48 protein-coding genes, 1 tRNA gene, 2 rRNA genes and 1 pseudogene (1 of these 52 only partly in view) are annotated in these 57,516 nt (G+C 64.6%); 33 read left to right on the forward strand and 19 right to left on the reverse strand.

All coding sequences use genetic code 11. The features are described 5' to 3' along the window. Both DMX06_RS00005 and rrf read left to right on the forward strand, forming a co-directional pair. Positions 1-105: ribosomal RNA gene (locus tag DMX06_RS00005) — 23S ribosomal RNA — on the forward strand; the annotation flags it as partial. Between the two features lie 133 nt (positions 106-238). Further along, positions 239-354: ribosomal RNA gene (rrf, locus tag DMX06_RS00010) — 5S ribosomal RNA — on the forward strand. 197 nt (positions 355-551) lie between these two features. On the opposite strand, the gene DMX06_RS00015 is transcribed toward rrf, so the two are convergent. Next, a complete protein-coding gene (locus tag DMX06_RS00015; protein ID WP_110733309.1) occupies positions 552-1,859 on the reverse strand; it encodes a leucine-rich repeat-containing protein kinase family protein in 1,308 nt (435 codons plus the stop codon). Positions 1,860-2,011: 152 nt separating this feature from the next. Between DMX06_RS00015 and DMX06_RS00020 the strand changes: the two genes are divergently transcribed. Further along, positions 2,012-3,901 (forward strand): propionyl-CoA synthetase, encoded by a 1,890-nt coding sequence (locus tag DMX06_RS00020; RefSeq protein WP_110733312.1) that lies wholly within the window; start codon positions 2,012-2,014, stop codon positions 3,899-3,901. Positions 3,902-3,982: 81 nt separating this feature from the next. On the opposite strand, the gene zapE (DMX06_RS00025) is transcribed toward DMX06_RS00020, so the two are convergent. Both zapE (DMX06_RS00025) and DMX06_RS00030 read right to left on the reverse strand, forming a co-directional pair. After that, positions 3,983-5,056, reverse strand: coding sequence for a cell division protein ZapE (gene zapE / locus DMX06_RS00025; RefSeq protein WP_110733313.1), 1,074 nt, complete (start codon positions 5,054-5,056; stop codon positions 3,983-3,985). A 100-nt stretch (positions 5,057-5,156) separates the two neighbouring features. Next, a complete protein-coding gene (locus DMX06_RS00030) occupies positions 5,157-5,399 on the reverse strand; it encodes a hypothetical protein (protein WP_028692214.1) in 243 nt (80 codons plus the stop codon). Between the two features lie 296 nt (positions 5,400-5,695). On the opposite strand from DMX06_RS00030, the gene DMX06_RS00035 reads away from it, so the two are divergent. Next, positions 5,696-5,770, forward strand: a tRNA-Gln gene (locus DMX06_RS00035). 55 nt (positions 5,771-5,825) lie between these two features. On the opposite strand, the gene DMX06_RS00040 is transcribed toward DMX06_RS00035, so the two are convergent. From DMX06_RS00040 to DMX06_RS00050, 3 genes are read right to left on the reverse strand one after another with little or no spacing between them, the layout of a single operon-like run. Beyond that, on the reverse strand, positions 5,826-8,210 hold the full coding sequence (locus DMX06_RS00040; protein ID WP_110733315.1) for a hybrid sensor histidine kinase/response regulator: 2,385 nt from the start codon (positions 8,208-8,210) through the stop codon (positions 5,826-5,828). Positions 8,211-8,221: 11 nt separating this feature from the next. After that, positions 8,222-8,683, reverse strand: coding sequence for a response regulator (locus tag DMX06_RS00045; RefSeq protein WP_110733317.1), 462 nt, complete (start codon positions 8,681-8,683; stop codon positions 8,222-8,224). A gap of 16 nt (positions 8,684-8,699) precedes the next feature. Beyond that, positions 8,700-10,949, reverse strand: coding sequence for an ATP-binding protein (locus tag DMX06_RS00050; protein WP_110733319.1), 2,250 nt, complete (start codon positions 10,947-10,949; stop codon positions 8,700-8,702). 59 nt (positions 10,950-11,008) lie between these two features. Between DMX06_RS00050 and DMX06_RS26040 the strand changes: the two genes are divergently transcribed. The 8 genes and pseudogenes from DMX06_RS26040 (at position 11,009) to DMX06_RS00085 (ending at position 17,521) form a co-directional block, all read left to right on the forward strand. Beyond that, a complete protein-coding gene (locus DMX06_RS26040) occupies positions 11,009-11,203 on the forward strand; it encodes a hypothetical protein (protein ID WP_146232172.1) in 195 nt (64 codons plus the stop codon). Between the two features lie 69 nt (positions 11,204-11,272). After that, entirely contained in the window at positions 11,273-11,800 is a 528-nt protein-coding gene (locus DMX06_RS00055; RefSeq protein WP_110733321.1) for a Csu type fimbrial protein, read from the forward strand. 24 nt (positions 11,801-11,824) lie between these two features. Further along, the gene (locus DMX06_RS00060; protein WP_110734027.1) at positions 11,825-12,358 is read left to right on the forward strand and encodes a Csu type fimbrial protein; all 534 of its coding nucleotides are present in this window, start codon (positions 11,825-11,827) and stop codon (positions 12,356-12,358) included. A gap of 17 nt (positions 12,359-12,375) precedes the next feature. After that, positions 12,376-12,909: a Csu type fimbrial protein gene (locus DMX06_RS00065; protein ID WP_050705094.1), complete on the forward strand. Its 534-nt coding sequence runs from the start codon at positions 12,376-12,378 to the stop codon at positions 12,907-12,909. 3 nt (positions 12,910-12,912) lie between these two features. Then, positions 12,913-13,416: a Csu type fimbrial protein gene (locus DMX06_RS00070; protein WP_110733323.1), complete on the forward strand. Its 504-nt coding sequence runs from the start codon at positions 12,913-12,915 to the stop codon at positions 13,414-13,416. 34 nt (positions 13,417-13,450) lie between these two features. Next, positions 13,451-14,230, forward strand: a complete 780-nt coding sequence (locus tag DMX06_RS00075) for a fimbrial biogenesis chaperone (protein ID WP_110733325.1) — start codon at positions 13,451-13,453, stop codon at positions 14,228-14,230. 68 nt (positions 14,231-14,298) lie between these two features. Then, positions 14,299-16,556 (forward strand): annotated as a pseudogene (locus DMX06_RS00080) (fimbria/pilus outer membrane usher protein). Then, a complete protein-coding gene (locus tag DMX06_RS00085; RefSeq protein WP_110733327.1) occupies positions 16,553-17,521 on the forward strand; it encodes a Csu type fimbrial protein in 969 nt (322 codons plus the stop codon). Before DMX06_RS00080 ends, DMX06_RS00085 begins: the two are co-directional and overlap by 4 nt. A 147-nt stretch (positions 17,522-17,668) precedes the next feature. Here DMX06_RS00085 and DMX06_RS00090 read toward each other — a convergent pair whose 3' ends face one another. The 3 genes from DMX06_RS00090 to DMX06_RS00100 form a co-directional block, all read right to left on the reverse strand. After that, positions 17,669-18,817, reverse strand: a complete 1,149-nt coding sequence (locus DMX06_RS00090) for a M14 family metallopeptidase (protein WP_110733329.1) — start codon at positions 18,815-18,817, stop codon at positions 17,669-17,671. 223 nt (positions 18,818-19,040) lie between these two features. Next, positions 19,041-19,556, reverse strand: coding sequence for a DUF4880 domain-containing protein (locus DMX06_RS00095; RefSeq protein WP_110733331.1), 516 nt, complete (start codon positions 19,554-19,556; stop codon positions 19,041-19,043). A 432-nt stretch (positions 19,557-19,988) separates the two neighbouring features. Next, on the reverse strand, positions 19,989-20,303 hold the full coding sequence (locus tag DMX06_RS00100; protein WP_110733333.1) for a DUF6124 family protein: 315 nt from the start codon (positions 20,301-20,303) through the stop codon (positions 19,989-19,991). A 129-nt stretch (positions 20,304-20,432) separates the two neighbouring features. On the opposite strand from DMX06_RS00100, the gene DMX06_RS00105 reads away from it, so the two are divergent. After that, on the forward strand, positions 20,433-21,089 hold the full coding sequence (locus DMX06_RS00105) for a LexA family protein (protein WP_110734029.1): 657 nt from the start codon (positions 20,433-20,435) through the stop codon (positions 21,087-21,089). Between the two features lie 354 nt (positions 21,090-21,443). On the opposite strand, the gene DMX06_RS00110 is transcribed toward DMX06_RS00105, so the two are convergent. Genes DMX06_RS00110 through DMX06_RS00125 form a run of 4 tightly spaced genes read right to left on the reverse strand, consistent with a single transcriptional unit; the run spans position 21,444 to position 26,999 of the window. After that, on the reverse strand, positions 21,444-23,399 hold the full coding sequence (locus DMX06_RS00110; RefSeq protein ID WP_110733336.1) for an acetyl/propionyl/methylcrotonyl-CoA carboxylase subunit alpha: 1,956 nt from the start codon (positions 23,397-23,399) through the stop codon (positions 21,444-21,446). After that, positions 23,396-24,205 carry a gamma-carboxygeranoyl-CoA hydratase gene (locus DMX06_RS00115; protein ID WP_110733338.1) on the reverse strand — a complete coding sequence of 270 codons (810 nt, stop codon included), beginning with the start codon at positions 24,203-24,205 and terminating at the stop codon, positions 23,396-23,398. The genes DMX06_RS00110 and DMX06_RS00115 overlap by 4 nt, the downstream gene beginning before the upstream one ends. A 3-nt stretch (positions 24,206-24,208) precedes the next feature. After that, a complete protein-coding gene (locus DMX06_RS00120) occupies positions 24,209-25,816 on the reverse strand; it encodes a carboxyl transferase domain-containing protein (RefSeq protein ID WP_110733340.1) in 1,608 nt (535 codons plus the stop codon). A gap of 19 nt (positions 25,817-25,835) precedes the next feature. Continuing rightward, positions 25,836-26,999, reverse strand: coding sequence for an isovaleryl-CoA dehydrogenase (locus DMX06_RS00125; protein ID WP_110733342.1), 1,164 nt, complete (start codon positions 26,997-26,999; stop codon positions 25,836-25,838). A 312-nt stretch (positions 27,000-27,311) separates the two neighbouring features. Between DMX06_RS00125 and DMX06_RS00130 the strand changes: the two genes are divergently transcribed. After that, complete coding sequence (locus tag DMX06_RS00130) at positions 27,312-28,985, forward strand: AMP-binding protein (protein ID WP_110733344.1); 1,674 nt, start codon at positions 27,312-27,314, stop codon at positions 28,983-28,985. Between the two features lie 84 nt (positions 28,986-29,069). Here the strand turns inward: DMX06_RS00130 and DMX06_RS00135 are convergent, their stop codons facing one another. The 4 genes from DMX06_RS00135 to DMX06_RS26230 all read right to left on the reverse strand — a co-directional run bounded on the left by DMX06_RS00135 (position 29,070) and on the right by DMX06_RS26230 (position 38,261). Further along, on the reverse strand, positions 29,070-29,276 hold the full coding sequence (locus tag DMX06_RS00135) for a cold-shock protein (RefSeq protein WP_181427749.1): 207 nt from the start codon (positions 29,274-29,276) through the stop codon (positions 29,070-29,072). Positions 29,277-29,370: 94 nt separating this feature from the next. Then, on the reverse strand, positions 29,371-37,563 hold the full coding sequence (locus DMX06_RS00140; protein ID WP_110733349.1) for an RHS repeat-associated core domain-containing protein: 8,193 nt from the start codon (positions 37,561-37,563) through the stop codon (positions 29,371-29,373). A gap of 120 nt (positions 37,564-37,683) precedes the next feature. Beyond that, on the reverse strand, positions 37,684-37,929 hold the full coding sequence (locus DMX06_RS00145) for an acyl carrier protein (RefSeq protein WP_110733351.1): 246 nt from the start codon (positions 37,927-37,929) through the stop codon (positions 37,684-37,686). Positions 37,930-38,093: 164 nt separating this feature from the next. After that, positions 38,094-38,261: a hypothetical protein gene (locus DMX06_RS26230; protein WP_181427750.1), complete on the reverse strand. Its 168-nt coding sequence runs from the start codon at positions 38,259-38,261 to the stop codon at positions 38,094-38,096. A 137-nt stretch (positions 38,262-38,398) separates the two neighbouring features. On the opposite strand from DMX06_RS26230, the gene DMX06_RS00150 reads away from it, so the two are divergent. The 7 genes from DMX06_RS00150 (at position 38,399) to DMX06_RS00185 (ending at position 49,556) form a co-directional block, all read left to right on the forward strand. Next, positions 38,399-40,417 (forward strand): alpha-1,4-glucan--maltose-1-phosphate maltosyltransferase, encoded by a 2,019-nt coding sequence (locus DMX06_RS00150; RefSeq protein WP_110733353.1) that lies wholly within the window; start codon positions 38,399-38,401, stop codon positions 40,415-40,417. A 152-nt stretch (positions 40,418-40,569) separates the two neighbouring features. Then, positions 40,570-43,887, forward strand: coding sequence for a maltose alpha-D-glucosyltransferase (gene treS / locus DMX06_RS00160; protein WP_110733355.1), 3,318 nt, complete (start codon positions 40,570-40,572; stop codon positions 43,885-43,887). 69 nt (positions 43,888-43,956) lie between these two features. Beyond that, complete coding sequence (gene glgB / locus DMX06_RS00165) at positions 43,957-46,167, forward strand: 1,4-alpha-glucan branching protein GlgB (RefSeq protein ID WP_110733358.1); 2,211 nt, start codon at positions 43,957-43,959, stop codon at positions 46,165-46,167. A 130-nt stretch (positions 46,168-46,297) separates the two neighbouring features. Further along, positions 46,298-46,618, forward strand: a complete 321-nt coding sequence (locus DMX06_RS00170) for a hypothetical protein (RefSeq protein WP_084941344.1) — start codon at positions 46,298-46,300, stop codon at positions 46,616-46,618. A gap of 21 nt (positions 46,619-46,639) precedes the next feature. Beyond that, entirely contained in the window at positions 46,640-47,788 is a 1,149-nt protein-coding gene (locus DMX06_RS00175) for a PQQ-dependent sugar dehydrogenase (RefSeq protein WP_110733361.1), read from the forward strand. A 71-nt stretch (positions 47,789-47,859) separates the two neighbouring features. Next, complete coding sequence (gene zapE, locus DMX06_RS00180; RefSeq protein ID WP_110734031.1) at positions 47,860-48,960, forward strand: cell division protein ZapE; 1,101 nt, start codon at positions 47,860-47,862, stop codon at positions 48,958-48,960. 11 nt (positions 48,961-48,971) lie between these two features. Then, the gene (locus DMX06_RS00185; RefSeq protein WP_110733364.1) at positions 48,972-49,556 is read left to right on the forward strand and encodes a DinB family protein; all 585 of its coding nucleotides are present in this window, start codon (positions 48,972-48,974) and stop codon (positions 49,554-49,556) included. A gap of 7 nt (positions 49,557-49,563) precedes the next feature. On the opposite strand, the gene DMX06_RS00190 is transcribed toward DMX06_RS00185, so the two are convergent. Continuing rightward, a complete protein-coding gene (locus DMX06_RS00190; RefSeq protein WP_110733367.1) occupies positions 49,564-49,932 on the reverse strand; it encodes a CesT family type III secretion system chaperone in 369 nt (122 codons plus the stop codon). 310 nt (positions 49,933-50,242) lie between these two features. Here DMX06_RS00190 and DMX06_RS00195 point away from each other — a divergent pair, with 310 nt between their 5' ends. From DMX06_RS00195 to DMX06_RS00250, 12 genes are read left to right on the forward strand one after another with little or no spacing between them, the layout of a single operon-like run. Next, positions 50,243-51,001 carry a helix-turn-helix transcriptional regulator gene (locus DMX06_RS00195; RefSeq protein ID WP_110733369.1) on the forward strand — a complete coding sequence of 253 codons (759 nt, stop codon included), beginning with the start codon at positions 50,243-50,245 and terminating at the stop codon, positions 50,999-51,001. A 34-nt stretch (positions 51,002-51,035) separates the two neighbouring features. Further along, on the forward strand, positions 51,036-51,458 hold the full coding sequence (locus DMX06_RS00200) for a CesT family type III secretion system chaperone (protein ID WP_181427751.1): 423 nt from the start codon (positions 51,036-51,038) through the stop codon (positions 51,456-51,458). Next, positions 51,455-52,972: a type III secretion system outer membrane ring subunit SctC gene (sctC, locus tag DMX06_RS00205; protein WP_309147754.1), complete on the forward strand. Its 1,518-nt coding sequence runs from the start codon at positions 51,455-51,457 to the stop codon at positions 52,970-52,972. The genes DMX06_RS00200 and sctC overlap by 4 nt, the downstream gene beginning before the upstream one ends. 1 nt (position 52,973) lies before the next feature. After that, entirely contained in the window at positions 52,974-53,876 is a 903-nt protein-coding gene (gene sctD, locus DMX06_RS26665; RefSeq protein ID WP_110733377.1) for a type III secretion system inner membrane ring subunit SctD, read from the forward strand. Then, a complete protein-coding gene (locus DMX06_RS00215) occupies positions 53,866-54,063 on the forward strand; it encodes an EscE/YscE/SsaE family type III secretion system needle protein co-chaperone (protein ID WP_110733379.1) in 198 nt (65 codons plus the stop codon). The genes sctD and DMX06_RS00215 overlap by 11 nt, the downstream gene beginning before the upstream one ends. A 1-nt stretch (position 54,064) precedes the next feature. Then, the gene (locus tag DMX06_RS00220) at positions 54,065-54,325 is read left to right on the forward strand and encodes an EscF/YscF/HrpA family type III secretion system needle major subunit (protein ID WP_110733382.1); all 261 of its coding nucleotides are present in this window, start codon (positions 54,065-54,067) and stop codon (positions 54,323-54,325) included. Positions 54,326-54,327: 2 nt separating this feature from the next. Beyond that, positions 54,328-54,678, forward strand: coding sequence for a YscG family type III secretion system chaperone (locus DMX06_RS00225; RefSeq protein WP_110733384.1), 351 nt, complete (start codon positions 54,328-54,330; stop codon positions 54,676-54,678). Then, positions 54,675-54,896, forward strand: a complete 222-nt coding sequence (locus DMX06_RS00230) for a hypothetical protein (RefSeq protein WP_110733386.1) — start codon at positions 54,675-54,677, stop codon at positions 54,894-54,896. The genes DMX06_RS00225 and DMX06_RS00230 overlap by 4 nt, the downstream gene beginning before the upstream one ends. Then, a complete protein-coding gene (gene sctI, locus DMX06_RS00235; RefSeq protein WP_110733388.1) occupies positions 54,893-55,231 on the forward strand; it encodes a type III secretion system inner rod subunit SctI in 339 nt (112 codons plus the stop codon). Before DMX06_RS00230 ends, sctI begins: the two co-directional genes overlap by 4 nt. Before the next feature lie 28 nt (positions 55,232-55,259). Continuing rightward, positions 55,260-55,973 carry a type III secretion system inner membrane ring lipoprotein SctJ gene (gene sctJ / locus DMX06_RS00240; RefSeq protein ID WP_110733391.1) on the forward strand — a complete coding sequence of 238 codons (714 nt, stop codon included), beginning with the start codon at positions 55,260-55,262 and terminating at the stop codon, positions 55,971-55,973. Beyond that, positions 55,970-56,584, forward strand: a complete 615-nt coding sequence (locus tag DMX06_RS00245) for a SctK family type III secretion system sorting platform protein (protein WP_110734034.1) — start codon at positions 55,970-55,972, stop codon at positions 56,582-56,584. The genes sctJ and DMX06_RS00245 overlap by 4 nt, the downstream gene beginning before the upstream one ends. Further along, positions 56,563-57,198 (forward strand): HrpE/YscL family type III secretion apparatus protein, encoded by a 636-nt coding sequence (locus DMX06_RS00250; protein WP_110733393.1) that lies wholly within the window; start codon positions 56,563-56,565, stop codon positions 57,196-57,198. Before DMX06_RS00245 ends, DMX06_RS00250 begins: the two co-directional genes overlap by 22 nt. A gap of 286 nt (positions 57,199-57,484) precedes the next feature. Here the strand turns inward: DMX06_RS00250 and sctU are convergent, their stop codons facing one another. After that, positions 57,485-57,516, reverse strand: partial view of a type III secretion system export apparatus subunit SctU gene (gene sctU / locus DMX06_RS00255; RefSeq protein WP_110733395.1) — the final stretch only. The gene runs 1,015 nt beyond the window's last position; 32 of the gene's 1,047 nt are visible here — the last part of the coding sequence; its start codon lies off the right edge, out of view — the gene reads right to left on this strand; it ends in the stop codon at positions 57,485-57,487.

Genomic DNA, 57,516 nt, shown 5'->3' on the forward strand with positions numbered 1-57,516 from the left:
AGCTCCCTGAAGGGCCGTCGAAGACTACGACGTTGATAGGTTGGGTGTGTAAGCGCTGTGAGGCGTTGAGCTAACCAATACTAATTGCCCGTGAGGCTTGACCATATAACACCCAAGCAATTTGCGCTGAGGCCAAATTGTGGTGGTGAAGACGCAAGAACCGAAAGTTCGCAGCTTCACAAAATCACATATCCGAATTGGCTGGAGTATCCATCTGGATGTTCTGGCAACAGAATTTCTTGACGACCATAGAGCATTGGAACCACCTGATCCCATCCCGAACTCAGCAGTGAAACGATGCATCGCCGATGGTAGTGTGGGGTTTCCCCATGTGAGAGTAGGTCATCGTCAAGATTCATTTCGCAAAACCCCTATCTGCGCGAGCAGGTAGGGGTTTTGTCTTTTCCGCGTTTCAAAACCAACGCCACACCGCCACCCCTGTGGGAGCGGCCTTGTGCCGCGAAAGGGCCGCAACGCGGCCCCGGCAATCTATGCATCAACACTGAAATCCCGGGTCTGCTACGCAGCCCTTTCGCGGCACAAGGCCGCTCCTACAAGGACCGCACAGGGCTTTGCGCGAGTTGTGTCGCCAGTTCGTTGAATGAGGGACGGGCCAGTACATCGGGTTGCTGGCAGCGTTCGGCCAGCTCCCCTAGCACGGTATCCGGCTTGTCGCAGCGCGCCAGCAGTTCCTCGACGAGGATGCCGAAAGCCCTTGTTTCCAGGCGTTCGAGGGCTCGTGCCGGGAGACTGTCATCCTGTGGATGGAACGAGGCGGCGCCGAAGTCGCCCAGCAGGCACTGGCCATTGGCATCGAACAGGATGTTGTGGGCGTACAGGTCGCCGTGGTTCAAGCCGCGACTGTGCAGGTGGGCGCAGACCGAGGCAATACCGGCAACGAGGTGTCGCAATGCCGGCAAGGTCAGTTCTCGTGTGTCGGGGTAACGGTCACGGGTGCAGCTATCGAGGCTGGGTGGGCCGGCCAGGTTCAACCAGTGCGCATCGATCAATTGCATCACCAGCGCCGGAAGCTGCTGCGGGTGGTCGTCGATGCGCCCGGCCAGGCGTACCAACTGGGGGTGATCACCAGCGGCGATGCAGGCGCTCATTTCTGCCAGCGGCGAACCATCGCTGGTGATCGCGCCCTTGTACAGCTTCACCGCCACCGGTGCCTCCTGGCCGTTCCAGTGCGCACGGTGGATCACTCCGGAGGCACCACGGCCGAGCTCGTCCTCCAGGCGGATATCCTTCCAGTGAAGGGAGGGGCAATGCTCCTCCGTTAAAGGGGCGACAAAACCTGGCTGCAGGGGATTGTCGGCATAGGCCAGCCAAGCCAGGCGCGGCATGCGCAGCAGCCAGTCGGGCAGGGTATCCAGGCGATTGCTGGCCACGCGCAGCAACTCCAGCCGCACGCAATTGGCCAGGCCTTCAGGCAGGGAGGTGAGCCGGTTGCCTGCGAGCATCAGCTTCTGTAGCTGCTGGCAATCGCCCAGGGCCTCGGGCAATTGCTCCAGTGCGTTATCTGTCAGCACCAGCGAGCGCAACGAGCCCGGCAGCGCCTGTGCGTCGACCCGGGCGATGCGGTTGTTCCTGAAACCCACTGTCTCGAGGGCCTGGCAACGGCCAATGGCGTGAGGCAAGTGGGTGAATAGGTTGTTGGAGCAGAACAGCACCTTGAGGCGAGTCAGGCGGTGCAGGTCTTCGGGTAGTTCGCTCAGCCTGTTGCCGGAGAGGTCCAGCACCTCGAGGCTGTCGGCCAGGTCGAAGATCTCCCGAGGAAAATCGCTCAGGTCCTGGCAGAGGTTGAGGCGGGTGATGCCGCGCAGGCGGCCGGCGCGTAGGTCGTCGAGGGTGTGCATAGGCTGTTCTGTCTTGATGAGCGGCCATTGTAAGCGGACAGTTGCGGCAAATCTGCATATGGGTTGCGACTTAAGTCCGATGGCGGGCGGACCGCGCCGGTCCATACTCAAGGTTCGCCCTTCAATAACAACAAGTACCGGGTTGCGAACCAATGACTTATCAGCACAGCTACGCCCATTCCATCACCGACCCCGCCACCTTCTGGCAAGCCCAGGCCGAACAGCTGGCCTGGCAGCGCAAGCCTACCCTGACCCTGCAGCAGAACGCCGACGGCACCCACCGCTGGTTCGCTGATGGGCGCCTCAACAGCTGTCACCTGGCCCTCGACCACCAGATCGAGCAGGGACGCGGCGAACAGCTGGCGTTGATCTACGATTCACCCGTGACCGGCGTGCAGCAGACCTTCACCTACCACCAGCTGCGTGACGAGGTGGCGCGCCTGGCCGGGCTGCTGCGCTCTCTGGGCGTGGGCAAGGGCGACGGGGTGATCATCTATATGCCAATGGTGCCCCAGGCGGCCATGGCCATGCTCGCCTGCGCCCGCATTGGCGCGGTGCACTCGGTGGTGTTCGGCGGTTTTGCCGCCAACGAGCTCGCCCTGCGCATCGACGATGCCCGGCCGACACTGCTGCTGACGGCATCCTGCGGCCTGGAATTCGACCGGGTGATTGAATACAAGCCCCTGGTCGATCGCGCCCTGCAGTCGGCCCGCCATCAGCCGCGGCATGTACTGGTGCTGCAGCGTCCGCAGGCGCGCGCCGAACTGCAGGACGGGCGCGACCTGGACTGGCAGCAGGCGCTGGTCGGCGCCGAGCCGGTGCCGCCGGTGGAGCTGGACGCGGGGGACCCGCTGTACATCATGTACACCTCCGGCACCACCGGCAAACCCAAGGGCATCGTGCGCGAGAACGGCGGCAACGCGGTCGCCCTGTGCTACGCCATGCGCCATGTCTACGGCATGCGGGCGGGCGATGTGTGGTGGGGAATTTCCGACGTGGGCTGGGTGGTCGGTCATTCGCTGATCGTCTACGGGCCGCTGATGAGTGGCTGCACCACGGTGTTCTACGAGGGCAAGCCGATCCGTACCCCGGATGCCTCGGCCTATTGGCGGGTGGTGGAGCAGTACCAGGTCAACGGTTTGTTCTGCGCGCCCACCGCCATGCGCGCGATCCGCAAGGAAGACCCCGAAGGCGAGCTGATCCGCCGCCATGACCTGGGCTCGCTGCGCCAGTTGTTCCTGGCCGGGGAGAAGCTCGATTCGAGCACCCATGAATGGCTGGAACGGGTCAGCGGCAAGCCGGTGCACGACCACTGGTGGCAGACGGAGACCGGCTGGCCGGTGACCGCGCCCTGCGTCGGCCTCGATGGCAGCGCGGCACGGCCGGGCTCGAGCAACCGCGCGGTGCCCGGTTACCACGTGCAGGTGCTGGACGACGACGGCAAGCCGCTGGGCCCCAACCAGCAGGGTGCGATCGTCATCGCCCTGCCGCTGCCGCCGGGGTGCAGCCAGACGCTGTGGGGTGACCACGAGCGCTACCTGCAGGCCTACCTGCACAGCTACCCGGGCTATTACCACACCGGTGACGGCGGCTACCTGGACGAGGACGGCTTCGTCTACATCATGGGGCGCACCGATGACGTGATCAACGTCTCCGGGCATCGGCTGTCGACTGGTGAGATGGAAGACCTGGTGGCGCGCCATCCGGCAGTGGCCGAGTGCGCGGTGATCGGCGTGCACGACGAGATCAAGGGCCAGGTGCCGTTGGCGCTGGTGGTGCTCAAGGACGGCCAGGGCATTGGCGAGGCGCAGTTGCAGGGCGAGCTGGTGGCCAGCGTGCGCGAGCAGATCGGTGCGCTGGCCTGCTTCAACCGGGTGCGCCTGGTGAAGCGTTTGCCCAAGACCCGCTCGGGCAAGATCCTGCGGGCGGTGCTGCGCAAGATCGCCGATGGCCAGGACTACGTGCCGCCCTCGACCTTGGACGATCCGGCGGTGCTGGCGGAGGTCGAGGGAGTACTGTCGGACCTGCCCAGGGCGAGTTGAAGTCATCGCGGGGCAAGCCCGCTCCCACGTAATCCGCAGGGACAGTACTTTGTATGGGAGTGGGTTTGTCGCAACGCCGTGTCAGGTCGGACCTACCTGGCGCAACTGCCCCAGCCGGCTGCGCGTACGCATCAGGTCGGCCAGCGACCCACCCAGGCTCTGCTCCAGTGGCCGCTTGGCGATCACCGTCACCTGGCGATCCTGGTCGTACAGCACGTCCACCAGGTTGACGAAACGCTGCTGCGCCGCCAGTGAGCACTCGGCCAGGTCGTCCAGGCCCTCGATGATCCAGTGGTCGTAGCGCTCGGCCAGGGCCAGGTAGTCGATCACCGCGGTAGGCTGCTCGCACAGATCGTGGAAACTGAACACGACCTGGCGTCCTTCGCTGGCCAGTGCGCGCAACGGGCGCTGGTTGACCTCCAGTTTCAGTGGCTGCAGCGCGGGTGCCCGCAAGCGCTCGCGCTGCAGCGCATCGCCCGGCCAGACATAATGCCCCTGGGTAAACCTCTGATGCTCACGGTTTGCCGGCAGGCTGCGAAAGTCCCTGTCCCCGTCCACTTCCAGCACCTGCATGCGGCTGTTGATCAGGCGGATCACCGGCAGAAAGCGCTGGTGGTACAGCGGGTTGGGCAGCAACCCCTCGGGGGCGTAGTTGGAGGTGACCAGCAGGAACACGCCACGGGCGAACAGGGCATCGAACAGCCGGGTGAGCAGCATGGCGTCGCCGATGTCATGGACATGGAACTCGTCGAAGCACAACACCTGGCAGTCCCCCAGCAGTGTGTCGAGCGTCGCGCCCAGGGCATCGTCCAGCGCCCGATGGCGATGCATGCCTTGGTGCAGGCGGGCAAAGAAGTCATGGAAGTGCAGGCGACACTTGGCCGCGTTCGGCACGGCCTGGAAGAAGCCATCGAGCAGCCAGCTCTTGCCGCGCCCGACCGCACCGTGCAGGTACAGGCTGCGTGCCTGGCCCGCCGCAAGCGCGGCCAGTTGCGTGGCCATCGCTGCGATCACCCGGCGTTGTCCATCACTCAGGGTGTAGCCGCGTTCTGCTGCTCGGTCCCGGAAGTAGACCGGCAGGGCGTTGTCTGCGGGTGGTTCGTGGCGCAGGCGCCGGCCGAGATGGCGCAACGGTGCGGGAATCCAGGTGGGCAAGTGGCAGGTTCCTCGGGATGGGGCAGGGCGCAGCTTGCGCGACGCCGGGCATTTTGACCAATCGAGAATCTGCCGGGCAAGGATCGTGAAATGCGATAGGTCAGGCCTTGTGCTCCAGCTGGCGCTCGATCATGTACTTGATCGCCAGGCGGCGTTCCTTGAGGTGGCGCAGGTCGTCATCCTGGAAATTGCCTGCCGAGATCGACTCGGCGGCCAGCACCTGGTTGTCGATGTCCATGTACTCGTCGAGCAGGCGGTCGAGCTGCGGGTCACGCTGGCGTCGCTGCTGGACGATCTCGCGGGGGTAGTGCAGGTCCTGGTAGAGGTCGTGGGAAACGGGCATGGTGTCCTCCTTGTGATGCGCCGACGGGGTCTATCTGATTGGAAGGGAGGAACGCGATTGTGTTGAAGCGAGGCGGGGGAATTGCGACGAATGGTTATCTTGGCCTCTAACGGGCAGAAACCCCACAAAATCGGGTCGGTACAACTAACCTGCTGTTTTTCTGCGATTTTTTTAAAAAAAAGCTTTCCACCTCGAAAAAAGATTGTTAAAGTGCCGGCCATTCCCGAGCAGCAACATACGGAGCTGCCAGGGGTTGTCAGTGAGGCGGTGAATCAGTCACTTGCCAGATCCGATACAGGGGCGTCGCCAAGCGGTAAGGCAGCAGGTTTTGATCCTGCCATGCGTTGGTTCGAATCCAGCCGCCCCTGCCATTTTCAAGCTTTAACCATCTCCCTAATCGCCTTTCGGCGATTTTTTCGTTTCTGCCTATCTATTTTCCAGAAGCTCGGCCAGTGCCTGGGCAAGAGCATGCTCGCTTACCGGTTTCTGAATCACCAGGCTGCCGGGCAGTTCCAGCCCCTGCAACTCGGCATACCCCGTCAGGAAGACCACGGGCAGGTCAGGGAAGCGCTGACGCGCTGCCAGCGCCAGTTGCGCACCATTGAATTCCGGCATGGCAAAATCGGTGAGCAGCACCTCTACCTCATCGTTCAGCAGTGCCAGTGCCTGCTCGCTGCTGTGCGCCTGACGCACCTGATAGCCATGGCGCAGCAGAACGTCGCTCATCATCTCGCGTACCAGATGGTCGTCATCGACCAGCAGCACACTGCGCCTGCCGGCAGACCGCGCCGGCAGAGCCTGCGTACTTTGTTCCTGGGTTGCCGGCGCCTCCGGTTGATGCACCGCGGGCAGGTAGACACTGACCTGTGTGCCGCGCCCCGGCGCGGTATCGATGCGCACGCCGCCGCCTGACTGCTTGGCGAAGCCGAACACCTGGGCCAGTCCCAGGCCTGAGCCCTTGCCGATGTCCTTGGTGGTGAAGAAGGGCTCGAAGACCTTGGCCAGCACTTCTTCACTCATGCCGCAGCCGGTATCGCGAATCGACAGCACCACGTATTCGCCCGGATCCGGGTCTTCCGGGCGGCGAGGGCGGGCACTGATCCGGCCGTTGCGGGTGGCCAGCGTCAGTTGACCGCCGTCGGGCATCGCGTCACGGGCATTGATCGCAAGGTTGAGGATGATCATTTCGGTCTGGGTAAGATCGGTCAACGCCTGCCAAAGGCGGGTGTCCAGGTCCAGCCGCACCGAAATGTTGCCGCCCAGTGTGCGTCGCAACAGTTCCTCCAACCCGGACAGGGTGCGGTTGAGGTTCACCGGCACCGGTTCGAGTCGCTGCTTGCGGGAGAATGCCAGCAATTGCGCAGTCAGCTTGGCTCCGCGCTCACCGGCTTCGCGGATGTGTTGAAGGCGGGTGAGGGCCTTGTCCAGTGAGCCTTTGTCCAGGTCGCGCTGGAGAAAGCTGGCGCCGGTGAGAATGACCGTCAGCAGATTGTTGAAGTCGTGCGCCACGCCTGCGGTGAGCTGGCCGACAGCTTCCAGGCGCTGCATCTGTTGCAGCGTTGCCTCTATGCGCTCGCGTTCGGCAATCTGTTCGCGCAGGCTCTCGTTGGCCTTGGCCAGTTCCAGCGTAGCTTCGCGTTCGCAGGTTATGTCCCGGGCGACCACATACAGCAGGTTGTCATCAGGCACCACCACCCAGGACAGCCAGCGTGGTTGGCCATTGGCATGCAGGATACGCCCGACGAAGCGGGCGCTGGTGTTACCCGAGGACAACGCGGCCAGTTCTGCGAGCAGTGCCTGCTGGTCGCTTTCGAGCACCAGATGCAGCAGCGAAGTCTGGCCCAGGCGTTCGCGGGTGAAGCCCAGGCTGGCTTCCCAGGCCGGGTTCAGGGTGACCGGCGTCAGATCCTTGTTCAGTACTGCCAGCAGGTCCTGGGACAACTCCCATGCACGGTCGCGTTCCCGGGTACGGCGCTCGACCCGCTCGCCCAGCATTTCGTTGAGCTGTTCCAGGGCGCGCGTGGCCTGGCGTTGCTGGTGAATATCCTGCAATACCCCGGAGAAGCGAACGCATCGGTTGTCGACGAACTGGGTCTGGCCGCTGGAAAGCAGCCAGCGAGGTTCCAGGCCGTTGGGCTGGGCGATACGGAACTCTGCGCGGTACAGACCGTCACTGTCCGGGCGCATGGCCTGCTCGACGGCTTCGCGGACCCTTGCCAGGTCTTCGTGGAAGATACCGGCGTAAAACACCTCGAGGGTCATTTGCGTCTCGGTGGGAAGGCCGAACAGCGTCTTGCAACGGTCATCCCACAGGAGCAGGTCCTCCTGCGGGCGGAAATCCCAGGTACCCATGCCTGCCGCGTCGATGGCGATGCGCGCCCGGGCCTCGACGTCGGCCAGTGCTTCTTCGGCGCGACGCCGACGCTGGCGCTCGTGTACCTCGGTCAAGGCCCGGTGCACTGCCTTGGGCAGCAGAGGCAGGTTCTTCTTCAGCACGTAGTCGGTGGCGCCCAGGCGGATCATCTCGACCGCATGCTCTTCGCCATAGATGCCGGAGAGGAAGATGAACGGTATGTCCGGTGCCAGGCGCTGGGCAATGGCCAGCACATCGGTGCCCGATGAGCCGGGTAGCACACAGTCGCACAGGATCAAGTCGTAGTTGTCTTCGCGCAGGGCATGCTCGACGCCGACATGGTCGAACACCAGCCGTGACTGGACCTGCAGCCCGCTGCGTTCCAGGCACAAGAGCGTAAGCTCCGCGTCCATCGAGCTGTCTTCGACCAGCAGCAGGCTGAGCGGTGCGCCTTGCATTGCCAGCTGACTCAATTGTTGCCGCGCCTGTTCAGGCGCAGCGAGCCGGGCGGCGGTTCGTTGAGTACCGCCCAGAACACGCCCAGATCGGAGATGGCTGCCACGAACTCCTTGAACTCCACGGGCTTGACCACGTAGGCATTGACGCCCAGTTCATAGGCGCGCAAAAGGTCGGGTTCTTCTCGCGAGGAGGTCAGCATGACCGTCGGGATGCTGCGCAACTCGGCGGTATCGCGCACTTGCTTGAGTACTTCCAGGCCATCCACCTTGGGCAGCTTCAGATCAAGCAGCAGCACCGCCGGGTTGCCATCGTCACGCTCGGCGTAGGTGTTGCGTCGCAACAGGTAGTCCAGGGCTTCGGCGCCATCGCGCAGCACGATGACCTCATTGGCCAGTTGGCTGCGCTCCAGTGCCAGGAGGGTCAACTCCAGGTCCCTGGGGTTATCTTCGACCAGCAGGATGGGTTTGAGCATGATAGGTGCAGACGCCTCAGGAATGCGGTTGGTGGCGAGGAAGGGTGAAATGGAAGCTGGCGCCCTGGCCGACCTGGCCTTCAGCCCAGACCCGGCCGTCGTGGCGCTCGATGATGCGACGCACGCTGGCCAGGCCGATGCCGGTCCCTTCGAACTCTTCCATGCGATGCAGGCGCTGGAACACACCGAACAGCTTGTTGGCATAGGCCATGTCGAAGCCCACGCCGTTGTCGCGCACGTACACCTCGGTCTCCTGTTCGTGCTGCACGGCGCCGACTTCGATTCGCGCGGGGCGGCGCCCACGGCTGTACTTGATGGCATTGGCGATGAGATTGTGCAGGGCCATGTTGATGAACGCCGGATCCGCGATGACTTTGGGCAGGGGGGCGACTATCCAGATGATTTCGCGCTCCTGGTAATCGGGCTCGAACTCCTGGCGGATGGTATCGACCAGGGTGTTGAGGTCGACGTCCGCCAGGCGCAGCGCCGAGCGTCCCATTTGTGAGAAGTTTAGAAGGTTGTCCACCAGTGAGCCGGCAAAATGTGCGGCCTCATCGATGTGGGACAGAAAGCGTCGACCGCGTTCGCTCAGGTGTTCGCCCTCGATCTCGCCCAGCAGCTCGGTATAGCCGGCGATGTGCCGCAACGGTGCGCGCAGGTCGTGGGAGACGCTATAGGAGAAGGCTTCGAGTTCCTTGTTGGAGCGCTTGAGCTCTCCGGCCAGTTGCGCGAGCTCCTCGGCCTTGCGCAGGACGATGCCCAGCACGGCCATGCGCAGTTCGAGCACGCCATCGACGACGAGGGCACTCCAGGGGGCGCTGAAACCACGCACTTCCTCCTGCCAGCGTTCGAAGCTGTGGCGTGGATTGAGGTGTCCCTGGGGGCTGATCGCCTTGTCCGGCCGTCCAGCCCAGTTGACCAGGCGGGCTTGCTCGGGGCGAAACCACACCAGGTAATGCGAGTGCAGCTGCGAGATGGCAACGGCCAGTACTCCGCCGACACAGCTGGCGAGCTCCGGCAGTGCTTCGATGTCACGACTCACGTTGTCGGTATGGAACACCACCTCTTCGCCGCGTTGGCCCAGCCAGTGCACCAGGGCGTTGACCTGCGCCGCCGACGGCGTGTCTGCGACCAGGTCGCAGCGCTCGGCGCTGATGATGGCCGCGCCACTGGCCCCGGCGAAGGCCAGCAGCACCTCGGGCTGGTCGAGCAGGCCCTCGCTCACGCTGTCACGATCGGCCATCGCCGCCAGCATGCGTACGATGCGCTCACGCAGCTCGAGCAGGGTGCGGGTGCGGTCGTGGGATTCGCGCGACTCGATCTGCAGCGACAGGACACTGGCAAGCAATTCGCATGCGGTGCGCGTCTGGAAGTCCACCGGCCGGGGGCGCTCGTGGTGGCAGGACACCAGCCCCCATAGCTGACCGTCGACCACGATGGACAGCGACATGGAGGCCAGGGTGCCCATGTTACGCATGTATTGCAGATGCACGGGCGACACGCTGCGCAGGGCCGCGAAGCTCATGTCCAGCGGCTTGCCGGTCATCGGGTTCAACGGCGGCAGCAAGGGAGAGGGCTGATAGTCGGCATCCTCGATCAGGCGGATGCGATTGACCCGGTACAACTCCCGGGCCTGGCGAGGGATGTCGGACGCAGGGAAACTCAACCCCAGATAGCTTGGATAGCCAGGGTCGGCCTCTTCGGCCAATACCGTGCCGTTGCCCTCGGAATCGAAACTGTAGGCCTTGACCCGTCCGAAGCCGGTGATGCGCTTGATCTGCCGCACCGAATGCTGCAGCAGTTCCTCGACGCTGGTGGCTTTATGCAAGGTGCTGACGAAAGCGCGCACCAGCGGATAGTAGTCTCCCTGATAAACGCCTTCGGACTTATGGCTCGATTCGAATTCGAGAATCAGCACCTGATCATGCCGATGGGCGAGCACGCGCAGCAACGACTGGTTGGGTGCGTCCTGGCGCAAGCGCACATCGCCGATATGAAAAGGGAAGACGTCTCCTTGCGGCAGGTAGCCCAGCTGGTCGCACAGGTCGAAGTCAGCGCTGACCAGGTCCGGGAAGGCCTGGCCGAGCAGTTCGCCTGCGGGTATGCCGAACCATCGCTCGGCGTTCTCGCTGGCCTGCAGCACGCGTAACGTGCTTTCGTCGACAGTCAGCAGGAAACCCTGGGGCTGAATGCTGCCCGGAACCTGGATCGGCTCCTGGGCGCAGCGCTCGATCGCCTGGTCGAGCGGGGTCTGGTCGGTCGTCACGGGACTCTCCTGTAGGTTCCGTCCACGCATGAGTCATGCGTTAGCACAGGATATTGCGGATGAACGGTACCAGAATGGTGGCCGCCATGTCGGAATCTGAACTTTGGAAAGTTGGCGGGCGCCGAGGTTTCGTTCCAGGCCGGAAAATTTCATTCTGGAGCCTGCCGGCGATGGGCTGCTTGGCAGCCCCGGTCACGCAAACCGGCAAGCACAACCCCAGCCCTGCCATTTTCATTAATGCCAAAGAGGGGTAGGCCTTATCCGGCCCGGATCCAATCGCGCTGCTACGCTCAAGCTCAACCCATACGCACAAGGATCGACCGGTGACGGAGCGCTTGGTGGCCCTGCTGTTGGGCCTGTGGTTGAGTGGCAACGCCATGGCAGCGGATTTTCTCGTCGAAGTGCAGGTGCGCGTGCAGCGCGGTTGCATGCTGGTCAACCAGCAGCGCGACGCCGGCCCGCAGGCGCTGGGGCGTATCGACCTGGGCAGCGTGGCGCGCCTGGACGGCCCGGGCGCGCCGGCCAGTGGCGTGCTGATCGCCCAACGCCCGCCGCGCCTGGAGTGCAACCCGGACACCCCGTACCAGGTGCGTGTCGATGGCGGCCAGCACGGCGGTGTCGGCGAAGTGCGCTACCTCGCAAGTCCCGATGCCCAGGCCCGACCGATTCCCTACCGCCTGTACCGTGATGCCGCCTGGCGCCAGCCGCTGGCGGTGGACGTGGCGCAATCGGCGCGGGTGCCGGACAGCGGTTCGGCGGAGCTGCCCCTCTACGCACGGATCGACAAGCTGGCCTGGGCGCCCCGCGCCGGGCTGTACGCCGACCTGCTCAAAGTCACGGTCACCTGGTAGGGAGGCTTCATGCTCATGGATGTGTTGCACCGTGGATCGATTTTGCTGCTTACCCTCGGCCCGCTGCTGTTGCCCAGTGGCGCGGCCCACGGCACCACCAGCGGCTTCATCCAGGCGCGCCTGGTGATCAGCGCCGCCTGCGAGATCAGCAGCGACCCGCAACCGGCCACGCTGGGCAACCCCGGCCTGATGGATTTCGGTGCGCGTGGGCCGACTTGGGACCGGCCGTTGACCAGCCGGGTCGACGAGGCCGGCGGCGAGGGTAGCCTGCAGATCAGTTGCTCGCCGCAGGTGCGCGCTTTCAGCGTACGCATCAATGGCGGACAGAACGGCAGCGACGGCGTTCGCCGCCTGAGCAACGGTCGTGAGCTCATTCCCTACCAACTGGCCATAGACCCGGGCGGCAACAGCCGCTACGGCATCGGCCAGGCCCGTACCTTCACCATCAGTGGCACCCAACAGGTGCCTGTGCCCATCTACGGCGTGGTGGTCGCGCAGCCTCACGCGCTGCCCGCCGGGCTGTATCGCGACACCCTCAGGGTGACCCTGGACTGGTAACACGCAAGGAGATTCCGATGCCCAAGCACCTCACCCGCTGCATCTTCGCCGGCCTTGGCCTGGCCCTGGCCGCCCAGGCCCAGGCCGCCACCGTGACCGGCACCATCAGCTCGACCCTGACGCTGACCGCCGCCTGCCAGGTCAACGGCAGCGGCGGCACCTCGGGGCTCAACTTCGGCAGCCTCAACTTCGGCACCCAGGATTCGCTGTTCACCACCGCCAATGGCCAGGTGCTCGGCGGCGGTGGCGGGGCCATGAGCATTCTCTGCTCGGCAGGCACGGTGCCGACGATCAAGGTGCGTGCCGGTACCCATGACTCGCAGTCCGCCGGCGGGACCCGGGCACTGGCCGATGGCGCGGGCAATTTCGTGCCCTACGACTTCTACACCGACGCCGGGCACACTCAGTTGCTGGCGATCGACGGCACCATCACCCTGCCGACCAGCACCGGCGTGGCCCAGACCGTCAACCTGTACGGCCAGGCCCGTGGCAAGGCGGGCCTGCCGGCCGGGGTGTACACCGACACGGTGGCGGTCGAGCTGAGTTTCTGAGCCATGCCGGGCACGGCGCGGCTGCTGGCCGTCGGGCTGTGCCTGGCGCTGACCCAGGGTGCCCACGCGGTCACCACCAGCACCTTCCAGGTGACGGCGCAGATCGTCGCCGGCTGCCTGGTGGTCGGCGGCGTGACCGCCTATGGCGTGCTCGACTACGGCACCAGCTCGGCGCTGTCCACCGCCACCTTGAGCACTTCGCTCGGCGGCAGCACGGTGACTTTCCAGTGCACCCCCGGCGTGGCCCTGAGCATGAGCCTGGACGGTGGCCAGAACAGCGCCAGCGGCATGCGCAACCTCAAGCGTTCGGGGGGGACACAGCTGCTGGCCTACCAGCTGTACCGCGACGCCGCGTTCAGCCAGAGCCTGGGCATCGGCAGCAGCGTGGCGGTGAGCTACAGCGACCCGACGGCGATCAAGCTGCCGGTCTATGGCCGTACCACCCTGACCGGCACCCTGCCGGCCGGGACCTACACCGATGTCGTGCAAGTGACGGTGACCTGGTGACAGGCCGCCGCGGATAACCGAGAAGGAGAGGGGCATGGGGGCAGGCGCGAAACGGGCGCGTGGGATCATCGGACTGCTGCTGTTGGCCAGCTGCGCATCGGCCTTGGCGGCCACTTCGGTGCTGATCTGGCCGATCGACCCGGTGCTGGAGGCCGACCAGAAGGCCGGCGCACTGTGGCTGGAGAACCGTGGCTCGGCGCCGACCAGCCTGCAGGTGCGGGTGTTCGCCTGGCGCCAGGGCGAGTACCAGGAGCAGTTCCAGGCGCAGCGCGAGATCATCGGCAGCCCGCCGGTGGCCAATATCCCGCCGGGGCAGAAGCAGTTGATCCGCCTGACCCGCACCGGCAGCTCGCCCGCAGGCCAGGAACAGGCCTACCGCATCATCATCGACGAGATTCCTTCGCCGCTGCCGGCCGATGCCGCCAGCGAAGGGCCGAAGGCGGCGATCCGCCTGCAGATGCGCTACTCGGTGCCGCTGTTCGTCTACGGCGAGGGGCTGTGGGGCAAGCCCGACCCTGAAGGCAAGCGCAGCGCCGAGGGCGTGGGCAAGCCGCAGTTGAGCTGGCGCGCGGTGAGCGTGCAGGGCAAGCCCTATGTCGAGCTGCGCAACACGGGGCCGGTGCATGCGCGGTTGACCGATGTGGTGCTGCAGCAGGCCGGCCAGGACCGGCCGCTGGTCGAGGGGCTGCTCGGCTACGTGCTGCCCGGCGCCAGCATGCGTTGGCCGGCACCGGCCACGCCGGGCGCGGCCAGCGTGCTCAAGGGACGGGTCAACGGCCAGGAGGTGGCACAGGCCATCAAACAGGGGCAATGAGCCGCGCTTGAACGGATCACAGGGGCCAGGGAGGACCCGGTAATGGTTGGAAATCGTGTGTGAGCTGGGTGCGGGTGGCAACGCACCGGTTGTGGCTGGGCCTGGCGGTGCTGGGGCCCGGCCTGGGCGTGGCCGACGACCTGCCGCCGCCACCCTCGGAACATGCCGCCATCGCCGACGCCACGCTGTACCTCGACCTGCTGGTGAACCAGGTGGCCAAGGCTGAGCTGGTGCCGGTGCAGCAGCGCGCCGGGCGCCTGTACCTGGCCAGCGAGGTGTTGCGCGAGGCGGGCGTCAGGCTGCCGGGCCAGCCCCAGGGCGAAGTGGCCCTGGACGAGATCCCCGGCCTGCACAGCGACTACGACAGCCAGAACCAGCGCCTGCTGCTGCAGGTGCCGCCGGCCTGGCTGCCCGACCAGCAGGTCGGCGAGCGCAACCTGTACCCGGCCAGCGACGCCCGCAGCAGCTTCGGCGCCTTGCTCAACTACGACGCCTATCTCAACGACACCGATGAGGGCGGCAGCTACCTGGCCGCCTGGAACGAGCTGCGCCTGTTCGACGACTGGGGCACCTTCTCCACCACCGGGCAGTGGCGCCAGTCGTTCAATGGCGCCCAGGCCCAGGGACGCCAAGGTTTCCTGCGCTACGACACCACCTTTCGCCACACCGACGAGCAGCGCCTGCTCACCTATGAGGCAGGCGACCTGGTGACCGGTGCGCTGCCCTGGACCACCTCGGTGCGCGTGGGCGGCCTGCAACTGTCTCGCGACTTCGGCGCCCGTCCCGACCTGGTCACCTATCCGCTGCCGGCCTTTGCCGGCGAAGCTGCCGTGCCGACCTCGCTGGATCTGTTCATCAACGGCTACAAGAGCAGCAGCACCGAGCTGCAGCCCGGCCCCTATACCCTGACCAACGTGCCGTTCATCAACGGTGCCGGCGAAGCGGTGGTGGTGACCACCGACGCCCTCGGCCGGCAGGTGTCGACCACCTTGCCGTTCTATGTCACCAGCAGCCTGCTGGCCAAGGGGCTGTCGGACTTCTCGGTGGCCGTCGGCAGCCTGCGCCGCGACTACGCCGTGCGCGATTTCGCCTATGGCCCGGGCGTGGCCTCGGCGACCTTGCGTCACGGGGTGTCCGACTACTTCACCCTGGAAACCCATGCCGAGAGCGCCGAGTCGATGATGCTCGGCGGCCTGGGCGGCAACCTGCGCCTGGGCACCTTCGGCGTGCTCAATGCGGCCGTTGCCCAGAGCCGCTTCGAAGGCGATACAGGCCAGCAGGTGGCGCTGGGCTACCAGTACAACAGCCGGCGTATCGGCTTCAACTACCAGCGCGTGCAGCGCCACGGCGACTACGCCGACCTGTCGCTGGTCGACAGCCCCTTCACCCGTCTGAGCCAGCGCAGCGAGCAGGCCACACTGAGCCTCAACCTGGACCGCTACGGCAGCCTCGGCGCCGGCTACTTCGACGTGCGCGCCGGTGACGGCACGCGCACGCGCCTGATCAACCTGAGCTGGAGCAAGCCGCTGTGGCGCAACAGCAGCCTGTACCTGTCGGCCAACCGCGAGGTCGGTGATAGCCAGTGGGCGGTGCAGGCGCAGCTGGTGATCCCCTTCGACCTGCGCGGCACCCTGGCCTTCAGCGCCGAGCGCAGCAAGGACGGCCAGGACCTGCAGCGGGTCAACTACAGCCAGGCGGTGCCGGTGGGCGGTGGGGTGGGCTACAACCTGGGCTACGCCACTGGCGGCAATCGCGACGACTACCGCCAGGCCGACCTGACCTGGCGCCTGCAGTCGGTGCAGCTGCAGGTAGGCGCCTACGGCAGCAGCGGCGAGATGACCCGCTGGGCCGACGCCAGCGGCTCGCTGGTGCTGATGGACGCGGGCTTGTTCGCCGCCAACCGGATCGACGACGCTTTCGTGGTGGTCAGCGCCAGCGGCTACGCTGACGTGCCGGTGCGCTACGAAAACCAGCAGATCGGCCGCACCGACCGCAACGGCCACCTGCTGGTGCCGTACAGCAGCGGCTACTACCGCGGCAAGTACGAGATCGACCCGATGGACCTGCCCGCCGATGTGCTGGCGCCGCAGGTGGAGCAGCGCGTGGCGGTGCGTCGTGGCAGTGGCTACTTGCTGGAGTTCCCGCTCCAGCGTGTGCTGGCGGCGAGGCGGTGGTGGGTTGGGATGGGCTGGTCTACCTGGAGAACCTGGCGCCACACAACCGCCTGCAGGTGGACAAGGCCGATGGCGGCCAGTGCCAGGTAGCCTTCGACCTGCCTGAAGGGCAGGGCCCGATCCCGCTGATCGGCCCGTTGGTGTGCCGATGAACCGGCTGGCCAGCGGTTGCCTGGCGGGGCTGCTGTCGCTGCCGGGGACCGCCTGGGCATTGTGCTCGGCGGTGGCCACCGCGCCGGCGGCGTTCGGGTCGGTCAACTCGACGCTGGTGCGCACCACGGTGCAGAGCGCTTCGAGCACCAACGCCGGCCTGCAATGCACCGGTTCGCTGTTGTCGTTGCTGGTCAGCAGCGACCATTTCTATGCCACCATCACCTCTTCCAGCAGCGGCCTGGTGGGGCCGACCGGCGATGTGATCCCCTATACGATCTACGCCAACAACACCACCAGTTACCCTATCAGCCGGGGCGTGCAGTTCGACTTTGCCCGCAATGGCATCATCGACGCACTGGGCCTGCTCAACGGCACCACGCCCAAGACCGTGCCGTTGTACCTGAAGACCGTGGTCGGTGCCAACGTCGCCGCCGGGCTGTACCAGGAAACCCTGAATATCGCCTGGAGCTGGAACTACTGTTCGGGTATCGGTATCGGTGCCATCTGCCTGGGCCGCGACATCGGCAGCGGCAACCAGACCCTGCTGGTCAGCCTCACGGTGACCAATGATTGCCAGATCACCACGCCCAACATCAGCTTCGCCAGCGCGCCGGTGGTGGCCGGGTTCGGCACGGTGAACCAGAGCGTAAGCGTGTCGTGCACCAAGGGCAGCAACTACACGGTGGGGCTGGATGACGGGCAGAATGTCTCGGGCGGGCGCCGGCGGATGAAGTCCAGCGCCAACAACTACCTGGCCTACGACATCTTCAAGAGTGCCGGCGTGGTGCGCTGGGGCTCGGTGGGCGCGGCGCGGCGCTCGAGCAGCGATGCCGAGGTGAACCCCGGGGCGGGGACCGGGACGGGGAGCCAGGTGTTCAACTACAACGCCAAGGTATACACCGACCAGGCCACACCGCCGGCGGCGACCTATACCGACAGTGTGATTCTGGATGTGCAGTTCTGAGTGACGCTACACCTGTGGGAGCGGCCTTGTGTCGCGAAAGGGGCGCGGAGCGCCCCCAGGATCTCAGCGTTGATGCAAAGATTCCGGGGGCGCGCCGGATTCTAGAAATTGAGCAAGACAGTTGCTCCCACAATGGGATCGCGTTGCTCAGCGCAGATCGCCGACCATCTTCAGCAACGTCTCCAGCACCGCCCCGGCCAGCGCCTTCGAGCGCTCGCCCGACCAGCCGGTGCGCGGATTCGGCGCATCGTCGTGGTCCTTGAACGGCATCTCCAGGGTCAGCGACAGGCAGTCATGGGCCTGGCCCACGGCATTGCAGGCCAGGGTCATGTTGGCCTGGCCCGGCTCGTCGCGGGTGTAGCCGTATTTGGTCTGGAAGTCCGGGGTCAGGCTGCACAGGGTGCTGCGGAACTGCTCTTCCAGTCTGGCGATGCGCGGTGTGTAGCCGGGGTTGCCCTCGCAGGCCGCGGTGAACACATGGGGGATTTCCTCGTCGCCATGGGCGTCGATGAACGCGTCCACGCCATGCAGCTTCATCTGGCTCTGGGCGAAGAACACCTCGGGGCTCAGTTCGACGCTGGCGTCCTGCCAGGCGCGGTTGAGGTCCTTGCCCTTAAAGTTGGTGCGCAGGTGGCCGAGGAAGGCGCCGTCCGGGTTCATGTTGGGGATCAGGTACAGGTCGGCCTTGGCCAGCAGTTGCTGGATGACCGGGCCGTTTGCTTCGAGGGCGTCGATCACGCCTTCCATGAACCATTCGGCCATGTGCTCGCCCGGGTGCTGCTGGGCGATGATCCACAGCTTGCGCTTGCCGGCCGCACCACTGCCCGCACGCAGCAGCGGAATGTCGCGCCCCTGCACGCTGCGCCCGCTGGCCAGCAGCTCGACGCCGGCGATCTGCCGGGCGCGCTCGATCAGCTGGTTGTGGCGCGCACGCGGGTAGGGCTCGAAGTAGGCGAACCAGGCCTGCGCCTGTTCAGCCTTGAAGTCGAAGCTCAAGGCCTTGCCGTCGAACTGGCTGGGCACGCGGAACCAGGTCTGCTGGTCGTAGGAGGCCACGGCGTGGTAGCCGGCCCAGGCGTTCTTGTAGGAGGACTCATGGGCGTTGTCCAGGCTGAAGCGATGGACCTGCCCCGGGGTCAGGCCACTGGCCTTGAAGTGGAACCACTGAAAGTGGCCGCTGTTGGTGTCCGGGCGGATGTTCAGGTGGACGTGCGCAGGGTTGCTGGCGTCCAGGACCAGGATGTTGCCGGAGTCGAAATCGCAGTCGATGTGCAGCGGGGAGAGCGTCACGGTCATTGCCAGCCTCCTGTTGGCGTTGTTGTGACCGTACTCTACACCGCTTGGTGGCGGGGGTGCGTATGTTGATCGGGATTAACGTGTGTAGGAGCGGCCTCGTGTCGCGAAAGGGCCGCATAGCGGCCCCGGCGATATCAGCTTGATCCACGAATCCTGGGGGCGCTTCGCACCCCTTTCGCGACACAAGGCCGCTCCTACAGGGGTTGCGGCATGGCATGAGGTGTCAGGCCAGCAGTCCCAGCGCCACGAGGGCGGCAACACCAAGCCCGACGGCAATCGAGCAGCCACCCAGCGATAACGCCGCACGCCCTTGTCGGTACCAGCCGTCATGGCCCAATTGCCGGGCCGGGGCAAGCAGGCTGCGCCAGCGCAGTTCGGTTTCGTGGAAGGCGCGCAGGTGGTCGGGGTCGGCATCCAGCCAGCGGCGGAAGTCGATGCGTTCGCTGGCGGTCACCTGCGGGCTCTGCAGGCGCACGTACCATTGGCCGGCGATGCTGGCCAGCGCGTCGCCGGGGGCGCGGGCGGTCTGCAGGGCCTGGTTCATGTGGCGCTCGATGCTGATCAGCGGCAGGTCCAGGCGTTCGGCGATGGCGGCGAAGCCCTGCTGGTCGAGGCGGTTGAGCAGGAAGACTTGCTGGACCCGGCGCGGCAGGCGCTTGAGCGCGTGCAGCAGCGCGTCTTCGCCATGCTGTTCGGCGGTGTGCGGGTCGTGCTCGAGGGGCAACAGCAGGCGGGTCATGGACGGCTCCTTGCTCATTAAGGAAAGGGGTGGGGGCGTCTTCCTTGACGCGAAATCAGCTTAGGCTAAACGAGATTGATTCTCAAGTGCTGATTCCGCAAAGATTTGTAATGAGCGTTCACGTCCTGACACAGTTTTGCTATCATGGCCGCCATCAACGATCTTCATTAGCCTGAAGAGCAAAAAAAAATGACCCGGCAAAAAGCCGGGTCAAAAACCGTGATTAGCCTGATGAGGAGATAATCTGAGCGTCCGACCTGAGGACGTTGCAGGTTATCCAGCGGGTCTCGCGACCTGCTGAGTGCAATAATAATCGTTATCATTTGCCAGTCAAATGATTTTTCCTCGATTGGCAAAAAAATATCTAACTGACGCACACCTCGTCCCCGGCAATCGGGGCTTTTGCCGTTCGTCGGCCATCACGTTCTCCCTTCAGATCGATGCCTTGTCCGTGGCGTGGCACTGCTCCAGCAGGGCTCGGGCCATGTTGACCATGTGCATCAGCGCAAACACCACTTCCCGCGTCGTGCCCTGCAGATGGTTGCCGGTTTCCTGTGCCGTGGCCGACGCGCAGCGCAGCAGGGCCATGGCATGGTCGCAGGCCTGGGCGTTGCTGACGCCATCGCGCAGGGTCCATAGCGAACGCTCCAGGTCGCGGGGCGTGGGGGTGGGGTTGAGGTAGAAGTCGAGGGCGCGGCGGGCTGCTTCTTCGTCGAGATCTGTTTCTTCTTTTGTCGAATTGCTCATGACTGCTCCTGTGAAATCCCTTCGAGGACAATGAGCGTTGATGTTAGGTCAGTTTGTATTATTTTTGAGTTCTGAGATAATTCAGGATGTGTATTGATGCCGTTCATCCAGTCCGTATCGTTCACAGCCATGGAAAACTGGATCGAATTTCTCTCGCGCTACCAGCGCGAGCACAACCTCAAGCAGCACCAACTGGCCGAGCGCCTGGGCATGACCCAAGGCGGTGTTGGCCATTGGCTGCGGGGCACGCGCAGGCCCACCCTGGTGACAGTCAACGAGAAACTGGAAAAGCTCGGGCTGGTGTATCTCGAAGCACGGGTGATGGTGGTCGAGCGTGACACCACGGTTCGCGAAACCAGAGGTGTCTATGCCGTGGAACGGCCGCTTTCGGTCAATGCCTTGCGCCATGCCAGTTTTCGCCTTCCAGTGCTGGGCTGGGCCGATCTGGACGGGCCTTTGCCGCAATCCAGTGAAATTCACGAGCTGACCGACTACATGCCTGCGGGCAATGCGTTCTGGTTGCCGGTCGAGAACGATTCGATGAATGCCGCCAGTGGCAGGAGCGTGCCGCTGGGGATGCGGGTGTTGGTGGATGCGGGGATCGAGGTGACGCCGGGCAGGCTGGTGGTGGCTCGTCAGCCCGGTAAGCCGGCGGTGTTGCGTGAGTTGATCGAGGAGGGTGGGCAACGGATGCTCAGGCCGCTCAATACTTTGTATCCGACGGTGTTGTGCGAGGAGGGGTGCGAGTTCCTTGGGGTTGTGGTGCGGATGCACGGGGTGCTCTAGGTTCGCGCGCAGATCGTGTTGGGGCTGCGAGGTGCCAGGCGGGGGTCTTGCAGCGCGCTGGAGATTGAGCGCCGCCCGCGCGGCGCATCGCGACGCAAGGCCGCTCCCACATCTGTTTCGGGCCAGTCAATCCTGTGCCATTACCTGGTCCGCCTTGTTGGTCCGACGCGGTCTCAGCGTAGACACTGCTGCCGCCCCGCCTGTCTCAAGACATGCGCCAGGGCGGGCAACCATGGCCTGACAGGTTCGGCACGTTGCAACAACTGTGGGAGCGGCCTTGCGTCGCGATGCGCCGCGCGGGCGGCGCTCGATCTCATAGGCGAAACAACCCTTTCGGCGAACACATTGCCGCCATTACTCCGCCTCCAACTCCACCAGCACTGTCCCTTCGCTGACCATATCCCCTTCCTGGCAAAACAGCGCCTTCACCGTCCCGGAGTGGGGCGCCCGAATGCTGTGCTCCATCTTCATCGCCTCCAGCACCACCAGCGCGGTACCGGCCTCGACCACCTGCCCCGGCTCCACCAACACTCGCACGATGCTGCCATTCATGGGCGCGCCCAGCCCGCCCTGATGGCTGTGGCTGGCTTCCGCCGCCGCAATCGGGTCATGGACGCTGACGGCGTGCAACTCACCCTGCCACTGCAGGTACAGCGTGCCACCCCGACGCACCGCCAGGTGACGACGGCGCAGGCCGTCCAGGTCATGACACAGCTGCTCCCCCTCCAGGCGATAAGTCGAAGGCGCACTGCGCTCCAGTGCCACCGCCTGTTCATGCCCGTCGCACTGCAAATGCAGGCTGCTGCGCGCCGGCAAGCCCAGGCGCAGGCCATCGCGGGCCGCCCACGGTGAAGCGCGGTCGTCCTGGCGCTGCAGCGCTGGCTCGCCTTGCAGCCACGCCTCGGCGGCGGCTTCCCAGAATTGCGCCGGTAGCGCCTGGGGCGCAGGCAGCAACACGTCCTGATGACGCGGGATGAACCCGGTGTCCAGCTCCGCCTCGGCAAACGCCGGGTGCGCGAGAATGCGGCGCAGGAAGGCGATATTGGTCTTCAGCCCGCCAATGGCGAACTCATCGAGCATCGCCAGCAACCGCAGACGCGCCTGCTCGCGGTCCTGGCCCCAGGCAATCAGCTTGCCCAGCATCGGGTCATAGAACGGCGACACCACATCGCCCTCGCTGACGCCGCTGTCCACCCGGCGGCCTTCGCCCGGCGCCGACTCGCGGTATAGCGCCAGGGTGCCGGTGGCTGGCAGGAACTCGTTGGCCGGATCCTCCGCGTACAGCCGCACTTCGATGGCATGGCCGATCAGCGGCACCTGCTCCTGGGTGATCGGCAGCGGCTCGCCGCAGGCCACGCGGATCTGCCAGGCCACCAGGTCAAGCCCGGTAATGGCTTCGGTGACCGGGTGCTCCACCTGCAGGCGGGTGTTCATTTCCATGAAGAAGAACTCGCCACGGGCATCGAGCAGGAACTCGACGGTGCCGGCGCCCACGTAGCCGATGGCCTGGGCGGCGCGCACCGCGGCCTCGCCCATGGCCTTGCGCAACTCGGGAGAGAGGCCCGGCGCCGGGGCTTCCTCGACCACTTTCTGGTGGCGGCGCTGGATCGAGCAGTCGCGCTCGTTGAGGTACAGGCAGTTGCCGTGCTGGTCGGCGAACACCTGGATCTCCACATGACGCGGCTTGAGCACGTACTTCTCGACCAACATGCGCGCATCGCCGAACGACGACTGCGCCTCGCGCTGCGCCGAGGCCAAGGCGTCGGCCAGCTGGCTCTCGTCCTCGACCACCTTCATGCCCTTGCCGCCGCCCCCGGCGCTGGCCTTGAGCAGCACCGGGTAGCCGATGCGCTCGGCGGCGGCGCGGAAGGTCTCCAGGTCCTGGGCCTCGCCGTGGTAGCCCGGCACCAGCGGCACCCCGGCGGACTCCATCAGTGCCTTGGCCGCCGACTTGCTGCCCATGGCGTCGATGGCGCTGGCCGGTGGGCCGAGGAAGATCAGCCCGGCCTGTTCGATGGCGCGGGCGAAACCGGCGTTCTCCGACAGGAAGCCATAGCCTGGGTGGATCGCCTGGGCGCCGCTGGCCTTGGCCGCGGCGAGCAGCTTGTCGATCACCAGGTAGCTTTCGGCGGCCTTGGTGCCACCGAGGTCGACACGGATATCGGCCTCGCGGCTGTGGCGCGCCTCGCGGTCGGTGGCGCTGTGCACGGCCACGGTGGTCAGGCCCATGGCCTTGGCGGTGCGCATCACCCGGCAGGCGATCTCGCCGCGGTTGGCGACCAGCAGGGTGGTCAGCGTGGGTCGGCTCATGGGCGCGGCTCCTTGTTGTCTTGCCAGGCGGGGCGGCGTTTTTCCAGGAAAGCGCGCAGGCCTTCCTGGCCCTCTGCGCTGACGCGGATACGGGCGATGGTGTTCTCGCAGTAGCGGCGCAGTGCGGGACTCAGCTCGCCGTCGTCCACCTCGCGCAGCAGGTCCTTGGTAGCGCGCAGCGCCTGCGGGCTGTTCTGCAGCAGGTTGTCGACCCAGGCCTCGACCTGGGCGTCCAGCTCGGCGGCCGGGTATACCTCGGCCAACAGGCCCAGGTCGCGGGCGCGCACGCCGCTGAAACGCTCGGCAGTGAGGGCATAGCGGCGGGCAGCGCGCTCGCCGATGGCCTTGACCACGAACGGGCTGATCACCGCCGGGGCCAGGCCGATGCGCACTTCCGACAGGCACAGCTGTGCGTCCTCGGCGCCGATGGCCATGTCGCAGCAGCTGATCAGCCCCAGCGCGCCACCGAAAGCGGCGCCTTGCACCACGGCCAGGGTCGGCGTCTTGAGCCGGTGCAGGGCATACATCAGCTCGCCCAGTTCGTGAGCGTCGTCCAGGTTGGTGTTGAAGTCCAGTTGCGCCGACTGCTGCATCCACGCAAGGTCCGCGCCGGCGCTGAAGTGCCGGCCACGGCCGCGCAGCACCACGAAGCGCAGGCTGGTGTCCTCGGCCAGGCGGTCGAGGGCGACGATCAGCTCGCGGATCATCTGCGCGTTGAAGGCGTTGTTCTTGTCTTCCCGGCTCAGCCACAGGGTGGCGAAGCCGCGAGGGTCCTTGACCAGTTCAAGGGTGGCGAATTCGCTCATGGGTCACATCCGGAAAATGCCGAAGCGGCTCTGTTCGATCGGGGCGTTCAGCGCGGCGGACAACGCCAGGCCAAGCACGTCGCGGGTCTGCGCCGGGTCGATGACGCCGTCGTCCCACAGCCGGGCGCTGGAGTAGTAGGGGTGGCCCTGGCGTTCGTACTGGTCGAGGATCGGCTGCTTGAGCTTCTTCTCGTCTTCGCTGCTGAACACCTCGCCGCTGCGCTCGCTCTGTTCGCGCTTGACCTGGGCCAGCACGCCGGCCGCCTGTTCGGCGCCCATCACGCCGATGCGGGCGTTGGGCCACATCCACAGGAAGCGCGGGTCGTAGGCGCGGCCGCACATGCCGTAGTTGCCGGCGCCGAAGCTGCCGCCGATGATCACCGTGAACTTCGGCACCTGGGCGCAGGCCACCGCGGTCACCAGCTTGGCGCCGTGCTTGGCGATGCCGCCTTCTTCGTACTTCTTGCCGACCATGAAGCCGGTGATGTTCTGCAGGAACAGCAGCGGGATGCCGCGTTGGCAGGCCAGTTCGATGAAGTGCGCGCCTTTTTGCGCAGCTTCGGCGAAGAGGATGCCGTTGTTGGCCAGGATCGCCACCGGGTAGCCGTGCAGGTGGGCGAAGCCGCACACCAGGGTGGTGCCGAACAGCGCCTTGAACTCATCGAACACCGAGCCGTCGACCAGGCGGGCGATTACCTCGCGCACGTCGAACGGCTGCTTGGCGTCAGCCGGGACCACGCCGTATAGCTCCTCGGCGTTGTACAACGGCGCAATCGGCGCCTGGCATTGCAGCTTGCCCTGCTTGTGCCAGTTGAGGTTGGCGACGCTGCGCCGGGCGATGGCCAGGGCGTGCTCGTCGTTGTCGGCGTAGTGGTCGGCCACGCCGCTGGTGCGGCAGTGCACGTCGGCGCCGCCGAGGTCCTCGGCGCTGACCACTTCACCGGTCGCGGCTTTTACCAAGGGTGGGCCTGCGAGGAAGATGGTCGCCTGCTGGCGCACCATGATCGCCTCGTCGGCCATCGCCGGCACGTAGGCGCCGCCGGCGGTGCACGAGCCCATCACCACGGCGATCTGCGGGATCCCCAGGGCGCTCATGTTGGCCTGGTTGAAGAAGATCCGCCCGAAGTGCTCGCGGTCGGGGAATACCTCGTCCTGACGCGGCAGGTTGGCGCCGCCGGAGTCCACCAGGTAGATGCACGGCAGGCGGTTCTGCAGGGCGATGGTCTGGGCGCGCAGGTGCTTTTTCACCGTCAGCGGATAATAGGAGCCGCCTTTGACCGTAGCGTCGTTGGCTACGATCATGCACTCCACGCCTTCGACGCGGCCGATGCCGGCGATCACGCCGGCGGCCGGCACGTCTTCGCCGTAGACCTCATGGGCGGCCAGCTGGCCGATTTCGAGAAACGCCGAGCCCGGGTCGAGCAGGCGGTCGATTCGCTCGCGGGGCAGCAGCTTGCCCCGTGAGGTATGCCGCTCCTGGGCCTTCGGCCCGCCGCCTTGGCTCACTTGGGCGAGCAGGCCGCGCAGGGCCTGGACCTGTTCGAGCATGGCCGCGCTGTTGCTGGCGAATTCCGCCGAACGCGGGTTGATCTGGGTATGCAAGGTAGCCATGGACGCCGGTTCCTTGTGCTCAGCGGGTTTCGTTGAACAGTTCGCGGCCGATCAGCATCCGGCGGATCTCGCTGGTGCCGGCGCCAATCTCGTACAGCTTGGCGTCGCGCAACAGGCGGCCAGCCGGGAACTCATTGATGTAGCCGTTGCCGCCGAGGATCTGGATCGCCTCCAGGGCCATCTGCGTGGCGCGCTCGGCGGTGTAGAGGATCACCCCGGCGGCGTCCTTGCGGGTGGTTTCGCTGCGGTCGCAGGCCTGGGCCACGGCGTACAGGTAGGCGCGGCTGGCGTTGAGCTGGGTGTACATGTCGGCGATCTTGCCCTGGATCAGCTGGAACTCGCCGATGCTCTGGCCGAACTGCTTGCGGTCGTGGATGTACGGGACCACCAGGTCCATGCAGCTCTGCATGATGCCGGTGGGGCCGCCGGCGAGCACCACGCGCTCGTAGTCCAGGCCGCTCATCAGCACGCGCACGCCGCCGTTGAGCTGGCCGAGGATGTTTTCTTCCGGCACTTCGACGTCATCGAAGAACAGCTCGCAGGTGTTGGAACCGCGCATGCCGAGCTTGTCGAACTTGTTGCTGCGGCTGAAGCCTTTCCAGTCGCGCTCGACGATGAACGCGGTGATGCCGTGGGGGCCCTTGTCCAAGTCGGTCTTGGCGTAGATCACGTAGGTGTTGGCGTCGGGACCGTTGGTGATCCAGGTCTTGCTGCCGTTGAGCACGTAGCGGTCGCCGCGTTTTTCGGCGCGCAGTTTCATCGACACCACGTCGGAGCCGGCGTTGGGCTCGCTCATGGCCAGGGCGCCGATGTGCTCGCCGCTGATCAGCTTGGGCAGGTACTTGAGCTTCTGCTCGTGGGTGCCGTTGCGGTTGATCTGGTTGACGCACAGGTTGGAGTGGGCGCCGTACGACAAGGCCACCGAGGCCGAGGCGCGGCTGATCTCTTCCATCGACACCACGTGGGCCAGGTAGCCCAGGCCGGCGCCGCCGTATTCTTCAGGGACGGTGATGCCCAAGAGGCCCATGTCGCCGAACTTGCGCCACATGTCGGCGGGGAACAGGTTGTCGTGGTCGATCTGCGCGGCGCGCGGGGCCAGTTCGGCGGCGACGAAGGTGCGCACCTGGTCGCGGAGCATGTCGATGGTTTCGCCCAGGGCGAAGTTCAGGCTGGGGTAATGCATGGGGGCACCTTCTTGTTCTTGAAATTCGAGGTACCACGGCGACCTTGTGGAAGCGGGGTTGTGGGAGCGGGCTTGCCCCGCGATGCCCGTCAGAACGGCCAGCTGTGTTGCCTGGTCCGGCCTCATCGCGGGGCAAGCCCGCTCCCACAACCTCGCTCCTGTCCGGCCACCGTGACGCGTGGTTGACGTTAACGTAAACCTGCCTTCCGGGGCTGTCAATCGGAACGTCACCTTTACGTAAACGTAAATCTGGGCCAGAGTAATTGCCGCCTGCTTCAGTCATGCCCAGAACAACCACAAGAAGGGACAACCATGCCTCAACCAAGCTACACGCGCGGCCGTCAAGACAAACCCTTGCTCACCCTGACCATCGGCCAGGCCTTCGATGCCACCGTCGCCCTTCATGGCGAGCGCGAGGCGCTGGTGGTGCGCCACCAAGGATTGCGCTACAGCTGGCGCGAGCTGGCCGCCGAGGTCGACGTGCATGCCCGGGCCTTGATGGCGCTGGGCGTGGAGGTCGGCGAGCGGGTCGGCATCTGGGCGCCCAACTGCGCCCAGTGGTGCATCCTGCAGTTGGCCACGGCCAAGGTCGGCGCGATCCTGGTCAACATCAACCCGGCCTACCGCGTGGGCGAGCTGGACTACGTGCTGCGCCAGTCCGGCTGCCGCTGGCTGGCGTGCGCCGGTGCCTTCAAGACGTCCGACTATCACGCGATGGTGCAGGAGCTGGTGCCTGAGCTGGCCACCCATGCCGTGGGCGCACTCGCCAGCGAACGCCTGCCCGACCTGCGCGGGGTGATCAGCCTGGCCGCCGAGCCGCCCGCAGGCTTCCTGCCCTGGGCCGCGCTGGCCGGGCGCGCGGGGGCGGTGGAGCCTGCCGCGTACGAGGCCCGCCAGCAGGGGCTGCAGTTCGACCAGCCGGTGAACATCCAGTACACCTCCGGCACCACCGGAGCGCCCAAGGGCGCGACCCTGAGCCACTACAACATCCTCAACAACGGCTACATGGTCGGCGAGAGCCTGGGCCTGAGCGAGCGCGACCGCATGGTGATCCCGGTGCCGCTGTACCACTGCTTCGGCATGGTCATGGCCAATCTGGGCTGCATCACCCATGGCAGCACCATGGTCTACCCCAACGATGCCTTCGACGCCGAACTCACCCTGCGTGCCGTGGCCGAGGAGCGCGCCAGCATCCTCTATGGCGTGCCGACCATGTTCATCGCCATGCTCGATCACCCCAGCCGCCCCGTGCTGGACCTGTCCAGCCTGCGCAGCGGCATCATGGCCGGTGCCACCTGCCCGATCGAGGTGATGCGCAAGGTCATCGAGCAGATGCACATGGCCGAGGTGCAGATCGCCTATGGCATGACCGAGACCAGCCCGGTGTCGCTGCAGACCGGCCCCGACGACGGCCTGGAGTTGCGCGTGACCACCGTGGGCCGCACCCAGCCGCAGTTGGAGACCAAGCTGGTGGACGCCGACGGGCGCATCGTTGCCCGGGGCGAGATCGGCGAATTGTGCACACGGGGCTACAGCGTGATGCTCGGTTACTGGGACAACCTGCAGGCCACCCATGACGCCATCGACCCGTCCGGCTGGATGCACACCGGCGACCTGGCGGTGATGGACGATGACGGTTATGTGCGCATCGTCGGGCGCAACAAGGACATGATCATTCGCGGCGGCGAGAACATCTATCCGCGTGAGCTCGAGGAGTTCTTCCACACCCACCCGGCGGTGGCCGAGGCGCAGGTTGTGGGGATTCCGTGCAGCAAGTATGGCGAGGAGGTGGTGGCGTGGATTCGCCTGCACCCCGGGCACAGTGCCAGTGCCGAGGAACTGCAGCAGTGGTGCAAGGCACGGCTGGCGCATTTCAAGACGCCACGGCATTTCCGCTTTGTCGATGAGTTTCCGATGACGGTGACGGGGAAGGTGCAGAAGTTCCGGATGCGCGAGATCAGCGTCGCGGAAATGGGCAGCAAATGATCTGGCCCCCAGGGCACTCGGTCGAAGGCTTCAAGTGAACGCGCCCCGCGCCTGAACGCGGGGCACGCTACCGTACGCCTGGCTCTACTTGCGTTTGACATTGGTGGCGTACGGCTTGTTTCCCACCATCTTGATATCGAACGTCACCTCGACGTCATCCTCCAAGCCCGTGGCCTCATCCTTGGGCAGGTACACCCGTGTTCCTTGATGTTTGTAGTCGATGTAGCCATATCCTTGCTCGTCGTCGAACTCCACCACTGTTCCGGTCTTGCCTTTTGTATCGCTCATCATTGCCACCCTCGTCGTCATTGCCTATGGATGCGCTTCTCCCAGCGTGGATGGGAAAAGCGCTGGTGCGCGGATTACTGTCAAACCGCCGGCAGGCTCACCACCAGAACCTCACGCTGTGCGTGGCCGGTGGCAACTTGTGTACTGGGGTCATGGACGGAAGCTGGGGTACCTGCGCGGCTGAAGAGTCGCCCGCGTTCCTTACGCTGATCGCGGTGCTCGCCGTTCGCTCAGGTTGCTCCTCGGCCTGCTGCGCCAGGCGTTGATTCTCCAGATCTATGCTGGACCGGATCGTGCCTTGCAAGATATTGGCATTGAGCACGTTCCCGACAGCGTCGGCGGCATAGGCGGCGCCCTGGTACATGCGCGTTTGCATGACCGGCGAGAGCAATCCCTTGCTTTGCATGTAACCGCCAGTTTTCCCGAGCGCGCCTGATCGTGCGAAGTTGGTCGTGGACTTTTCACCGATTTCAACGGTTTCAGTCAGGTGATACTTCAGCCGCCGCCAAGGGCTGCCCAGCTTGCCAGGTGCGCCCAGCCCACCCAGCGCATCATCGACAAACGTGCTCGCCCGGGCCCCTACACGGGCTGCGCGCAGCCCTTTCAACCCGGTGCGCGCCAAGGTCTTGGTCGCGTTCCACACCACCTTGGCGCCCTTTCCGACCAGCTTGGCCCCCGTTGCCAGGAGCTTCAGCCCTTTCAGGCCAAGCTTGAGCAACCCGGAGAAGCCCAAGGTACTCAACACCCCTGTAGCGACCGAGACGATGCTAAGTGCCCTGGACAATTTTGGGTTGGAGTCCGCCGTGAACACCGCCGCCACTTCGAAGGCGAACGACAGCACACTCATCACCGTGACGAACCCCAGCATGATCGCCGCCATGCCCCCGGTGAAGACGGTCAGCACCGCGCCGACCACGGCCACCAATGCCGAGAACGCCAGGCCTCGCCAGCGACCGCCCACAGGCATCTTCTGGGTGTCCTGCAGTGCCTGTTGGAAAGTGGCCAGTTGGTTGCTCTGGTCCCAGCGGCTGAGCATGATGGCCCCACTGGGATCGTGCAGGTTGACCGGGTCCGGGCAGTGGACGTAGCCGTTGATGCCCCCTTCGCCGAACGGGCTGAGCCAATCCGGCTGGGCATAGCGGCGCAGTGTCGGGTCGTAGCTGCGGTAGCCATTGCCGGCGTGGTAGTGCCCGGTGAGGGGATCGCGGCGCATGCCGTTGTAGCCGTTGACCAAGCCGGTCAGCGCTTTGCCTTCGCCGAACGGCAGCAGCGGTGCCAGTTCCAGCTTACCGTTGCTGACCTGCCCGGCTACGCCGACCTGGGGGTCGTCGATCAGCCAGCGCACCTCGTTTTCAGCGTATTGGGCCAGGCCGCCGGTCAGGCTTGTGCGTTGGCTGACCTTGCCGTCCTTGTCATAGTGCAGCTCGCCAATCAGTTCATCGCCTTCGTAGCGCAGCTCGCGGGTGCTCTTGTCGCCCTCGAGGTACTGCGCCGCCAGGCGCTGGCTGCCGTCGTACTCGTAGCGGGCCAGGAGGTTGCCTGCGCTGTCGTGGACCTTGTCGAGCTGGCCGGCGGCGTTATAGCTGAAGCGGTGCTCGCCGGCGGCATCGGTCAGGTAGCCATTGTCGTTCCAGGCCACCTTGTGGGTGTCCTCGCCACGGGTGACCCCTGTCAGCTGGGTCGGGTCGGTCTTGGCATAGGCCAGGTCCTCGGTCTGCGTCTTGCCGTCAAAACCGGTGGTGACGCATTGGGTGAGGTTGCTCAGGGCATCCCAGCTGAAGTCCTGGGCCTTGACCGCCGTGCCCTGTGCGTCTTGCGGGCAATGCTCGGCGGCGCTGGCCTTGCATTCATACTTTTGCAGGCGGTCGAGCGCGTCGTAGGTGAAGTGCTCGGCGCGCAGCTGCTTGCCTTTCTCGTAGCTGGTCTTGCTGGCCAGGCGGCCATCGCCGCGCCAGGTCAGGCACTGCTTGAAGCATTCGCTGCCGTTGCGCAGGAAGCGCCGGGTCACTTCCTGGCCAAAGCCATCGTACTCGCTGAGCACCTGCCAGCGGCCGCCGGCCTTGAGTGCCTGGGCCTGACGCGACTGCAAGCGACCCTGTGCGTCGTAGCGGTGCACCACCTCTTCGTGGTCCTGGCAAGTGCGCAGCACGCGGTCCAGGCGGTCGGTGAACACCCGTTGCCAGTGGCCGTCGGCGCGCAGCGAGGCCAGCGTCTGCCCACGCAGGCTCTGCCAGCGAGAGCCCTTGCGCGTGGCGCGGGGCGAGGTTTGCTCGACCTGCTGGCGCCCGGGCAGGTTTGCATCGCGGTAGGCCTGCGTCCAGCCGCTGGACATCGTAGTGTCGCTGGCGGCTGAGGCCAGGGTCAGCGTGTCGTCCTTGTGGGTGAGGCTGGAGAGGGCCTGGTCCTTGGCCTTGAAACTCATGCCCTCGGTGTTTTGAACGGTGGTGAGGGTGGTCTTGTCGGGCAGGGTCACGGTCGTGTCCGTGAAACCGTAGGTGCGCTTGCCCACGGTGCGCGAGGTCAGCGTGCTGACTTTACTCACCTTTTGCGTCGCCACCACCTTGCCGTCTACCTTGAGTTCGGTGGCGTGGATGCTCAGGCCGTGGTAGCCGTACTCGACGGTGGACTTGTCGGGGCGCGTGACCCGGGTCACCCTGCCTATCGCGTCGCGATCCAGGCTATAGGTATGGGTTTGCTTGCCCAGGGTGCGTTCGTACTTGATCACCTGGCCTGAACTGTCGAAGTGCCTGAGCAACTGCATCTGCGTGTGGCCGGCAGTGTCGGTCAGACGTTCCACCTGCTCGAAGGTGCCGTTCTTGCGGTGGGTGTAATCGGTGTTGCGCTGGAACAAGCATTGCCCGTCGAGGCCCTGTTCGACGAGGTGCTGGCTGGTGATGTCCTGCGTTGCCGGCGCTTCGAACACGAAGGCGCTTTGAACTGCGTCGTTCTCGTCCTTGACCTGGGCTTGCAGCGCGTTGCGCATGCCCGGCCCATCCAGGCCGCCTTGCTCCCTGGTCCAGGCTTGCGGCCCCACGCCCAACACCGCCGGGGTCATTTCCACCACGGCTTGGCCGCCAGGCAGGTAATCCCAGGTGCAACTGGCCAGCACCTGCGAGGTATCCAGGCCTTGCAGGCTGCATTGTTCCAGCGGGACATAGTGCTGGGTGCCGTGTTTGCGCCACTCGCGTCGCCAAATCCGTTGCAAACCGTCCAGGTAGCTGCGGCTGATGTCCTTGTTCGCATGGGCGTGCGTGGCGACCCTGCCGTCAGCCGAATAGGTGGTGACGGTCTGCTCATCGGCTTGCTGGTCCTTGTCCTTGCCCGTGCCGCCTGCCTTGACCAGGTAGCGCGTCTCCTGGGTCACGCGGTCCAGCGCATCGTACTGCCAGTGCACCTCTTCCCCTTGCGCCACCTGTTCCAGGCGCCGCCGGGCATGGCGTGAGCGCAGCTCTTTGCTGAGCTGTTCGGTACCGGCCTCGGTGGTGACGCTGACGCGTACCACGATGCCGTCACTGTTCGGGTTGTCCTCGAACGCTTGGAGATTCTTCAGCTCGAAGCGCTGCTTGCCCAGGTGAGTGACCTGGGTGTCCTTCACCGACCACTGCATGACCTTGCTTTGCGAGGTCTTGGCGCTGACCACCGAGACCTCGGTGCTGCGCTGGCGCCACAGCAGGGGGGCGGAGGCGCCGACCAGCGCCCAGGTGGCGTCGGTGTCGAGCCGGTCGTCCTTGAGCTGGCCCTTGACCCCCTCGATCACGACCACTTGCGCCTGCTCCAGCAGGTCGCGCTTGCCACGTTTCACCTGGCGGTAGCCGAACAGGCGCAGCCCCTTGGGATTGCCGAACGGGTCGCACTGGTACTCCGCCATGACCGGTGCCGGGGCATAGTCCGGAATCAGCGGGCAGTTCAGGGTCGGCAGGTCTTCCAACCCTTCCAGTGTATTGAGCGTGAACGGGTTGTCGCCGGCCTCGGTGTAGTAGCAGCGGTACAGCGTGTGCTCGTCGCTCTTGTGCAGGCGCTGGATGTTGCCGGCCAGGTCTTCTTCCTGCGTGGCCACCTCCACCGTGCGGCCCAGCGCGTCGCGCTCCGAGCGGGGGACGCTGGCCAGCAGCCGGGAGATGCTGGCGGCCAGTTTCGGGCGGTCGGCGTTATCGGACTTACTGAAGAACCCCTTGAGCAGCTCACGCTGGCGTTCGACCAGCACCGCCCCGTCTTTCACCTTTAGCTTGTCGCTGTCGGCGCCGGCCTTCAAGGCGTAGAGCAGTTCGGCAAACTCATCGCCTGCGCCCGTATAGCGGTAGCCTTTGGTCAACCGATGCTTGTCGCCTTTCTTCTGGTTCCCGCGGGTGCTGAAGGCCAGCCAATGGTCCTGCTCCGAGGCCACCCCGCGCAGCAGTTCGAAACGCTCGATACGACCGTCGTGCTTGACGTGACCGTGCACCAGCAGGTGCTGCTCCCGGGCTCCATGCGCGCCGCACTCGTACTCGACGCTGACGATCCGCTGATCGGTCGCCAGAAAGTCCCCGTCGTAGCGGTAGGTCGCCACCTGGTTCTGTTGCCCATCGCCTGGCAGCAGAGCATGCAGCAGCACCCGGGGCAGGCCAGGGCGACGCTTTTTTTCCTCTTCATTGCGCGCTTGCCAGGGTCGGTACTTCACGCATTCGACCGACCCATCCAGTTCCCGCAGACCGCACAGGACCCGGTCCAGCGTCGGGTCGTCGTCGTAATCGCAGTCGACCTGTTGCAATACCTTGCCGTTCTGCTCGCGTTTGAGCGTACGCAGCAGATAACCCTTGAGGTCGAGATTGACCTCGTACTTCTCGGCCTTGCTGTCCGGCCAGACCTGCATTTTCACCTGCGAGGCTTTTTTCTCCTGCGGTGTGACGTACTCCGCTTTGAACAATGCCTCCTTGCCACTGTTGACCGCCAACAGCAGGAACTGGCCTTTCTGGCGCTTCCACTCCAACGTCAACTGCTCACCGTAGGGCGACTCGATGGTCGACGGCAGCAGCAGCACGAACGGCCTCTCGTATTCGGCGATGCGTCGTTTCAGTTCCTTGATGTTCTTGTCACCCTCCCACGCGTTGACCGCTTCGTTGTAATCGAGGGCCGCAGTGGCGTAGTAGAGCCAGGGAACGCACATCAGTATCCACTGCTGCCAGTTTTCCGGTTTTGCCGGGAAGTCAGGGCTGGACTTGTCGCGGATGGCTTTCAACGTTTTCACGACGAGGTCGTGGAATTCCTTGTTCGGTTCTTCGTCGTCGCTACCTTCGGCGGCAGGCTTCTTCAGAACCTCCTGGCGGCCGCTGGGCAGATCAAGAATGAACTCACTGTAATCCTTGTTGCTGCGCACCACGCAGGAGGCCAGCTTGAGCGCCTTGCCTTTGCCCAGGTCGGTCCATTGCGCGTCTGTGAACTTGACTTGGACGCCATCGGCCAGCGTCAGCAGCCTTTCACGCATCTGCACGCTGGAAAAGCGCCAGGCCCAGCCATCGCCCAGCCCGGCCTCGTTGGCGCGCAGCGCCGAATAGTGCAAGATCAGGTCGCACGCCGGGCCTTGGCCATGCAAGCCCTGCAGGCTGGCCACTGGGTAATGGGCGTGGAACAGTCCCGTACGGGGGTCTACTCCCGATTCGCGGTGGCCGGTGGTGTCGAACAGTTCGGAGCGGCTGGTGTTACCGTAGTCCTCGCAGAGGAAACTGATTTCCGTCCACTCCTTGAGCGCCTTCGGTGGGTTGAAGCTGACAGGCTTGGGAGCGCGCCACAACCGGGTGGCCTGCAAGGTACCGATATGGCCCACGGTCAAGGCAGCTTTGCCGCGCTCGGACTCTGGGAAGCTCAGGTAGATATTGTACGTCTGCTCGGCCAGCGGCCCTTGCCAGGTGATGGTATCGCCAGTGACCAATACAGGCCACACAGGTAGGGGCGTGCGTTGAGAGAGATAAATCTCGTGGCAGAGCTTAGCGGCCCGGCCGAGATAAGTTATGGCGTTGTAGTCTTCCTGCCTCACCTGCATCTCCCCTTGCAGCGGCACCGTCGGTTCCTCCCGAAGAGCATCCCCCAGCCCAGCCTTCTCCAGAGCCACCCCCAGAGCCATCGCCGCATCTGCCAGAGCCACCTCGTCTGCCTGCTCTGCTTCCATCGCCTTCGCCAAAGCGATGGAACTAATACCAATGGCCTTGATGACATGGTCCACGATGGAGGCTACGTTAGCATCGGAGTTAAATTTTTCAGCGATTTTTTCAGCAATCTTATAAGCGGTTTTGAGTAACGTATCGGCGGTCGCTTCGACGGTGTTATCGTTTACATTGACGAATTCCATTAGAGAATAACTGAGGCTGGAATTGAGTATGTCCTTTGCGATGTTGGCTTTTAGTTCAACGGCGCCCTCGATAGCGTCCAGATCCTTATCGGGGAATTCGTCACTGGGGTCGAGTGTGGCGAGAACTTTACGGAGCATCTTTTTGTAAAGCGCCTCATAGATATCTTCGTCAACGTCTTTCCAGTACGTTTCGTAGGTTTTGGCGTCTCCTGCCCTGAAAGTGGTCTGGATCGCAGCATTTTTTATGACGAGCTGTGTGTGAATGGCGTAGTTATTTGCAAAATCCTCTAAATATTTAACGTCATAGTTACATCGGGGGATAGCCTGGATTAAAGCCGTGGCTAAGTTGGCGGCGCCGTTCAAGGTTGTGAGTTCAGCGAACGTTGCGGCGATAGGCACGTTCGCCGCGACAGATGCATCCACATAGGCGTTGTAGGTCTCTATGAGGCGTTCGGCATTGTCCTGCCGCGGCACGCAAGTCATTACCCGGTAGCCTTTCTTGCGCGCCGCCTCGTCAAGGCGAAACACCCGTTCTGCGCCCGTAGAACTGATGGTCACCGCGGTCATACCTTCGCCTGGCTCGACAGTTATTTCTATGGGGTCGGTGGCCGCATCACTTGGCCACTCATCGCTGTTCAGCAGATGCAACCCATAATCCTTGGTGCTCCAGCCGTCACCGTCGCCGACGTTATCCAGCGCGACCTGCAGTTCAGCCTGCCTGGGTAGCCACAGCTGCTTGTCATCCTTCACACACAGTTCCGGCCATTTTTGCGCTTCGATGAAGCTGGCCAATGCCTTTACCCAGCTTGCCTGGTTGTCGGGGACTGTCTCGCAGTCCTGGGGCCGGAACAGCGCGTGGTGCAGCAATGCCTGATTGCCGGGATGGCGCACGGTCACCAGCACGGCATCTGCCGAGGCCTTGAAGGCTGTCTTCAGCAGCGGGCCTTCGACCGCATGCTCGTCACCCGGCAGTGTGGCGAAGATGCGCAGGCCGTCGCCGCGCTGTTCGAGCAGCGCCGTGGTCTTGTCGAGGCGCAGGTAGGGGGCGACGTCCGATTCTGCCAGCGCTGCGGCCCAGGGTTCGAGCCATTTGCCACTGGCGCGCTGCGCCTTGTCCGGAGCCCAGGCATGGTGGCCGAGCAGGCGCTGGGAGAACGCGTCGTAGACCCACGCATGCAGCGCGCCACCGCTGGCTACCGCGCTGGCATCGAATGCATCGCTGGCCCACCAGTCCACCTCGGTCAGGGTCACGCTCAGTTCGGCGTGCTGCGGCCCCCAGAAGGCGTTGCCTTGGTCGCCCGGAGTCACCGTGCAGGCTGCCGCGTCCAGCACACCGGCGCGCAACAGATGGCTGTCACGGTTTATCTGCGTGCACAGGGCCTTGCTCCAGCCACTGTCCGCTTCGGCGGTAAACAGGTGCTGTTCGTGCAGGGCCTGGGTCTTGAGGTCGCGCACCTGCAGGCTCAGGGTCTTGCCCTTGGCCAGCGAGAAATTGTCGTCACACGCCAACACCTGGACGCAGTTGCTGCTGAATGGCGCGGTGCTGAACGCCCGGTAGTCGGCCTGGCACCATAGACGCGGCGTCGCATGGCTACTGGAGAACGCATTGTCGTCGCTCCAGCCCCCGGCCGTAATTGGCTTGCCGGAGGTGGCGAGCTGGTCGGCGAAGTCTGCGAGCCACTTCGTGGCGTCCAGCTTGTCGGCTTTCGCTATGTAGTCGATCCGGGTCAGTTCGCCAGTGCGACGGTGTACCAGGCAGGCACTGATGGTTTCGTCCTTGGCCAAGGCGCGACCGGCCTTGATCGGGCACAGGCTGTACCAGCCACCTTCGACGCTGCCCACCCGTTCCAGGCCGAAGTCCTGCATGTCGGGCAGGCTGCCGTCGGGTTGATTGCTGATCTGGTAGGGCACCTGGAAGGTGTTGGTATCCGCTATGGGTTTGAGGTCAACGGAAGAGGTGGTAGCCATTACGTAGTGCTCCATGCGGCAAGAACCGTGAAGCTAGCTTTTAATACGTGCTCGCCAGCGCCCACAACTGGCAGAAATGCCAGGTACGGCAGGTACTGCCGAGGTGGTCGATGAGGCTTTTCAGCGGGGCGGCAGCAGGCTGCACACCAGCTCCACCAAATCGGCGAAGGTGGTGTAAGTGCGAATCTGCCGAGGGATGGAGATGCTGAATGTCTCTTCGACGATGGCTTGCAGTTCGACCACGTCGAAGCTGTCGGCGCCCAGCTCGTCCAAGGTGACGTTCGGCTGGATCCGGTGCAGGCTCTGTTCGAGGAAGCTGGCGAGAATCCATTGCAGCTGGAAGGCGATGTAGAGGCGCGAGCGCATGCAGAGGCCGATCGTCAGAGGATGATGGTTCTCTGTACGCGGCTTTGCCGTCGGGGGCTACTGGTAGAAATGCCAGGTGCGCCGGGCTGGATCTTGTGCTGTCCCGATCGCGGGCAAGCCCGCACCCGCAGGACTCGCAGGCGGCCCGTTTCCCGCAGGGTTGTCTATTCTCTGGCTTTCACCGGCGGATCTTCGTTCGGCGGGTCGCCCACCGTGGGCGGCACGGTCGGTTTGATCGGCAGCTCGTCCGGATCTTCCTCGGGCACCGGCGGCGGCAATGTCGGGTCGTCGATGTTCGGGTCGGGTGTCTCTGGTGGAATGGGAATGTTCATGGGCCTGACCTCGCGGGATGAATGAAACGGTGCTGCAGGCTTCGACCCGGCCGTGCGCCATTCGCTCATTTTTTTTGAACCCCGCCCGCCGCCATGGCTCTGAACCCTTACCGCCACCAGCCCAGGGGAGCAGGTCGATGTCTGGTAAAGAGCCGTTCGAAAGCGTGCCCATGGCCAACGATCACCCGGACCAGGCCATCAGCCTGTCCCAGGCGCTGCTGGCGCCGCGCATCGTGATCGAGGACGCAAGCCCGGTGCTCGACAGCGGCACCTTCGCCGCCAAGGCGGTGCGCGGGCACAAGGTCGAGGTGACGGCCAAGGTCTACAGCGATGGCCACGACCGCCTGGCGGTGAGCCTGAATTGGCGCCAGGCCCACAGCCGCCGCTGGCACTGCGTGGCGATGCACTCGCCGGGCAACGACCTGTGGCTGGCAGAGTTCACCCCCACCGAGCTGGGCTTGCATCTGTTCAGCATCGAGGCCTGGATCGACCCTTTCGCCACCTACTGCCACGACCTGGAGAAGAAGTACGCCGCCGGTGTGGACGTGAAGCTCGAACTGGAAGAGGGCCGTCTGCTGCTGGGCCAGGGCATCGAACGCAGCGACGGGCTGCTGCGCGAGCAGCTTGAGACCTTGCAACAGCGCCTGGCGGATTTGCCGGTGGATGACCAGGTGATGTTGCTGCTGCACCCCGACGCGGCCCAGCTGATGGTCGAGGCCGAGCACCGCAGCTACCTCACCCGCAGCCGCGAGTTTCCCCTGGATGTGGACCGCGAGGCGGCGCTGTTCGCCAGCTGGTACGAACTGTTCCCGCGCTCGATCACCGACGATGTCGAGCGCCACGGCACCTTCAACGATGTGCACCAGCGCCTGCCGATGATCCGCGACATGGGCTTCGACGTGCTGTACTTCCCGCCGATCCACCCCATCGGCATGAAGCACCGCAAGGGCCGCAACAATGCCTTGCAGGCCGAGCCCGGCGACCCCGGCAGCCCCTACGCCATCGGCAGCCCCGAGGGCGGGCACGATGCCATTCACCCGCAGCTGGGCAGCCGCGAGGACTTCCGCCGCCTGGTTGTCGCCGCCGCCGAGCATGGTCTGGAGATCGCCCTGGACTTCGCCATCCAGTGCTCCCAGGACCATCCCTGGCTCACGGAGCACCCCGGCTGGTTCAGCTGGCGTCCCGACGGCACGATCCGCTACGCCGAGAACCCGCCGAAGAAGTATCAGGACATCGTCAACGTCGACTTCTACGCCCCCGAATCGGTGCCGAGCCTGTGGCTGGCCTTGCGCGACGTGGTGGTCGGCTGGGTGGAGGAGGGGGTGAAGACCTTCCGCGTCGACAACCCGCACACCAAGCCGCTGCCGTTCTGGCAATGGCTGATCGCCAATGTGCGCAGCCGGCACCCCGAGGTGATCTTCCTCGCCGAGGCCTTCACCCGCCCGGCGATGATGGCGCGCCTGGGGAAGGTCGGGTATGCCCAGAGCTACACCTACTTCACCTGGCGCAACAGCAAACAGGAGCTGCGCGAGTATTTCGAGCAACTCAACCAGCCGCCGTGGAACCAGTGCTACCGGCCCAACTTCTTCGTCAACACGCCGGACATCAACCCGTTCTTCCTGCAGACCTCGGGCCGTGGCGGTTTTCTCATCCGCGCCGCGCTGGCGACCATGGGCTCGGGCCTGTGGGGCATGTACTCGGGCTTCGAACTGTGCGAAGGCACGCCGCTGCCGGGCAAGGAGGAGTACCTGGATTCGGAGAAGTACGAGATCCGCCCACGCGACTTCACCCAGCCCGGCAATATCGTCGCCGAAATCGCCCAGCTCAACCGCATCCGCCGGCAGAACCGCGCCCTGCAGACCCACCTGGGGATGGTGTTTCTCAACTGCTGGAACGATCAGATCCTGTATTTCGCCAAGCGCACGCCCGAGCGTGACAACGTCATCCTGGTGGCCATCAGCCTCGATCCGTACAACGCCCAGGAGGCCAGCTTCGAGCTGCCGCTGTGGGAGTTGGGGCTGGACGACAACGCCGACACCCAGGGCGAGGACCTGATGAATGGCCACCGCTGGACCTGGCATGGCAAGACCCAGTGGATGCGCATCGAACCGTGGCACCAGCCGTTTGGTATCTGGCGCATCGAAAGGGCCCAGTGATGGCCTTGCGCGATCCCTGTGGGAGCGGGTTCACCCGCGAACACCGGCAAAGCCGGTGCCATGCACCGCGGTGTCTGTTTCGCGGGTGAACCCGCTCCCACAGTGATCGCGCAAGGCCGAGCAAGCAAATCTGCAATTGAAAGGAGTCGCACATGGCCAAGCGTTCCCGCCCGGCAGCCTTCATCGACGATCCGCTGTGGTACAAGGACGCGGTGATCTACCAGTTGCACGTGAAATCGTTCTTCGATTCCAACAACGACGGCATCGGCGATTTCGCAGGGCTTATCGGCAAGCTCGACTACATCGCCGAACTTGGCGTCAACACCCTCTGGCTGCTGCCGTTCTACCCCTCGCCCCGGCGCGACGACGGCTACGACATCGCCGAGTACAAGGCCGTGCACCCGGACTACGGCAGCATGGCCGATGCCAGGCGCTTCATCGCCGAGGCCCACAAGCGCGGCCTGCGAGTGATCACGGAGCTTGTCATCAACCACACCTCCGACCAGCACCCCTGGTTCCAGCGCGCCCGCCACGCCAGGCGCGGCAGCAAGGCCCGGGACTTCTACGTGTGGTCCGACGACGACCAGAAATACGACGGCACGCGGATCATCTTCCTCGACACCGAGAAGTCCAACTGGACCTGGGACCCGGTCGCCGGCCAGTACTTCTGGCACCGTTTCTACTCGCACCAGCCGGACCTGAATTTCGACAACCCGCAGGTGCTCAAGGCGGTGATCGGCGTGATGCGCTACTGGCTCGATATCGGCGTCGACGGCCTGCGCCTGGATGCCATCCCGTACCTGATCGAGCGCGACGGCACCAACAACGAGAACCTCCCCGAAACCCACACCGTGCTCAAGGCCATCCGCGCCGAGATCGACGCCAACTACCCCGACCGCATGCTGCTGGCCGAGGCCAACCAGTGGCCGGAAGACACTCGCCCGTATTTCGGCGAGGGCGACGGCGACGAATGCCACATGGCCTTCCACTTCCCGTTGATGCCGCGCATGTACATGGCCCTGGCCATGGAGGACCGCTTTCCGATCACCGACATCCTGCGCCAGACCCCGGAGATCCCGGCCAATTGCCAATGGGCGATCTTCCTGCGCAACCACGATGAGCTGACCCTGGAGATGGTCACCGACCGCGAGCGCGACTACCTGTGGAACTACTACGCCGAGGACCGCCGCGCGCGCATCAACCTCGGCATCCGCCGGCGCCTGGCGCCGCTGCTGCAGCGCGACCGGCGGCGCATCGAGCTGCTGACCAGCCTGCTGCTGTCGATGCCCGGCACCCCGACCCTGTACTACGGCGACGAACTGGGCATGGGCGACAACATCTACCTGGGCGACCGCGACGGTGTGCGCACGCCCATGCAATGGTCGCCGGACCGCAACGGCGGCTTTTCCCGGGCCGATCCGCAACGCCTGGTGCTGCCGCCGATCATGGACCCGCTGTACGGCTACCAGACCATCAATGTCGAGGCCCAGGCCCACGACCCGCATTCATTGCTCAACTGGAACCGTCGCCTGCTGGCGGTGCGCAAGCAACAGAAGGCCTTTGGCCGTGGCAGCCTGAAGATGCTCACGCCGAGCAATCGACGGGTGCTGGCGTACATCCGCGAATACACCGATGCCGACGGCAATGGCGAAATCGTGCTGTGCGTGGCAAATGTCTCGCGGGCGGCCCAGGCGGCGGAGCTGGAACTGTCGCAGTACGCCGACAAGGTGCCGGTGGAGATGCTCGGCGGCAGCGCCTTCCCGCCCATCGGCCAGCTGCCGTTCCTGCTGACCCTGCCGCCCTATGGCTTCTACTGGTTCCTCCTGGCCAGCCACGACCGCATGCCCAGCTGGCATATCCAGCCTGCCGAGGGGCTGCCCGAGCTCACCACCCTGGTGCTGCGCAAGCGCATGGAGGAGTTGCTCGAGTCGCCTTCGCGCGAGGCCTTGCAGGCGTCGATCCTGCCGCAATACCTGCCCAAGCGCCGCTGGTTTGCCGGCAAGGAAGGGCCCATTGACCAGGCACGCCTGAGCTATGGCGTGCGCTTCGCCACCACGGCGCTGCCGGTGCTGCTCGCCGAGCTGGAGGTGTACAGCGAGGGCGTCGTCACTCACTACCAGTTGCCCTTCGGCCTGCTGCCGGAGGAGCAGATCAACGCGGCGCTGCCTCAGCAACTGGCGCTGTCGCGGGTGCGCCGTGGCCGCCAGGTGGGGCTGATCACCGATGCCTTCGTGCTCGAACCGTTCATTCGCGCCGTGCTCAAGGGCTGCCAGGAGGGCCTGCGCCTGCCCTGTGGCGACGGGGTGGGCGAGCTGCATTTCCATCGCACCGAGGCATTGGCCGCGCTGCAGCTCGATGAGCAGAGCGAGGTGCGCTACCTGGGCGCCGAGCAGTCCAACAGCTCGGTGGTGGTCGGCGGCAGCCTGGTGCTCAAGCTGATCCGCCGGGTGAACCCGGGGGTGCATCCGGAGCTTGAGATGAGCGCCTACCTGACCGCTGCGGGCTTTGCCAATATATCGCCCCTGCTGGCCTGGGTCAGCCGTGTCGATGACAGTGGCCAGCCCCATCTGCTGATGATCGCCCAGGGCTACCTGAGCAACCAGGGCGACGCCTGGGATTGGACGCAGAACACCCTGGAACGGGCGATTCGCGACCAGATGGAACCGGGTAGCGTCGAACAGGAGGCGCATACCGATGCCCTGGCCGAGCTGACCGGCTTCGCCGCCTTGCTCGGCCAACGCCTGGGCGAGATGCATCTGCTGCTGGCCGCGCCGAGCGACGACAAGGCGTTCCAGTCCCGCCCGAGCGATGCCCAGGACAGCGAGCGCTGGAGCCGGCAGATCAGCGCCGACCTGACCCGTGCCCTCGACCTGCTGGCCCAGCACCGCGACACCCTGGACCGCGACAGCCAGGCCCTGGTCGACGACCTGCAGCAACAGCGTGAGGGCTTGCAGCAGCACGTTGACAACCTCGCCCGGCAGGCCCGGGGCGGCCTGCTGATGCGTGTGCACGGCGATCTGCACCTGGGCCAGGTGCTGGTGGTGCAGGGCGACGCCTACCTGATCGATTTCGAGGGCGAGCCGGCGCGCCCGCTCGACGAGCGGCGGGCGAAACACAGCCCGTACAAGGATGTCAGCGGCGTGCTGCGTTCCTTCGACTATGCTGCTGCGATGATCCTGCGCAGCGCCTCGGCGGTCGACCTGTCCGACGCGGCGCGCCAGGCCCGGCAGCGGGTCGCCCGGCAGTACCTGCACCAGTCGCGTCACGCCTTTGTCGAAGCCTACGGGCTGGCCACCGCCGCCATGCCCCACGCCTGGCAGCAGGCCGAGGGCGAACGTGCCGCGCTGGAGTTGTTCTGCCTGGAGAAGGCCGCCTACGAAATCACCTATGAAGCCGAAAACCGGCCAAGTTGGCTGGCCGTGCCTTTGCATGGATTGCATGGGTTGATCAGCACCTGGGGTGAAGCATGAGCCTGAAAGACCCTGGGGCCGCAACGCAGCCCCAGCTCTATCAATGAAAACATGGAAAGGGGCAGTGAGATGAATGCAACCACGCGTGACAACGGCGGCCTTCGGCAACGGGACCTCGACGCCCTGGCCCGCGCCGAGCACGCCGATCCATTTGCCGTGCTGGGCCCCCATGGCGACGGTGCGGGCGGCCTGTTCGTCCGCGCCTTCCTGCCCAATGCCCTGAACGCACGACTGCTGGCGCGCCACGATGGGCAGGTTCTTGCCGAAATGGTGCAGGGCAGTGTGCCGGGACTGTTCACCGCGCACCTCGACGAGGCACAGGACTACCTGCTGCAGATCGGCTGGGCCGGCGGCGAGCAGGTGACCGAAGACCCGTACAGCTTTGGCCCGCAACTGGGCGACATGGACATGCACCTGTTCGCCGAAGGCAACCACCGCGACCTGGCCGGACGCTTCGGCGCCCAGCCGACGCAGGTGGACGGCATCGCGGGCGTGTGCTTCTCGGTGTGGGCACCCAATGCCCGGCGGGTCTCGGTGGTCGGCGACTTCAACAACTGGGACGGGCGCCGCCACCCCATGCGCCTGCGCCACAGCGCCGGGGTGTGGGAGTTGTTCGTGCCCAGGCTCGGCGTGGGCGAGACCTACAAGTTCGAGGTGCTGGGCGCGGACGGCGTGCTGCCGCTCAAGGCCGACCCCCTGGCCCGCGCCACCGAGCTGCCGCCGAGCACCGCTTCGAAGGTGGCTGGCGACCTGGCCCATGACTGGCGCGACGACCAGTGGATGGAGCAGCGCGCCCAACGGCATACCTACAGTGCCCCGCTGTCGATCTACGAACTGCACGCCGGCTCCTGGCGTTGCGAGCTGGACGATGCCGGCGAAGTCGCGCGCTTCTACAACTGGCGCGAGCTGGCCGAGCGCCTGGTGCCCTACGTACAGGAACTGGGCTTCACGCACATCGAACTGATGCCGATCATGGAGCACCCCTTCGGTGGCTCCTGGGGCTACCAGCCACTGTCGCTGTTCGCGCCGACCTCGCGCTATGGCAGCGCCGAGGACTTCGCTTTCTTCGTCGATGCCTGCCACCAGGGTGGCATCGGCGTGATCCTAGACTGGGTGCCGGCGCATTTCCCCACTGACGAGCATGGCCTTGCACGCTTCGACGGCACCGCCCTGTATGAGTATGACAACCCGCTGGAAGGCTTCCACCAGGACTGGAACACGCTGATCTACAACCTTGGCCGCAACGAGGTGCGCGGCTTCATGCTCGCCTCGGCGCTGCATTGGCTCAAGCACTTCCACATCGACGGCCTGCGCGTGGACGCGGTGGCCTCGATGCTCTACCGCGACTATTCGCGCAAGGCCGGCGAATGGGTGCCCAACCGCCACGGCGGGCGCGAGAACCTCGAGGCCATCGACTTCATCCGCCACCTCAACGGCGTCGCCGCCCACGAAGCACCGGGCGCGTTGATCATCGCCGAGGAATCCACCGCCTGGCCCGGGGTCAGCCAGCCGGTGCAGCAGGGCGGACTGGGTTTTGCCTACAAGTGGAACATGGGCTGGATGCACGACACCTTGCATTACATCCAGAACGACCCGGTGCACCGCACCTACCACCACAACGAGATGAGCTTCGGGCTGATCTACGCCTATTCCGAGCATTTCATCCTGCCGATCTCACACGACGAAGTGGTCCACGGCAAGCATTCGCTGATCGACAAGATGCCCGGCGACCGCTGGCAGAAGTTCGCCAATCTGCGGGCGTACCTGGCGTTCATGTGGACCCACCCGGGCAAGAAGCTGCTGTTCATGGGCTGCGAGTTTGGCCAGTGGCGCGAGTGGAACCACGACCAGCAACTGGACTGGTACCTGCTGCAGTACTCCGAACACCAGGGCGTGCAGAAGCTGGTGGCCGACCTCAACCGGCTGTACCGTGAACTGCCGGCGCTGCACGAGCAGGATTGCCGTGCCCAGGGCTTCCAGTGGCTGATCGGCGACGATGCGCACAACAGCGTATACGCCTGGTTGCGCTGGAGCAGCCAGGGCGAGCCACTGCTGGTGGTGGCCAACTTCACCCCGGTGCCGCGGGAGGGCTACCGGATCGGCGTGCCGTTCGGCGAACGGTGGCAGGAGTTGCTCAACAGCGATGCCGGGCTATATGCCGGATCGAATGTGGGGAATCTCGGAGGGGTGGTCAGCGAGGCGATCGCCAGCCATGGCCAGCCGTTGTCGCTGGCGCTGAACCTGCCGCCATTGGGGGTATTGGTGATGAGTCCCGCCTGATGGCGTCGTCGCCAGCAGAGAGAGGGTCCATACTGAAACATCAGGACCCAAATTCATCCTTTTGCGATCAGGCCGGCGCGTCCTAGGCTATCCAACCCAGGCGCGCGCCTTTTCGTACCGGAGGTGAAGCATGAACCCCACCTTGCCAATCCTGGGCCTTGGCTTGTTGCTGGCCCTGCCGCTGCAGGCAGCGCCCCTGCCAGGGCCGTTGCTAGCCGCCAATGACAGCAACAATCCGTACAACAGCCCGATCATGCGCGCCAACCCCAACAGCCGCCAGGGCAGCGTGCCCGCCAGCCCACCGGTGCGCGGCCCCTCCACGCAACCCAACCCGCGCCCGCCGACCCTCGACAACCGCGGTATCGGCAACGGCGACAATCTGCGCCGCGAGCAGCAAACCCCGAACCTGGAACCCACCCGGCCACCACGCGACTCCCTGCGCGTGCCGTGAGCCCCTTCGAAGGAATCGAGCATGACGCCACGCACCTGGATGATCTCCCTGGCGGCCGCCAGTCTGTTCCCCTTGTTGGCCCAGGCGGCCGTCGAGCAGCAGTTTCCCAGTGAAGAGGGGCAGCTGACCGTCAGCACCGTCGCCGACGGCCTGCGCAACCCCTGGGCCCTGGCCTTCCTGCCGGGTGACAAGGACATGCTGGTGAGCGAGCGCCCCGGCAACCTGCGCATTGTCAGCGCCGAGGGCAAGGTAGGCCCACCGTTGTCCGGCGTGCCCAAGGTGTGGGCCGAAGGGCAGGGTGGCCTGCTCGACGTGGTGCTGTCGCCTGATTTTTCCACGGATCGCACGGTGTATTTGTCGTTTGCCGAGGAAGGCCCCGACGGCAAGGCCGGGACTGCGGTCGGCCGTGGCCAGCTGTCGCAGGACCGGGCGCGCCTGGAAAATTTCACCGTGATTTTCCGCCAGCAGCCAAAGCTCTCCGAAGGCAATCACTTCGGTTCTCGGTTGGTGTTCGATCGCGACGGCTACCTGTTCATTGCCCTGGGCGAGAACAACCAGCGGCCCACCGCCCAGGACCTGGACAAGCTGCAGGGCAAGCTCGTGCGTATCCTGCCCGATGGCGAGGTACCCAAGGACAACCCCTTCGTCGGCCGCGACAACGTGCGTCCGGAGATCTGGTCGTTCGGCCACCGCAACCAGCAGGGCGCGGCCCTGAATCCCTGGACCGGCCAGCTGTGGACCCACGAGCACGGCCCCCGTGGTGGTGACGAGATCAACATTCCGCAGCCCGGCAAGAACTACGGTTGGCCGATCGCCACCCATGGCATCAACTACTCGCTACTGCCGATCCCGGAGGCCAAGGGCAAGCATGTCGATGGCATGGTCGACCCGCACCATGTGTGGGAGAAATCGCCGGGCATCAGCGGCATGGCGTTCTACGACAGCCCGACCTTCAAGGCGTGGGACCACAACCTGTTCATCGGCGCGTTGGCGACCCAGGAATTGATCCGCCTGCAGCTTGATGGCGACAAGATCGTGCATGAAGAGCGCTTGCTGGGGGAACTCAAGGCGCGGATCCGTGACGTGCGGGTTGGGCCGGATGGCTATGTGTATGTGCTGACCGATGCCAAGGATGGGGCATTGCTGAAGGTGGGATTGAAAGACGGTTGATGCCGGTGAGAGCCTGTCGCGTGGCAGTAGGCGCGTCCGCGACAAGGCGAAAGTGTCGTACCATGGCTGGCATGACACCCGAATCCCTCTACCAGCAAGCACTCACCGAACGCGGTTTCTTTCCTGATCCGGCCCAGGCGGCGGCCGTCACTGCATTGCAGGCCTGCTTCGACTCCCTGGCCCAGGGCAAGCCGACCCAGGGCCTTTACCTCTGGGGCCCGGTGGGCCGCGGCAAGACCTGGTTGATGGACCTGTTCCACCGTTGCCTGCCGGTACCCGCCCGGCGCCAGCACTTCCACCACTTCATGGCCTGGGTCCACCAGCGCCTGTTCCAGCTCAACGGCACCGCCGACCCGCTCAAGGCCCTGGCCCGGGAGTTGGCCGGCGAGATCCGCGTACTGTGTTTCGACGAACTGTTCGTCAGCGATATCGGTGACGCGATCATCCTCGGCCGGCTGTTCCAGGTGCTGTTCGACCAGGGCGTGGTGATCGTCGCCACGTCCAACCAGCCCCCCGATCAGCTGTATCGCGACGGCTTCAACCGCGAGCGCTTCCTGCCGGCCATCGCTGCCATCGAGCAACATATGCGTGTGCTGTCGGTGGCCGGAGACCAGGACCATCGCCTGCACCCGGGCGCACGGCTGCAGCGCTACTGGGTGGCACCACAGGGAGGCGGCGGGGCGCTGACGACGGTGTTCGAGCAATTGAGCCCGAACGATCCCGGCAGCGTGCAGGCCGTGCAGATCGGCTCACGCCACGTGCGGGTCGTGCGCCATAGCCCCAGCGCGCTCTGGTGCCGATTTGCCGATCTGTGCGAGCAGCCCCTGGCCGCCATGGACTTCATGGTGTTATGCGACCGTTATCCGGCCATTCTGGTAAGTGATATTCCCGCCCTGGGTGGTGTGCAGCAGGCCGGGCGTATCGCCCGTGGCACAGAGGATGGTGCAGCCCGCGTCGAGGCCGGAGATCGCGAACTGCCAACCCTGGCGCCAAAGGATGACAGCGTGCGGCGCTTCATCGCGCTGGTCGACGAGTGCTACGACCGTCGGGTGGTGTTGTACCTGGAAGCCGAGGTCCCGCTGGAAGCGCTCTACACTCAAGGGTATCTGGCGTTCCCGTATCAACGGACCCTGAGCCGGCTACGGGAGATGCAACTGCAACGCTTCGCCTGAAGGAGCCGACCATGGAGCCGCTGTCGCATCATCTGCTGACCCAGGCCTACAACAATGGCTGGGCCAATCACCGCCTGTACAAGGCTTGCCTGCAACTGACCCAGGACGAATTCGTCGCTCCCCGTTGCAGCTTCTTTCCCTCGATCAAGGCCACTCTCAACCACCTGTTGACAGTGGACTGGTTCTACCTGGATGCGCTGGAGTGCGAGCAGCGCGGCGCAGCGCCAGACCCGGACGCAGAACGCTTCTTCGTGCCCGAGCAACCCTTTGCCACGTGCTCCGACCTGCAAGCCCAGCAGGCCCAGGCAGACCAGCGACTGATCACTTATTGCCGGCAGCTGCGTGATGAGCAGCTCGGACGTTATGTCAGCATTGTTCGACCGCAGCGGATGCAGCATGAGTCACGCCTGCGCTTGCTGTCGCACCTGTTCGAGCACCAGATCCATCATCGCGGACAGGTGCATGCGATGCTTAGCGATACGGCGGTCAGGCCTCCGCAACTGGATGAATTCTTCTGCGAGGAGGAGGCATCGCTGCGCGCCGAGGATTTTGCCGCCCTCGGCTGGAGCGAGGCGCAAATCTGGACGCAGCACTGAGCGGTGGTCAAGGTGTTTCTCCACCCACCAGATCGTGGGCGGCCTGGACCAGCTGCTCCAGTTGGTGGTGCACCATGGCTCGATCCATTTGCACCAGAGACTGGCGGTTCCACAGCACCTGCATGCCCGAGAGCGGATCAGCACCGAGCACGGGCTTGCAGACGTCCTGGCAGAACAGGTTCTGCTCGCCCCAGCGCACGTCATCGATGGGGGGCTGTTCAATGAACATCAGCAACTGGTCGGCAGGGTGCTCGGTCACGTTGCACACATGGGGGCCTACCCGCAGGCTGATAACGGGTTCGAAGGCCGCAGGGGGCTCCAGCTTCAGGGCAGCGTACAGCTGGGTCAACGCGTAGTCATAGTTCGAACCTGGCATGGCGAATTCTCTTCGGATGGGGGCGTCACGGTAGCGACCACGCGGCTTGTCGGGATATCGGGTGTTGTCGTGTTTTTTTAGCTGTTGGCTTCCCCTGCTTCCTGTCGCCCTACAAGTGATGGCGAAATGATACCTGTCATGTGAAGACAATCCCTGCGTCCATTCCTAGGAAAGCGCCGTAGCCTAACGCCATGTCTATACCGGTTGTAACGTCAACGACCTGGCCGGTGTGTTGAAAGGTCTACGGGATGTCAGGCCTGGTGCGAGAGGGATTTCTCCAGTTGAGGACTGGTGTGTGCAAGGGCGGCAGATGGATGTTGTCGGGGCGGGTTTTGCGTCCCAGGGGCAGGAAGGCTTCTACGCGGTGATGGCTGGTGAGCTGGCCGTGCGCGAGAAGGACAACGTCATTGAGCTACAGGCCGGCGAGCTGCTGTTCGTCAGGCGCGGTACCTACCTGGTGGCGACCCGATGGGTGAGGTGCCAAGTGCTGTGGCTGCCGCTTGATGTGAATTTCGTGCAGGCGTTCATGCAGCGACATGGCAAAGAACTGAGCCACCTTGAGCGCTGTGGCGAACCCTGTGTGAATGCCCTGCGACTTGACCCTTGCGCCATGGCTCAGGAGTGCGTGACTCGTCTGGCTGCGCTCGGTGGCGAGGGTACGTCGTCCATGCTGGCGATGCTGCGCCTGGAGGAACTGTTGCTGTTGCTGGTGTTCGGGCCGCAGGGGCGGACATTACTGGCAGCCTTGCGCCAGCAGGGCAATCGTCATGCGGATCGCTTGCATGCCTTCATGGAGCAGCACTACCTGCGCGAGTGGCGCCTGGATCAATACGCCGAGGCCTTCGGGCTCGGCCTGACCGCATTCAAGAGCCTGTTCTGCTCGTTGTACAACTGCTCGCCGCGGGCCTGGATCACCGAGCGCAGGATCGTCCACGCGCATCACCTGCTGCTGAACACGCGCATGAGCATTGTCGACATTGCCATGGAAAGCGGTTTCTCCAGCCAGTCGTATTTCAGCCAGAGCTACCGCCGGCGTTTCGGCTGCACACCCAGCGATGCCCGTCGCTAGACGCCAATCTTTACCTTCCATGGACAAATCCTGCATGAACAGACTTCCAACGCAGCTGGCCCGTCGGCTGGGCATGGCGCCCTGGCTTGCCGATGAGACCGGCGGCTATCACCTGTGCATCGATGGTCATGGCCTGCAGCTCGAACTGCGTGGCGCACATTGGGTGGTTGGCAGCTCGCTGTCATCGGTGGTTGGGCAAGGCGCCGGTCTCGACCGGCAGACCCTGCGCCGTCTGTTGGGCATGGTCACTGGATGGGCCGCGCATTGCCCACAGCGGCTGGCGCTGACACCTGAGGGCGAGTTGGTGCTTGAGGCGTGGATAGACGTATCACAGGGTGATGTGGATACCTTCGAGCATGTGCTGGGGGTTCAGGTCGCCCTTCTGGATGTCCTGTGCGCGCAACGCCGCAGCCGGGCACCTGTGATTGTCCGGGGGGCTGGCGTATGGCTGCCATGAGATCGCTTGCCGCCGGGTTGGCAGCCCTGCTTGCCAGTCTTGTCGCCCAGGGCGAGCCACTGGACTGGTCAGGCGAGCCGTTCCACTACGTTGCCCAGGGCGAGAGCCTGCGTGACGTTTTGGCCAACTTCGCCGCCAACTACCAGGGTTCGGTGGTGGTCAGCGACAAGGTCAGGGATCAGGTGAGCGCGACCTTCGAACAGCCGGATCCACAAGCATTTCTCGAGCAGGTCGCCGTGCTCTACAACCTGGCCTGGTACTACGACGGCGCGGTGCTGCATGTCGACAAAGCGAGCGAAGTGCAGACGAGATTGATCCATCTGGACAAAGTGCGCGAGTCGCAACTGCGCGCCGCTCTCCAGGAGGGTGGTGGCTGGACCTCGCGCTTCGCCTGGCGCGCCGCGGCGGGTGGACGGCTGGTGTATGCATCGGGACCACCCCGCTATCTGGATCGGGTCGAGCAGACGGTCAAGGCGCTGGAGCAGCAGGCGAACCTGCATGACGAACTGGGCGGCAGCCTCAGCGTCGAGGTGATCCCGCTCAGGCATGCGGTGGCCGAGGATCGTGAGATCGACTATCGCGACCAGAAGGTGGCGGTGCCCGGTGTGGCGACGATTCTTTCCCGGGTACTGGCCGATGCCAATGTAGTGGCGGTCGACGGTCAATCTGTGGGAGAGGGCGCGCCCGTGCGTTCAGGGCGTGCCGTGGTCCAGGCCGAACCGTCGCTCAACGCCATCATCGTTCGCGATCACGCCGAGCGCCTGCCCATGTACAGACGCCTGGTGATGGCGCTGGACCGGCCCGCGGCGCGGATCGAAGTAGGCCTGACGATACTCGACATCAATGCCGAGCACCTGTCGGAGTTGGGGGTGGAATGGCAGGTGGGTATCGGTACCGGCAAGCACCATCTGATCGACATCCGTACCCCCTCTGGCCAGTCCGAGGGCTCGCTGGCCGGTAGCCTGGTCGACAGCCGAGGCGTCGATCGCTTGCTGGCCAAGGTGACCCTGATGCAGGGCGAAGGCCATGCCCAGGTGGTCTCGCGGCCGACCTTGCTGACCCAGGAAAACACCCTGGCGGTGATCGACCACAGTGAAACCTACTATGTGCGGGTGATGGGCGAACGGGTGGCCGAGCTCAAGGCGATCACCTACGGCACCTTGTTGAAGATGACGCCGCGTCTGATCCGCAATGCGGACCGGCCGGAAATCAGCCTGAGCCTGCATATCGAGGATGGTAACCAAAAGCCCAACAGCACCGGCCCCGACGGTATTCCCACCATCAGCCGTACGGTCATCGACACGCTGGCCCGGGTTGATCTCGGGCAGAGCCTCATGATCGGTGGCATCCATCGCGACGAATCAAGCGAAAGCCTCCGCAAGGTCCCCTTGCTGGGTGACATCCCCTTGCTGGGCGCCTTGTTCCGCTATCACTCGAACAACACGCGTCGATCGGTCCGGCTGTTCCTGATCGAGCCAAGGCTGATTGATCCCGGGCTTGGCGAGCGTGCCTGAAATGACCTGGAAACTGCGCATCTACAGTGGCTTGAACGCTGGCGCCGAGGTGTCCCTGGCACACGGTCGGGTGGTCATCGGCGCCGACCCGGCCCAGGCCGATCTGGTCCTGATGGATACAGGCATAGCCTCGATTCACCTGGTGCTGATGGTGGAGTCCGGTGGCGTGCGCCTGCTGGAGTGGGGATCGACCGAACCACCCACCCAGGCTGGACGGGAGGTGGCAGCAGATGCCGAGTTGCAGGCGTTGGCGATTCAATGTTGCGGCCCGCTGTACTGGGCCTTCTGCAATCAGCACGATGTGTTTACCGAGCGACCTTGCGCACTGGCTGAAAAGCCTGGTTTGTGGCGCGGCTGGTTCATGCTGCCAGGCGCCGGTTTGCTCGTGCTGCTCGTGCTGCTCACGCAGCTGTTGATTCCCGAGGCAGGGACACAGGACATGCCAACGGCGGTGGTTGTCCCTGTCGAGCCTTCCCCTCGGTCCCAGGGGCAAGCCCGGACGAGATTGGCGCAACTACTGCGGGAGTGGCGACTGGAGGGCACCCTGAGCGTCGTGGACCAGGGGGACACCCTGGTACTGCGTGGGGCGCTGCGCGAGCGCCAGCTCCAGGACTACCAAAGTCTCCAGCGACAGTATCGCGAGGCATTTGGCGACCACCCGTCGTTGCGGCTGGTCGACGAGGGCAGGACGCCTGCGTCCAGCAAACTCGATTTTCCTGTTCGAGGTGTGTCACTGGGACGATTGCCCTTCGTGACACTGACTGACAACCATCGTTATCCCGTGGGGGCGCTGATGCCTTCCGGAATTCGCATCCTGGCGATCGATGATCAGGCGATCACGCTGAGCAAGGGAGGTCGGGACTACGTGATCAACCTGAAGGAGAGACCGGCAGATGATGGATGAACTCATGCAAGAGGTGCGTGACGCACGCAGGCAGGCACGAATGTTTTCGGTGCTGGAGCACGCGCGACAGACTTGCCTCAGGCAGATGACGCAACCCCTGTCGCCCCCTGAGTTCCAAGCGTTGCACCACCAATTGGCAGCCCTTGAGGCCGCCTTGAATATACTCGAGAAACTGGAGAAACACTGAAATGACCAACATCAGCGGCGGATTCTACGACGGCACGCACAACACCATGGACATGGTCCACGAGGGTATGGTCAAGCAGGCGCAACAGGCTAACAAGGCAGTGCTCGAGTCACTCCAGAAACTCAACGAGAAAAGTGACGATCCGGCATTGCTGGCCGACATGCGCCACCGTTCGAACATCTGGTCGAACGTCTTCCAGGTCGACGCGACCCTTGGCCAGACGTTCAAGAACACCATCAGCAGCATCTTGCAGAAGTTCTGAGCATGAACCATTCCGTGAACAATCTGATGGCTCGCCTGGGCCTGCTGGGTGTCGAGCACCGTCACCATGAAGAGGCCATGTCTATTGCGCAATGGCTTGCCCGGGAGCCAGCGACCAGAGAGGCCGCCAGTGCGATTCGCATCGCCAGTTTGATGGGGCAGGGGCGCTGCGAGGAGGCCCTCGTAGAGGGCAACGAGGCGCCCTGGCCATCCCTCGGGCCCTGGCTGGCGCTGTGCGAGCGCCAGCTGGGCTACATGGCCGCGCTGGAGCGACGGCTCGAACGCATGGCACTGAGCGAGGATCCCGATCTGGTGCGATTCGCCGAGGGCATGCGCGCCCAGGTGGTGGCATGAACCCGCTGGGATCGACGCTGTTTTCCGGCGTGCAGCAAACACAGGCCCCGATGCTGGCGCACAACGACAAACACGCGACTGAATTCCAGGCAAACCTTGCTGGAGACCAGGCAAGCGAGCAGGCGTGTGCGGAACTGACACAGCAAATGAACCTGCAAGTGCTCGCCATGGCGATGGACCTGCTGAATGATTCCTTCACGGTGGAGGGCGGCTCATGAGTGGCATTACCGAGGTAGCGCCAGTGGTCACCGATCTGCAGTCCCTGTCGGCACCGGTTGTCGACGCCGGGCAGGTGGCCGAGTTCGAGCAGGCGCTTGCCGGTTCTGCCGGCAGCGCTGAGGACGGACTGTTGCACCAGGTCGGTCAGCTCAGCCAGCAGCATGCCGAGGCCAGGCAGGGCGCGCACGCCAACCTGGTCTCCGGCACAGGTGATCCCGTGGCATTGATGGATGCCCATTGGGCGCTGATCCGTACCAACCTGCAGGTGGAGTTGATTGCCAAGGGCGTGGGGCGTACCACGCAGAACATCGAAACCCTGATGAAAGCCCAGTAGGTGCCCTGTGAAGAGATCATGGCAGTGCATGCTGCTTCTGGCGGTGCTGGCACTGGGTGGGTGCAAGGTCGAGCTCTACCTTGGTCTCGGCCAGCGCGAAGCCAACGAAATGCTCGCGGTGCTGGACGCCGAGGGCATCGAGGCGGTGAAGGCCCAGGACAAGGACGGCAAGGTGAAGATCCTGATCGACGAAACCGACATCGGTCACGCGGTGGCGGCACTCAAGCGCCAAGGCTACCCACGCGAGATGTTTTCCACGGTCAATGACGTGTTTCCCCGGGATAGCCTGATCTCTTCACCGTTGGAGGAGCAGGCGCGGTTGACCTATGTGAAGTCGCAGGAACTGTCGCGGACACTTTCCGAGATCGACGGGGTGTTGGTGGCGCGGGTGCATGTGGTGTTGCCGGAAGCCCATGACGGCCTGCGCAGGCAGGTCGGCACGGCGTCGGCGTCGATCTTCATCAAGCACGCGGCGGATGCGGCGCTGGACCTGTATACCGGACAGATGAAGCAGCTGTTGAGCAACAGTATCGAAGGCCTGGACTACGAGCGCATCAGCGTGGTGCTGGTGCCGTCGACACAGGCCAGCCAGCCGCTGGCAGGCCTGCGTCATGTGACGCTGTTGTCGATACAGGTACTGGAGGGGTCGCGCTGGCGCCTGGTGACACTGCTGGGCGGATTGCTGGGAGTGCTGGTGCTTAGCAACCTGGCGCAGTACCTGTGGTGGCGGCAGAGAGCATGACTGAGTTCCAGCTTCGCTTCTGCCCGGCATACTACCTGCACTTGACCCATTTTCCTGAGGCCCTGGGTCAGGTAACTCAGGCCTTGCCCCATTGGCGGCAGAGTGGCGCGGTCAACGGTTGGCTGATCTCGGTGCTGGAGCTGTCCGAACCGTTCGACATGCCAGGGCGACTCGGTAGGCTGGCCCTTTTTGCCCAGCCTGCGTTGGAGCAGGTGTTGGCCAGCTTGGGTGGTCTGCTGCACGGCCAGGCCATCAAGCAGGTCTTCGATCGCCCAGGCCATTCGCGATTGCGGCTGGCGCTGGATCCGCAGGGCCTTCGCTATTGCCTGGAACAGTGGCGCCTGGTCATTGGCCCTTGGCCTGCCGACTGGCAACAGGCGCTGCCAGACGGTGATCTGGACGCGTACCTGCTTGGTTGTGGCTTGGCGTTCTGGCTACAGGCCTGCGGAGCGGTCGATCCGGGGTTCGCTCGGCGCCTGGCTCTGCGCCTGCCAGTCATGACTGGCGTGCCAACTTGGCCGATGAATGATGAACAACGCGGCCTGGCCCGCATTCTTTGCATGAAAGTGGCCCGAGACAGGAGCCCGGCATGTTGCCATTTGTTGAACTGATCGATGCCCGCCCGATGATCGATCCAAGCCGGACCGTACTGCGCAGCGCGGATTACCAGCAGTACCTCGACACCAGCGCATTGACCGAAAATGCCAGGCAGCGTGCCCGAGACATCGACTCCCGGGCCGATGCGGTGCTCGAAGAGTATCAGCGGCTCGGGCGGGAGATCGGCTTGGAAATGACCGCTGTGGAACGGGCGGCGTTGCTGCACGGGACGCGATTGCGCTGCGCCGAACTCTATCGCCGGGCCGACCGGCAGATCAGCGAGGTGGTGCTGCAGGCGGTAAGCAAGGTGCTGGGGGAGTATCCCGACATCGTGCTGACATTGGCCGCGACCCGCCAGGCGCTGGCTCAGGTCAGGCCACGGGAGGCGCTGGTGCTGCACGTTCGTCCGGATCAGTTGGTCGAGGTTCGTCAGCGTCTGGATGCGGTCCTGATGCAGTTTCCCGAGGTGGGGCCTGTAGAAATAAGCGCCGATGCCCGGCTTGCGCTAGGTGGCTGCCGCCTGGAAACCGAAGGTTGCGTGATCGATGCCAGCATCGAGGGACAGTTGGCTGCGTTGCAGCGGGCGCTGACGCAACGGCACATTGACGATGAGGCTGGAACGCCATGAACGAAGCCGTGTTGGCCGCAGCCGAGCGGGCTATCCGTGATGATCACGAGCGGGATGCGTTGCTCCAGGTGTTCTGGACACAGCTTCGCCAGCCTGCAAGGAATCCGGCGCGGGACGGTGAAGATGCCGTGCCTGTGCGTCGGCCATTGCCTCAGCGAGGGATTCTGGTCTAGCGGTCCCAGTCGTGACGCAAAAGGGATTCGTGGGAGCGGTGGTGCGTCGATGCTCCCCTGCTAATGATTACGATGCTGTTCCCTGTCGTCGGGCCGGGCAATCTTGGGTAGCCCTATGCAATCTCCTCCTGCGCCCGCAGCCAGC

Origin of the sequence: Pseudomonas mosselii (genome assembly GCF_003205295.1) — a bacterium.
Lineage (GTDB): Bacteria > Pseudomonadota > Gammaproteobacteria > Pseudomonadales > Pseudomonadaceae > Aquipseudomonas > Aquipseudomonas mosselii_B.

Coding starts and splice junctions, on each gene's coding strand:
- DMX06_RS00100 (WP_110733333.1), bottom strand. CDS start 20,303: ATGAGCAATTCGACAAAAGAAGAAACAGATCTCGACGAAGAAGCAGCC.
- DMX06_RS00220 (WP_110733382.1), top strand. CDS start 54,065: ATGACCAACATCAGCGGCGGATTCTACGACGGCACGCACAACACCATG.
- DMX06_RS00070 (WP_110733323.1), top strand. CDS start 12,913: ATGCCGGGCACGGCGCGGCTGCTGGCCGTCGGGCTGTGCCTGGCGCTG.
- DMX06_RS00030 (WP_028692214.1), bottom strand. CDS start 5,399: ATGCCCGTTTCCCACGACCTCTACCAGGACCTGCACTACCCCCGCGAG.
- sctI (WP_110733388.1), top strand. CDS start 54,893: ATGAGTGGCATTACCGAGGTAGCGCCAGTGGTCACCGATCTGCAGTCC.
- treS (WP_110733355.1), top strand. CDS start 40,570: ATGGCCAAGCGTTCCCGCCCGGCAGCCTTCATCGACGATCCGCTGTGG.
- DMX06_RS00015 (WP_110733309.1), bottom strand. CDS start 1,859: ATGCACACCCTCGACGACCTACGCGCCGGCCGCCTGCGCGGCATCACC.
- DMX06_RS00110 (WP_110733336.1), bottom strand. CDS start 23,399: ATGAGCCGACCCACGCTGACCACCCTGCTGGTCGCCAACCGCGGCGAG.
- DMX06_RS00090 (WP_110733329.1), bottom strand. CDS start 18,817: ATGACCGTGACGCTCTCCCCGCTGCACATCGACTGCGATTTCGACTCC.
- DMX06_RS00040 (WP_110733315.1), bottom strand. CDS start 8,210: ATGCAAGGCGCACCGCTCAGCCTGCTGCTGGTCGAAGACAGCTCGATG.
- DMX06_RS00145 (WP_110733351.1), bottom strand. CDS start 37,929: ATGCGCTCGCGCCTCTACATCGCCTTCCAGCTGCAATGGATTCTCGCC.
- sctC (WP_309147754.1), top strand. CDS start 51,455: ATGAGATCGCTTGCCGCCGGGTTGGCAGCCCTGCTTGCCAGTCTTGTC.
- DMX06_RS00245 (WP_110734034.1), top strand. CDS start 55,970: ATGACTGAGTTCCAGCTTCGCTTCTGCCCGGCATACTACCTGCACTTG.
- DMX06_RS00195 (WP_110733369.1), top strand. CDS start 50,243: ATGGATGTTGTCGGGGCGGGTTTTGCGTCCCAGGGGCAGGAAGGCTTC.
- DMX06_RS00150 (WP_110733353.1), top strand. CDS start 38,399: ATGTCTGGTAAAGAGCCGTTCGAAAGCGTGCCCATGGCCAACGATCAC.
- DMX06_RS00190 (WP_110733367.1), bottom strand. CDS start 49,932: ATGCCAGGTTCGAACTATGACTACGCGTTGACCCAGCTGTACGCTGCC.
- DMX06_RS00230 (WP_110733386.1), top strand. CDS start 54,675: ATGAACCCGCTGGGATCGACGCTGTTTTCCGGCGTGCAGCAAACACAG.
- DMX06_RS00200 (WP_181427751.1), top strand. CDS start 51,036: ATGAACAGACTTCCAACGCAGCTGGCCCGTCGGCTGGGCATGGCGCCC.
- DMX06_RS00125 (WP_110733342.1), bottom strand. CDS start 26,999: ATGCATTACCCCAGCCTGAACTTCGCCCTGGGCGAAACCATCGACATG.
- sctJ (WP_110733391.1), top strand. CDS start 55,260: ATGCTGCTTCTGGCGGTGCTGGCACTGGGTGGGTGCAAGGTCGAGCTC.
- DMX06_RS00075 (WP_110733325.1), top strand. CDS start 13,451: ATGGGGGCAGGCGCGAAACGGGCGCGTGGGATCATCGGACTGCTGCTG.
- DMX06_RS00020 (WP_110733312.1), top strand. CDS start 2,012: ATGACTTATCAGCACAGCTACGCCCATTCCATCACCGACCCCGCCACC.
- DMX06_RS00250 (WP_110733393.1), top strand. CDS start 56,563: ATGTTGCCATTTGTTGAACTGATCGATGCCCGCCCGATGATCGATCCA.
- glgB (WP_110733358.1), top strand. CDS start 43,957: ATGAATGCAACCACGCGTGACAACGGCGGCCTTCGGCAACGGGACCTC.
- sctD (WP_110733377.1), top strand. CDS start 52,974: ATGACCTGGAAACTGCGCATCTACAGTGGCTTGAACGCTGGCGCCGAG.
- DMX06_RS00095 (WP_110733331.1), bottom strand. CDS start 19,556: ATGACCCGCCTGCTGTTGCCCCTCGAGCACGACCCGCACACCGCCGAA.
- DMX06_RS00085 (WP_110733327.1), top strand. CDS start 16,553: ATGAACCGGCTGGCCAGCGGTTGCCTGGCGGGGCTGCTGTCGCTGCCG.
- zapE (WP_110734031.1), top strand. CDS start 47,860: ATGACACCCGAATCCCTCTACCAGCAAGCACTCACCGAACGCGGTTTC.
- DMX06_RS00225 (WP_110733384.1), top strand. CDS start 54,328: ATGAACCATTCCGTGAACAATCTGATGGCTCGCCTGGGCCTGCTGGGT.
- DMX06_RS00135 (WP_181427749.1), bottom strand. CDS start 29,276: ATGATGAGCGATACAAAAGGCAAGACCGGAACAGTGGTGGAGTTCGAC.
- DMX06_RS00065 (WP_050705094.1), top strand. CDS start 12,376: ATGCCCAAGCACCTCACCCGCTGCATCTTCGCCGGCCTTGGCCTGGCC.
- DMX06_RS26230 (WP_181427750.1), bottom strand. CDS start 38,261: ATGAACATTCCCATTCCACCAGAGACACCCGACCCGAACATCGACGAC.
- DMX06_RS00170 (WP_084941344.1), top strand. CDS start 46,298: ATGAACCCCACCTTGCCAATCCTGGGCCTTGGCTTGTTGCTGGCCCTG.
- DMX06_RS00120 (WP_110733340.1), bottom strand. CDS start 25,816: ATGGCTACCTTGCATACCCAGATCAACCCGCGTTCGGCGGAATTCGCC.
- DMX06_RS00215 (WP_110733379.1), top strand. CDS start 53,866: ATGATGGATGAACTCATGCAAGAGGTGCGTGACGCACGCAGGCAGGCA.
- DMX06_RS00045 (WP_110733317.1), bottom strand. CDS start 8,683: ATGCTCAAACCCATCCTGCTGGTCGAAGATAACCCCAGGGACCTGGAG.
- DMX06_RS00185 (WP_110733364.1), top strand. CDS start 48,972: ATGGAGCCGCTGTCGCATCATCTGCTGACCCAGGCCTACAACAATGGC.
- DMX06_RS00105 (WP_110734029.1), top strand. CDS start 20,433: ATGGAAAACTGGATCGAATTTCTCTCGCGCTACCAGCGCGAGCACAAC.
- DMX06_RS00115 (WP_110733338.1), bottom strand. CDS start 24,205: ATGAGCGAATTCGCCACCCTTGAACTGGTCAAGGACCCTCGCGGCTTC.
- DMX06_RS26040 (WP_146232172.1), top strand. CDS start 11,009: ATGAACGGTACCAGAATGGTGGCCGCCATGTCGGAATCTGAACTTTGG.
- DMX06_RS00175 (WP_110733361.1), top strand. CDS start 46,640: ATGACGCCACGCACCTGGATGATCTCCCTGGCGGCCGCCAGTCTGTTC.
- DMX06_RS00140 (WP_110733349.1), bottom strand. CDS start 37,563: ATGGCTACCACCTCTTCCGTTGACCTCAAACCCATAGCGGATACCAAC.
- DMX06_RS00130 (WP_110733344.1), top strand. CDS start 27,312: ATGCCTCAACCAAGCTACACGCGCGGCCGTCAAGACAAACCCTTGCTC.